The organism is Streptomyces sp. NPDC058326, assembly GCF_042879855.1.
Lineage (GTDB): Bacteria > Actinomycetota > Actinomycetes > Streptomycetales > Streptomycetaceae > Streptomyces.
This window is the reverse complement of record NZ_JBHVZO010000003.1, coordinates 1-56,030: the sequence shown is the minus strand read 5'-3', so window position 1 is coordinate 56,030 and position 56,030 is coordinate 1. Positions and strand designations below refer to the sequence as shown.

49 protein-coding genes and 1 pseudogene (1 of these 50 running past the window's edge) are annotated in these 56,030 nt (G+C 71.8%); 10 read left to right on the top strand and 40 right to left on the bottom strand.

Annotated elements, in window-relative coordinates; genetic code table 11:
- Positions 1 to 723, bottom strand: the 5' portion of a protein-coding gene (locus ACFVYX_RS05905; RefSeq protein WP_389680107.1) for a M24 family metallopeptidase. 123 nt of this gene lie to the left of the window's left edge; only the first 723 of its 846 coding nucleotides appear in the window; its start codon is at positions 721 to 723; its stop codon lies off the left edge, out of view.
- Positions 724 to 974: 251 nt separating this feature from the next.
- Here ACFVYX_RS05905 and ACFVYX_RS05900 point away from each other — a divergent pair, with 251 nt between their 5' ends.
- From ACFVYX_RS05900 to ACFVYX_RS05885, 4 genes are read left to right on the top strand one after another with little or no spacing between them, the layout of a single operon-like run.
- Entirely contained in the window at positions 975 to 1,940 is a 966-nt protein-coding gene (locus ACFVYX_RS05900; protein WP_389680584.1) for an ABC transporter ATP-binding protein, read from the top strand.
- Positions 1,937 to 2,848, top strand: a complete 912-nt coding sequence (locus ACFVYX_RS05895) for an ABC transporter permease (RefSeq protein WP_389680106.1) — start codon at positions 1,937 to 1,939, stop codon at positions 2,846 to 2,848. Before ACFVYX_RS05900 ends, ACFVYX_RS05895 begins: the two co-directional genes overlap by 4 nt.
- On the top strand, positions 2,845 to 3,756 hold the full coding sequence (locus tag ACFVYX_RS05890; protein WP_389680105.1) for an ABC transporter ATP-binding protein: 912 nt from the start codon (positions 2,845 to 2,847) through the stop codon (positions 3,754 to 3,756). The genes ACFVYX_RS05895 and ACFVYX_RS05890 overlap by 4 nt, the downstream gene beginning before the upstream one ends.
- A 14-nt stretch (positions 3,757 to 3,770) precedes the next feature.
- Positions 3,771 to 4,490: an ABC transporter permease gene (locus ACFVYX_RS05885; RefSeq protein ID WP_389680104.1), complete on the top strand. Its 720-nt coding sequence runs from the start codon at positions 3,771 to 3,773 to the stop codon at positions 4,488 to 4,490.
- A 143-nt stretch (positions 4,491 to 4,633) separates the two neighbouring features.
- Here the strand turns inward: ACFVYX_RS05885 and ACFVYX_RS05880 are convergent, their stop codons facing one another.
- Both ACFVYX_RS05880 and ACFVYX_RS05875 read right to left on the bottom strand, forming a co-directional pair.
- On the bottom strand, positions 4,634 to 5,920 hold the full coding sequence (locus tag ACFVYX_RS05880; RefSeq protein WP_389680103.1) for a CynX/NimT family MFS transporter: 1,287 nt from the start codon (positions 5,918 to 5,920) through the stop codon (positions 4,634 to 4,636).
- A complete protein-coding gene (locus ACFVYX_RS05875; protein ID WP_389680102.1) occupies positions 5,920 to 6,597 on the bottom strand; it encodes a FadR/GntR family transcriptional regulator in 678 nt (225 codons plus the stop codon). Before ACFVYX_RS05875 ends, ACFVYX_RS05880 begins: the two co-directional genes overlap by 1 nt.
- A 121-nt stretch (positions 6,598 to 6,718) precedes the next feature.
- Here ACFVYX_RS05875 and lpdA point away from each other — a divergent pair, with 121 nt between their 5' ends.
- Complete coding sequence (gene lpdA / locus ACFVYX_RS05870; protein WP_389680101.1) at positions 6,719 to 8,122, top strand: dihydrolipoyl dehydrogenase; 1,404 nt, start codon at positions 6,719 to 6,721, stop codon at positions 8,120 to 8,122.
- Positions 8,123 to 8,496: 374 nt separating this feature from the next.
- Here the strand turns inward: lpdA and ACFVYX_RS05865 are convergent, their stop codons facing one another.
- The 9 genes from ACFVYX_RS05865 to ACFVYX_RS05825 all read right to left on the bottom strand — a co-directional run bounded on the left by ACFVYX_RS05865 (position 8,497) and on the right by ACFVYX_RS05825 (position 18,386).
- The gene (locus ACFVYX_RS05865; protein ID WP_389680100.1) at positions 8,497 to 9,303 is read right to left on the bottom strand and encodes an HAD family hydrolase; all 807 of its coding nucleotides are present in this window, start codon (positions 9,301 to 9,303) and stop codon (positions 8,497 to 8,499) included.
- Entirely contained in the window at positions 9,300 to 10,589 is a 1,290-nt protein-coding gene (serS, locus tag ACFVYX_RS05860) for a serine--tRNA ligase (protein WP_389680099.1), read from the bottom strand. Before serS ends, ACFVYX_RS05865 begins: the two co-directional genes overlap by 4 nt.
- Positions 10,590 to 11,085: 496 nt before the next feature.
- Complete coding sequence (pheA, locus tag ACFVYX_RS05855) at positions 11,086 to 12,021, bottom strand: prephenate dehydratase (protein WP_389680098.1); 936 nt, start codon at positions 12,019 to 12,021, stop codon at positions 11,086 to 11,088.
- A 48-nt stretch (positions 12,022 to 12,069) separates the two neighbouring features.
- The gene (gene efeB / locus ACFVYX_RS05850) at positions 12,070 to 13,341 is read right to left on the bottom strand and encodes an iron uptake transporter deferrochelatase/peroxidase subunit (RefSeq protein WP_389680097.1); all 1,272 of its coding nucleotides are present in this window, start codon (positions 13,339 to 13,341) and stop codon (positions 12,070 to 12,072) included.
- A gap of 3 nt (positions 13,342 to 13,344) precedes the next feature.
- Positions 13,345 to 15,384 carry a copper resistance CopC/CopD family protein gene (locus tag ACFVYX_RS05845; RefSeq protein ID WP_389680096.1) on the bottom strand — a complete coding sequence of 680 codons (2,040 nt, stop codon included), beginning with the start codon at positions 15,382 to 15,384 and terminating at the stop codon, positions 13,345 to 13,347.
- A gap of 53 nt (positions 15,385 to 15,437) precedes the next feature.
- Complete coding sequence (locus ACFVYX_RS05840; protein WP_389680095.1) at positions 15,438 to 15,896, bottom strand: copper chaperone PCu(A)C; 459 nt, start codon at positions 15,894 to 15,896, stop codon at positions 15,438 to 15,440.
- On the bottom strand, positions 15,893 to 16,612 hold the full coding sequence (locus ACFVYX_RS05835; RefSeq protein ID WP_389680094.1) for an SCO family protein: 720 nt from the start codon (positions 16,610 to 16,612) through the stop codon (positions 15,893 to 15,895). Before ACFVYX_RS05835 ends, ACFVYX_RS05840 begins: the two co-directional genes overlap by 4 nt.
- A 35-nt stretch (positions 16,613 to 16,647) precedes the next feature.
- A complete protein-coding gene (locus ACFVYX_RS05830; protein WP_389680093.1) occupies positions 16,648 to 17,436 on the bottom strand; it encodes a YcnI family protein in 789 nt (262 codons plus the stop codon).
- Positions 17,437 to 17,600: 164 nt separating this feature from the next.
- Positions 17,601 to 18,386: a hypothetical protein gene (locus ACFVYX_RS05825; protein WP_389680092.1), complete on the bottom strand. Its 786-nt coding sequence runs from the start codon at positions 18,384 to 18,386 to the stop codon at positions 17,601 to 17,603.
- 204 nt (positions 18,387 to 18,590) lie between these two features.
- Here ACFVYX_RS05825 and ACFVYX_RS05820 point away from each other — a divergent pair, with 204 nt between their 5' ends.
- Positions 18,591 to 19,046, top strand: coding sequence for an ATP-binding protein (locus ACFVYX_RS05820; RefSeq protein ID WP_389680091.1), 456 nt, complete (start codon positions 18,591 to 18,593; stop codon positions 19,044 to 19,046).
- 129 nt (positions 19,047 to 19,175) lie between these two features.
- On the opposite strand, the gene ACFVYX_RS05815 is transcribed toward ACFVYX_RS05820, so the two are convergent.
- Entirely contained in the window at positions 19,176 to 20,639 is a 1,464-nt protein-coding gene (locus ACFVYX_RS05815) for an aminopeptidase P family protein (protein ID WP_389680090.1), read from the bottom strand.
- Between the two features lie 114 nt (positions 20,640 to 20,753).
- Positions 20,754 to 22,205, bottom strand: a complete 1,452-nt coding sequence (locus ACFVYX_RS05810) for a PP2C family protein-serine/threonine phosphatase (RefSeq protein ID WP_389680089.1) — start codon at positions 22,203 to 22,205, stop codon at positions 20,754 to 20,756.
- Between the two features lie 565 nt (positions 22,206 to 22,770).
- On the opposite strand from ACFVYX_RS05810, the gene ACFVYX_RS05805 reads away from it, so the two are divergent.
- Both ACFVYX_RS05805 and ACFVYX_RS05800 read left to right on the top strand, forming a co-directional pair.
- Positions 22,771 to 23,451, top strand: coding sequence for a bifunctional DNA primase/polymerase (locus tag ACFVYX_RS05805; RefSeq protein WP_389680088.1), 681 nt, complete (start codon positions 22,771 to 22,773; stop codon positions 23,449 to 23,451).
- A gap of 168 nt (positions 23,452 to 23,619) precedes the next feature.
- Positions 23,620 to 24,270 (top strand): hypothetical protein, encoded by a 651-nt coding sequence (locus tag ACFVYX_RS05800; RefSeq protein ID WP_389680087.1) that lies wholly within the window; start codon positions 23,620 to 23,622, stop codon positions 24,268 to 24,270.
- A gap of 220 nt (positions 24,271 to 24,490) precedes the next feature.
- On the opposite strand, the gene ACFVYX_RS05795 is transcribed toward ACFVYX_RS05800, so the two are convergent.
- From ACFVYX_RS05795 to ACFVYX_RS05785, 3 genes are all read right to left on the bottom strand, one after another.
- Positions 24,491 to 25,468, bottom strand: coding sequence for a DUF5926 family protein (locus ACFVYX_RS05795; protein ID WP_389680086.1), 978 nt, complete (start codon positions 25,466 to 25,468; stop codon positions 24,491 to 24,493).
- Positions 25,469 to 25,753: 285 nt separating this feature from the next.
- On the bottom strand, positions 25,754 to 26,359 hold the full coding sequence (locus tag ACFVYX_RS05790; RefSeq protein ID WP_389680085.1) for an ATP-binding protein: 606 nt from the start codon (positions 26,357 to 26,359) through the stop codon (positions 25,754 to 25,756).
- 103 nt (positions 26,360 to 26,462) lie between these two features.
- The gene (locus ACFVYX_RS05785; protein ID WP_389680084.1) at positions 26,463 to 27,284 is read right to left on the bottom strand and encodes a glycerophosphodiester phosphodiesterase; all 822 of its coding nucleotides are present in this window, start codon (positions 27,282 to 27,284) and stop codon (positions 26,463 to 26,465) included.
- 199 nt (positions 27,285 to 27,483) lie between these two features.
- Here ACFVYX_RS05785 and ACFVYX_RS05780 point away from each other — a divergent pair, with 199 nt between their 5' ends.
- Entirely contained in the window at positions 27,484 to 28,971 is a 1,488-nt protein-coding gene (locus ACFVYX_RS05780; protein WP_389680083.1) for a S1C family serine protease, read from the top strand.
- A gap of 184 nt (positions 28,972 to 29,155) precedes the next feature.
- On the opposite strand, the gene ACFVYX_RS05775 is transcribed toward ACFVYX_RS05780, so the two are convergent.
- The 21 genes and pseudogenes from ACFVYX_RS05775 to ACFVYX_RS05675 form a co-directional block, all read right to left on the bottom strand.
- Positions 29,156 to 30,601: a multicopper oxidase family protein gene (locus ACFVYX_RS05775; RefSeq protein WP_389680082.1), complete on the bottom strand. Its 1,446-nt coding sequence runs from the start codon at positions 30,599 to 30,601 to the stop codon at positions 29,156 to 29,158.
- Entirely contained in the window at positions 30,585 to 31,154 is a 570-nt protein-coding gene (locus ACFVYX_RS05770; RefSeq protein WP_389680081.1) for a hypothetical protein, read from the bottom strand. The genes ACFVYX_RS05775 and ACFVYX_RS05770 overlap by 17 nt, the downstream gene beginning before the upstream one ends.
- Positions 31,151 to 32,092 carry an alpha/beta hydrolase family protein gene (locus ACFVYX_RS05765; protein ID WP_389680080.1) on the bottom strand — a complete coding sequence of 314 codons (942 nt, stop codon included), beginning with the start codon at positions 32,090 to 32,092 and terminating at the stop codon, positions 31,151 to 31,153. The genes ACFVYX_RS05770 and ACFVYX_RS05765 overlap by 4 nt, the downstream gene beginning before the upstream one ends.
- An 86-nt stretch (positions 32,093 to 32,178) precedes the next feature.
- Complete coding sequence (locus tag ACFVYX_RS05760; protein ID WP_389680079.1) at positions 32,179 to 33,612, bottom strand: FAD-binding oxidoreductase; 1,434 nt, start codon at positions 33,610 to 33,612, stop codon at positions 32,179 to 32,181.
- 84 nt (positions 33,613 to 33,696) lie between these two features.
- Positions 33,697 to 34,299 carry an NADPH-dependent FMN reductase gene (locus tag ACFVYX_RS05755; protein ID WP_389680078.1) on the bottom strand — a complete coding sequence of 201 codons (603 nt, stop codon included), beginning with the start codon at positions 34,297 to 34,299 and terminating at the stop codon, positions 33,697 to 33,699.
- A gap of 149 nt (positions 34,300 to 34,448) precedes the next feature.
- On the bottom strand, positions 34,449 to 36,050 hold the full coding sequence (locus ACFVYX_RS05750; RefSeq protein WP_389680077.1) for an MFS transporter: 1,602 nt from the start codon (positions 36,048 to 36,050) through the stop codon (positions 34,449 to 34,451).
- Positions 36,051 to 36,172: 122 nt separating this feature from the next.
- Complete coding sequence (locus ACFVYX_RS05745) at positions 36,173 to 37,168, bottom strand: Gfo/Idh/MocA family protein (RefSeq protein WP_389680076.1); 996 nt, start codon at positions 37,166 to 37,168, stop codon at positions 36,173 to 36,175.
- Positions 37,165 to 38,559, bottom strand: coding sequence for an NDP-hexose 2,3-dehydratase family protein (locus ACFVYX_RS05740; protein ID WP_389680075.1), 1,395 nt, complete (start codon positions 38,557 to 38,559; stop codon positions 37,165 to 37,167). Before ACFVYX_RS05740 ends, ACFVYX_RS05745 begins: the two co-directional genes overlap by 4 nt.
- Before the next feature lie 81 nt (positions 38,560 to 38,640).
- Positions 38,641 to 39,957, bottom strand: a complete 1,317-nt coding sequence (rfbH, locus tag ACFVYX_RS05735) for a lipopolysaccharide biosynthesis protein RfbH (RefSeq protein ID WP_389680074.1) — start codon at positions 39,955 to 39,957, stop codon at positions 38,641 to 38,643.
- Positions 39,958 to 40,024: 67 nt separating this feature from the next.
- The gene (gene rfbB, locus ACFVYX_RS05730) at positions 40,025 to 41,005 is read right to left on the bottom strand and encodes a dTDP-glucose 4,6-dehydratase (protein WP_389680073.1); all 981 of its coding nucleotides are present in this window, start codon (positions 41,003 to 41,005) and stop codon (positions 40,025 to 40,027) included.
- A complete protein-coding gene (locus ACFVYX_RS05725; RefSeq protein ID WP_389680072.1) occupies positions 41,002 to 42,069 on the bottom strand; it encodes a glucose-1-phosphate thymidylyltransferase in 1,068 nt (355 codons plus the stop codon). The genes rfbB and ACFVYX_RS05725 overlap by 4 nt, the downstream gene beginning before the upstream one ends.
- A gap of 52 nt (positions 42,070 to 42,121) precedes the next feature.
- The gene (locus ACFVYX_RS05720) at positions 42,122 to 42,727 is read right to left on the bottom strand and encodes a dTDP-4-dehydrorhamnose 3,5-epimerase family protein (protein ID WP_389680071.1); all 606 of its coding nucleotides are present in this window, start codon (positions 42,725 to 42,727) and stop codon (positions 42,122 to 42,124) included.
- A gap of 19 nt (positions 42,728 to 42,746) precedes the next feature.
- Positions 42,747 to 43,934, bottom strand: a complete 1,188-nt coding sequence (locus ACFVYX_RS05715; protein ID WP_389680070.1) for a DegT/DnrJ/EryC1/StrS family aminotransferase — start codon at positions 43,932 to 43,934, stop codon at positions 42,747 to 42,749.
- Between the two features lie 48 nt (positions 43,935 to 43,982).
- Entirely contained in the window at positions 43,983 to 45,254 is a 1,272-nt protein-coding gene (locus ACFVYX_RS05710; RefSeq protein ID WP_389680069.1) for an activator-dependent family glycosyltransferase, read from the bottom strand.
- Between the two features lie 45 nt (positions 45,255 to 45,299).
- Positions 45,300 to 46,787 (bottom strand): MFS transporter, encoded by a 1,488-nt coding sequence (locus ACFVYX_RS05705; protein ID WP_389680068.1) that lies wholly within the window; start codon positions 46,785 to 46,787, stop codon positions 45,300 to 45,302.
- 8 nt (positions 46,788 to 46,795) lie between these two features.
- Positions 46,796 to 47,554: pseudogene (locus ACFVYX_RS05700) on the bottom strand (SDR family oxidoreductase); the annotation flags it as partial.
- Positions 47,555 to 47,666: 112 nt separating this feature from the next.
- A complete protein-coding gene (locus tag ACFVYX_RS05695) occupies positions 47,667 to 48,083 on the bottom strand; it encodes an ester cyclase (protein WP_389680067.1) in 417 nt (138 codons plus the stop codon).
- A gap of 10 nt (positions 48,084 to 48,093) precedes the next feature.
- On the bottom strand, positions 48,094 to 48,621 hold the full coding sequence (locus ACFVYX_RS05690; protein WP_389680066.1) for a nuclear transport factor 2 family protein: 528 nt from the start codon (positions 48,619 to 48,621) through the stop codon (positions 48,094 to 48,096).
- A 70-nt stretch (positions 48,622 to 48,691) separates the two neighbouring features.
- Positions 48,692 to 50,203 (bottom strand): FAD-dependent monooxygenase, encoded by a 1,512-nt coding sequence (locus tag ACFVYX_RS05685; protein WP_389680065.1) that lies wholly within the window; start codon positions 50,201 to 50,203, stop codon positions 48,692 to 48,694.
- A 25-nt stretch (positions 50,204 to 50,228) separates the two neighbouring features.
- Positions 50,229 to 51,224, bottom strand: a complete 996-nt coding sequence (locus tag ACFVYX_RS05680) for an acyltransferase domain-containing protein (RefSeq protein ID WP_389680064.1) — start codon at positions 51,222 to 51,224, stop codon at positions 50,229 to 50,231.
- 81 nt (positions 51,225 to 51,305) lie between these two features.
- On the bottom strand, positions 51,306 to 51,932 hold the full coding sequence (locus ACFVYX_RS05675; RefSeq protein WP_389680063.1) for an NAD(P)-dependent oxidoreductase: 627 nt from the start codon (positions 51,930 to 51,932) through the stop codon (positions 51,306 to 51,308).
- Positions 51,933 to 52,278: 346 nt separating this feature from the next.
- Between ACFVYX_RS05675 and ACFVYX_RS05670 the strand changes: the two genes are divergently transcribed.
- On the top strand, positions 52,279 to 55,305 hold the full coding sequence (locus ACFVYX_RS05670) for a BTAD domain-containing putative transcriptional regulator (RefSeq protein ID WP_389680062.1): 3,027 nt from the start codon (positions 52,279 to 52,281) through the stop codon (positions 55,303 to 55,305).
- Here the strand turns inward: ACFVYX_RS05670 and ACFVYX_RS05665 are convergent.
- Positions 55,262 to 55,642, bottom strand: a complete 381-nt coding sequence (locus ACFVYX_RS05665; RefSeq protein ID WP_389680061.1) for a hypothetical protein — start codon at positions 55,640 to 55,642, stop codon at positions 55,262 to 55,264. The genes ACFVYX_RS05670 and ACFVYX_RS05665 overlap by 44 nt on opposite strands.
- Positions 55,643 to 55,699: 57 nt before the next feature.
- Positions 55,700 to 55,906 (bottom strand): acyl-CoA carboxylase subunit epsilon, encoded by a 207-nt coding sequence (locus tag ACFVYX_RS05660; protein ID WP_389680060.1) that lies wholly within the window; start codon positions 55,904 to 55,906, stop codon positions 55,700 to 55,702.
- Positions 55,907 to 56,030 lie beyond the last annotated feature (124 nt).

Below are 56,030 nucleotides of genomic sequence, written 5' to 3'. Positions count from 1 at the left end.
CCGGAATCCGAGGTGCGGCTCGACCGCCCACAGGCCGGGCTTCGGCGGGTGGTCGGAGAACGTGTACGGCGACCAGAGCGGCGACCAGCCGTCCCGGTGGCCGTGCAGGGCGTCGCTCGCGAGGCCCTTGAGGGCCTGGGTGCCGAAGCCGAAGAGCGTCGGGGACCAGCGGCGCTCCTTCACCCGGTCGATCTTGTGGGCGATGACGCCGAAGGGATAGGCACGGTGCCGGTTCGCGTATCCCTGGCGGACCATGAGCCGGTCCACGTCCTCGTAGATCTCGCGGAGCGTGCGGCGCTCGCGCACCTCGCGCAGGATCAGCTCGCGGTGGTCCCTGAGGTCGGCGAGCAGCTTGTCGTGCAGGGGGTCGAGCCCCAGGCAGCCGCTGTAGCCGATGTCGGCCGTGTAGCCCTTGTGGACCGGTGCCATGTCGAGGATGAACGGCATCCCCGGCTCCAGGCGCCGGTTCGTCGGGAAGAACTGCAGCGGGACCTTGAAGTCCACGAAGGCGGTGCGGTCGCCGAACCAGGCGAACGGCCGGTGGAACCAGTCCCGCACCCCCCGCTCGTACAGCCACTCCCGCTGCATCCGCGCCGCCTCGCGCTCGGTCACGCCGGGTTTGAGCTGCGCCGCGACGGCTTCCGCGCATGCGTAGGAGAGCCGCTGTACTTCCCTGAACCCCCGCAGCTCCGCGGAGAGTTCCCCTGTCACTGCCGAGGCCATGCCACCCGCCGTCCTGTGTGAGCGCCCGATCGCACTACGCGTCCGTAACCTGCCATCGATGAATGTGACAATGCCCGGCGGCTACGTCAAGGGGTCGGGGCGCGAGGCTGTGGAAAAGTCCGACGGCCCGACCTGTGGAAAAGACTTTGGTCGCGACGCCCCTACGGGCTTGTACTCCTGTAGTCGGACAAGGATCGAGCCGTTGGGCTGACGACCGCTGTGTTCCACGCCACTACCGTCGAAGCGTGACTGTGATCGCGACCGAAAGCCTCAGCAAGCGGTTCCCCCGGGTGACCGCTCTTGACCGGCTCTCCCTGGACATCGGACCCGGTGTGACCGGACTCGTGGGTGCCAACGGAGCCGGCAAGTCCACCATGATCAAGATCCTGCTCGGACTCTCCCCCGCCACGGAGGGCCGCGCCGAGGTCCTCGGCCTGGACGTCAGCACGTCCGGCGCCGAGATCCGTGAGCGCGTGGGATACATGCCCGAGCACGACTGCCTGCCGCCCGACGTCTCGGCCACCGAGTTCGTCGTCCACATGGCGCGGATGTCCGGGCTGCCCCCGACCGCCGCCCGCGAGCGGACCGCCGACACCCTGCGCCACGTGGGTCTCTACGAGGAGCGGTACCGCCCGATGGGCGGCTACTCGACCGGTATGAAGCAGCGGGTGAAGCTCGCCCAGGCGCTGGTCCACGACCCGAAGCTGGTCCTCCTCGACGAGCCGACCAACGGCCTCGACCCGGTCGGCCGGGACGAGATGCTGGGACTGATCCGCCGGGTCTGGACCGACTTCGGCATCTCCGTCCTCGTCACCTCGCACCTCCTCGGCGAGCTGGAGCGCACCTGCGACCACGTCGTCGTCATCGACGGCGGGAAGCTGCTCCGCTCCAGCTCCACCAGCGACTTCACCCGGACCACCACGACGCTCGCGGTCGAGGTCACCGACTCCGACGACCACCCCGACGGCACGACGGCGCTCCGCGCCGCCCTCGCCGCGGCGGGTGTCACGATCCACGCGGGCGTGGAGGAGGGCCTGCCCGGCGCCGGCCACATCCTGCTCCTGGAAGCGCCGGGCGAGGAGACGTACGACCTCGTGCGGGACACCGTCGCCGGACTCGGCCTCGGTCTCGTCCGCATGGAGCAGCGCCGCCACCACATCGCCGAGGTCTTCAAGCCCGAGGCGTCCCCGCAGCCCGAGGAGGTGCCGGCCCGATGAGCACCCAGATCCCCCAGCCCTCCCAGGCCGCTCCCGACACGACGCAGATCCACAACATCGGCTACCGGTCGTACGACGGCCCGCGCCTCGGCCGGGCGTACGCGCGCAGGTCGCTGTTCTCGCAGTCGTTGCGCGGCGCGTACGGCCTCGGCCGCAGCGCCAAGTCCAAGGTGCTGCCGATGCTGCTCTTCGGCGTGATGTGCGTCCCGGCGCTGATCTTCGTCGCGATCGCGGTCTTCACCAAGCAGTCCAAGCTGACGATCGAGTACACGCAGTACGCGATCTTCCTCCAGGTCGTCATCGGCATCTACCTGGCCTCGCAGGCCCCGCAGTCGGTCTCCCGCGACCTCCGGTTCAGGACCGTGCCGCTGTACTTCTCCCGCCCGATCGAGCGTGCGGACTACGTCCTCGCCAAGTACGGCGCGATGGCGTCGGCACTCTTCATCCTCACGGCGGTCCCGTTGCTGATCATGTGGATCGGCTCGCTGCTCGCCAAGATGGACTTCGCCGAGCAGACCAAGATGTTCGGCCAGGGACTCGTCTCCGTGGCGCTGCTCTCCCTGCTCTTCGGCGGCATCGGCCTGGTCATGGCGGCCCTCACCCCGCGCCGCGGCTTCGGCGTCGCCGCCGTGATCGGCGTCCTGACCATCTCGTACGGCGCGGTCTCGACGCTCATGGGCATCGCCTACGCCACGGAGAACACGGGGGCCATCGAGTGGCTCGGCCTGTTCTCGCCGATCACCCTCATCGACGGCGTGCAGACCGCCTTCCTCGGCGCACCGCCCATGTTCCCCGAGCTCGGCGGCCCGGGCGCCGGTGTCGGCGTGGTCCATCTGCTGGTCGTCCTCGCGCTCATCGCCGGCTCGTACGGCATCCTGATGCGCCGCTACCGAAAGGTCGGGCTGTGACCACGCTCCACATCGACCACGTCTCCCGCTGGTTCGGAAACGTCGTGGCCGTGAACGACGTCACGATGACGGTGGGCCCGGGTGTCACCGGCCTCCTCGGACCGAACGGCGCCGGGAAGTCCACCCTGATCAACATGATGGGCGGCTTCCTCGACCCCTCCACCGGCACCGTCACCCTCGACGGGAAGACGATCTGGGGGAACGAGTCGGTCTACCGCGAGATCGGCGTCGTGCCCGAGCGGGAGGCGATGTACGACTTCCTCACGGGCCGCGAGTTCGTCCTGGCCAACGCCGAGCTGCAGGGCCTCGGTGCCGCGGAGGCCCAGCGGGCCCTCGGCACGGTCGAGATGGAGTACGCCCAGGACCGCAAGATCTCCACGTACAGCAAGGGCATGCGGCAGCGCGTGAAGATGGCCTCGGCCCTCGTCCACGAGCCGTCCGTGCTCCTGCTCGACGAGCCGTTCAACGGCATGGACCCGCGCCAGCGCATGCAGCTGATGGACCTGCTGCGGCGGATGGGCGCGGACGGCCGCACGGTGCTGTTCTCCTCGCACATCCTGGAGGAGGTCGAGCAGCTCGCCTCCCACATCGAGGTGATCGTGGCCGGACGCCACGCGGCATCCGGTGACTTCCGCAAGATCCGCCGGCTGATGACGGACCGGCCGCACCGCTACCTCATCCGCTCCAGCGACGACCGGGCGCTCGCGGCGGCGCTGATCGCCGACCCGTCCACGGCCGGCATCGAGGTCGATCACGGTGAGGGCGGTCTGCGCGTGCAGGCGGTGGACTTCGGGCGGTTCACGGAGCTGCTGCCGAAGGTCGCGCGCGAGCGGGGGATCCGTCTCCTGACGGTCTCGCCCTCGGACGAGTCCCTCGAATCCGTCTTCTCGTACCTCGTCGCGGCCTGAAAGGAGTCTGACCGATGTACAACCCCACAGTCGCCCGGCTCACGTACCGGGCCCTCCTCGGCCGCCGCAGGGCCCTGATCCTCTTCCTGCTGCCCGGCATGCTGCTGCTCATCGCGGCGGCGATCCGCGTCCTCAGCGGTGCGGACGACCAGGCCGCGGCCGACGTCCTCGGCGGCTTCGCGCTCGCCACGATGGTTCCGCTGATCGGCGTGATCGCCGGGACGGGAGCGATCGGTCCGGAGATCGACGACGGTTCGATCGTCTATCTGCTCTCCAAGCCGGTGAAGCGCTCCTCGATCATCTTCACCAAGCTGATCGTGGCGATCGCGGTCACGATGGTCTTCTCGGCGGTGCCGACGTTCATCGCCGGGTTCATCCTCAACGGCAACGGCCAGCAGGTGGCCGTGGCCTACACGGTGGCGGCCCTGGTGGCCTCCATCGCGTACAGCGCGCTGTTCCTGCTGCTCGGCACGATCAGCCGGCACGCGGTGGTGATCGGCCTGGTCTACGCCCTGGTGTGGGAGACCCTCTTCGGCTCCCTGATCGCCGGCGCGCGGACCCTGAGCGTGCAGCAGTGGGCGCTGGCCCTCGCGCAGAAGGTCACCGGCGACGGCCTGATCACCTCCGACGTCGCGCTCCCGACGGCGGTGGCGCTCCTCGCGGGTGTCACGGTCGCGGCGACCTGGTTCGCCGGGTACAGGCTCAGCAGACTGACCCTGGCGGGCGAGGAGTAGCACCGGAAGAACACCGATGCGGTACGACTCCGCGGGTCGTCCCCCCACCCCGGGAGCCCCACCGGCGAGCCGTACCGCATCCCCCTCGCCCCCGACCGCCCGGTTCCGCGCGCGTCCGGAACCGCCCGGTTCCCCGCCGCTCCTCAGACCGTCCGGTTCCGCGCCGCGAGCAGACCCACGGCGAGGGCCGCCGCGCAGACGGCGAGGACTCCGCAGATCGGCAGGGTCCAGGAGCCGGTGGCCTGGTGGAGGGCGCCGGCCGCCGGCGGGCCGGCCGCGGCGAGCAGATAGCCGACCGTCTGGGCCATCCCGGACAGCCGGGCCGCGGTCACCGCGTCCCTGGAGCGCAGGACGATCAGGGTCAGGGCGAGACCGACCGCACCGCCCTGGCCGACGCCGAGCACGGCCGACCAGAGCCAGGCGCCCTCCACGGGCGCCACCATCAGACCGGCGTAACCGGCCCCGACCAGCGTGGTGACAAGGACGATCAGCGGGCGCTGGCTCCGCATCCGGCCGGCGAGCAGCGGCACCACGAAGGCTCCCGCCACCTGGATCAGATTGTTGAAGGCGAAGACGACACCGGCCGTGGAGCGGCTCATCCCGTGGTCGGTGAAGATCGTCGGCATCCAGGCGATCAGCACGTACGACCACAGCGACTGCAGCCCCATGAAGAGCGTGACCTGCCAGGCGAGCGGCGAGCGCCAGACGCTCACCGCGCGGGCGCCGGCGGCCGGGACGGCCCGTACCACATGGCCCGTACGGCCGCGGGCGATCAGCACCTGGGGAAGCCAGGCGAGGGCGGCGACCGCGGCGAGCAGCGACCAGAACGCGAGCGAACCCTCCCAGCCACCGCCCAGTGCCTTCTCCAGCGGCACCGCGGCCGCGGCCGCCAGCGTCGCCCCGGCGATCATCGCACCGGTGTAGACCGAGGTCATCGCCGCCGCCCGGTCCGGGAAGTCACGCTTGATCATGCCCGGCATGAGCACATTGAGCAGGGCGATCGCCGTACCGACGAGGACGCCGCCGCCGTACAGCGCGTACACGGACGGCAGCACGCGCGCGAGGATGCCGAGGCCGAGCAGGAGCAGGGCCGCGAACAGGACGCGCTCGGCACCGAACCGGCGCCCCAGCCAGGGCGCGACCAGCGCTCCCACGCCGAGGAACAGCACGGGCACCGAGGTGATGAGGGAGGAGGCCGTCGCGGAGAGTCCGAAGGATGCGGAGATCTCACCGACCAGGGGCGCCACGCTCGCGAGGGCGGCCCGCATGTTCAGGGAGGCCAGCACGATCCCGGTGAGGAGCAGCGCCGGGTGGGCGAGCAGGGCCCGGCGGGCCGACGCCGCCGAGGCCGAGGTCAGGACGCCGGCCCCGGCGGCGACGAGCACCGGGGCCTCCGGCGGGGTCTCCGCCGTGTGTGTCCCGCCGGCCATCAGGCGCGCTCCGTCAGCGCCGCGACCGTCTCCATCGGCACCCGCAGCAGCTCGCGGGCCTGCCGCTCCGCCGCGTCCGGGTCGGCCGCCTCGATCGCGGCCACCAGCGCCTCGTGGGCGTCGATGTCGACCGGCGGCATCTCCCGGTCGCCGAGGGCCTCCACGAGGACCTCGTGGACCTGTGCGGAGAAGAACCGGTACACCTCGACGAAGGCCGCGTTGTGCGTGGCGCCGACGACGGCCAGGTGGAAGGCGAGGTCCGCGTCCGCGTCCCGGTCGCCCTCCTCGCGCAGGGAGGTGAGGGCGGCCCGGAGCCTCAGCAGGTCGTGGGTGTCCCGGCGGGCGGCCGCGAGCCGGGCGGCCTCGGCCTCCAGGGCGACCCGGAGTTCGAGGACGTCGGCGGCTCCGGCGTGCCGGACGCCGCGCAGGACGGCCGCCGGATCAGCGGTCGACCTGACGAACGTGCCGTTGCCGTGCCGGGACTCGAGCAGTCCCGCGTGGACGAGGACCCGGACCGCCTCGCGGACGGTGTTGCGGCCCACGCCGAGCTGCTGCGCCAGCTCGTGCTCGGTCGGGACGCGGTCGCCGACCGCCCACTCGCCGTCCGCGAGCTGGGCGCGCAGCTGCTCCACGACCGTGTCCACCAGCGAGGTCCGCCCCGCCGCCCTGAGTGCCATGCCGTTCCGCCCTCCATTTGCCCGGTTGCCCAGTCATCCTACAACTGACCATGCCGTGAACACCGGACTACTGTGGGCTCGTACGCGGACCGAACACCCTCACCACCCTCGGGAGTCAGTCATGTCAGACCGCTTCGACGTCGTCGTACTCGGAGCTGGCCCCGGCGGCTACGTCGCCGCCATCCGCGCCGCCCAGCTGGGCAAGCGGGTCGCGGTCGTCGAGGAGAAGTACTGGGGCGGTGTCTGCCTGAACGTCGGCTGCATCCCCACCAAGGCGCTGCTGCGCAACGCCGAACTCGCCCACATCTTCAACCACGAGGCCAAGACCTTCGGCATCAAGGTCGACGGCACCGTCACCTTCGACTACGGCGACGCCTACCGCCGCAGCCGCACGGTCGCGGACGGCCGCGTCAAGGGCGTCCACTTCCTGATGAAGAAGAACGGCATCACCGAGTTCAACGGCCGCGGCACCTTCCTCGACGCGAACACCCTCCAGGTCGCCAAGTCCGACGGCACCTCGGAGACGATCCAGTTCGACAACTGCATCATCGCCACCGGCGCCACTCCGCGACTGCTCCCGGGCACCGCCCGCAGCGAGCGCGTCGTGTCGTACGAGGAGCAGATCCTCGCCGAGGACGCCCCGCAGTCGATCATCATCGCCGGCGCCGGCGCCATCGGCATCGAGTTCGCGTACGTCCTCAACAACTACGGCACCAAGGTCACGATCGTCGAGTTCCTCGACCGGATCGCCCCGCTGGAGGACGAGGAGGTCTCCAAGGAGCTGGCGAAGCAGTACCGCAAGCTCGGCATCGACGTCCTCACCTCCACCCGCGTCGAGACCATCGACGAGTCGGGCCCGCAGGTCCGTGTCACCGTCACCGGCAAGGACGGCGCGAGCAAGGTCCTGGAGGCCGACAAGGTCCTCCAGGCCATCGGCTTCGCCCCGAACGTCACCGGTTACGGCCTGGAGGCGACGGGCGTCGCCCTGACCGAGCGCGGCGCGATCGACGTCGACGGCCGCTGCCGCACCTCGGTGCCGCACATCTACGCCATCGGGGACGTCACCGCGAAGCTGATGCTCGCGCACACCGCCGAGGCCATGGGTGTCATCGCCGCCGAGACCATCGGGGACGCCGAGACCATGGAGCTCGACTACCCGATGATCCCGCGCGCCACCTACTGCCAGCCGCAGATCGCCAGCTTCGGCTGGACCGAGGCGCAGGCCCGCGAGAAGGGCTTCGACGTCAAGGTCGCCAAGTTCCCCTTCGTCGCGAACGGCAAGGCGCACGGTCTGGGCGACGCCACCGGATTCGTCAAGATCATCGCGGACGCCACGCACGGCGAGATCATCGGCGCCCACCTGATCGGCCCCGACGTCACCGAGCTGCTGCCCGAGCTGACCCTGGCCCAGCAGTGGGACCTCACCGTCCACGAGGTCGCCCGGAACGTCCACGCGCACCCGACCCTCGGCGAGGCCGTGAAGGAAGCGATCCACGGCATCGCCGGACACATGATCAATTTCTGAGGTCTCTCACGGGCTTCGGATGACAGGCGCGCGCTGAGACTGCCGAGCGAAGCCCCGCGAACAGCGGAATCCAGCCGGGTGGCGAACCGTCCCGACCGATCAGGTCGTGGGCGCGTTCGTCACCCGGTACGCGTCTCCGGCCGGCGGCCGTCGCCGTCACGGCACGCATCACCGCGACCCCGAAAACCAGTCGACCCCGAACAGGGGCCCGGAGGACACTGGTTGTGCGGGGGAAACGGGGGATCTCCCGGAAACGGCCGCTTCGAGCGCGCGGACCCAGGTCCGCGCGAGGCCGTGCGCGCGAAGGCCCGCTCCTCCGGGGAGCGGGCCTTCGTACGCGTTCCGGCCGTGCTCGGGGCCGGAGAGCGCCGTGCTCAGACGGCCAGCAGGCGCTCCAGGACGAGCGCGATGCCGTCCTCCTCGTTGGAGGCCGTCACCTCGTCCGCCACCGCCCGCAGCTCCTCGTGCGCGTTGCCCATGGCCACGCCGTGGGCCGCCCAGCCGAACATCGGGATGTCGTTCGGCATGTCGCCGAAGGCGATCGTCTCCGCCGCCTTCACCCCGAGCCGGCGCGCGGCGAGCGAGAGACCGGTCGCCTTGCTGAGGCCGAGCGGGAGGATCTCCACGATGCCGGGCCCGGCCATGACGACGTCCACGAGCCCGCCGACCGTCTCACGGGCGGCCCGGGTCAGCTCGTCGTCCGTCAGCGCCGGATGCTGGATGTACAGCTTGGTCAGCGGCGCCGACCACAGCTCCGCCGGGTCGTCGTACGGGACGTACGGCAGCGGTCCTTCATGGGCCCGGTAGCCGGGGCCCATCAGGACCTCGCCCTCCAGACCGTCGCGGCTCGCGGCGAGGGCCAGCGGACCCACCTCCGCCTCGATCTTGGAGAGCGCGAGTCCCGCGAGCTGCCGGTCCAGGGTCAGCGAGGTCAGCAGCCGGTGCTCACCCGCGTGGTAGACCTGCGCGCCCTGCCCGCAGACCGCGATCCCCTCGTAGCCGAGGTCGTCCAGGATGTGCCGGGTCCACGGCACCGCCCGGCCGGTGACGACGATGTGCGCGGCGCCCGCCGCCGTGACGGCGGCGAGCGCGGCCCGCGTACGGTCCGAGACGGACTCGTCGGAACGCAACAGCGTGCCGTCGAGGTCGGTCGCGACCAGGCGGTAGGGGAAGGCGGTCACTTGGCGATCGGCTCCAGGACCTCACGGCCGCCGAGGTAGGGCCGCAGCACCTCCGGCACCCGCACCGAACCGTCGGCCAGCTGGTGGTTCTCCAGGATCGCCACGATCGTGCGCGGTACGGCGCAGAGCGTGCCGTTCAGGGTGGCCAGCGGCTGCACGGTCTTCTTGCCGCCCTGCTCGTCGCGCATGCGGACGGACAGGCGGCGGGCCTGGAAGCTGTCGCAGTTCGAGGCCGAGGTCAGCTCGCGATACTTGCCCTGCGTCGGGATCCACGCCTCGCAGTCGAACTTGCGGGAGGCGGAGGAGCCGAGGTCACCGGTGGCGACGTCGATGACCTGGAACGGCAGCTCCAGACCGGTCAGCCACTGCTTCTCCCAGTCCAGGAGCCGCTTGTGCTCGTTCTCCGCGTCCTCGGGCGCGACGTACGAGAACATCTCGACCTTGTCGAACTGGTGGACGCGGAAGATGCCGCGGGTGTCCTTGCCGTACGTGCCGGCCTCGCGGCGGAAGCAGGGCGAGAAGCCCGCGTACCGCAGCGGCAGCTTGTCGGCGTCGATGATCTCGTCCATGTGGTACGCCGCGAGGGGCACCTCGGACGTGCCGACGAGGTAGAAGTCGTCCTTCTCCAGGTGGTACACGTTCTCCGCGGCCTGGCCGAGGAAGCCGGTGCCCTCCATGGCGCGCGGACGGACGAGCGCCGGGGTCAGCATGGGGATGAAGCCGGCCTCGGTGGCCTGGGCGATCGCCGCGTTGACCAGGGCGAGCTCAAGCAGGGCGCCGACACCGGTCAGGTAGTAGAAGCGCGAGCCGGAGACCTTGGCGCCCCGCTCCACGTCGATGGCGCCGAGCGCCTCGCCGAGCTCCAGGTGGTCCTTGGGCTCGAAGCCCTCGGCCGCGAAGTCGCGGATGGTGCCGTGCGTCTCCAGGACGACGAAGTCCTCCTCGCCGCCCACGGGCACGTCCGTGTGGACGATGTTCCCGAGCTGGAGCAGGAGGCGCTTGGCCGTCTCGTCGGCGTCGTTCTGCTCGGCCTCGGCGGCCTTGACGTCGGTCTTGAGCTGCTCGGCCTTCTGGAGGAGCTCGGCGCGCTCCTCGGGCGTGGCCCTGGGGATCAGCTTGCCGAGCGCCTTCTGCTCGGATCGGAGCTCGTCGAAGCGGACGCCGGACGACCTGCGCCGCTCATCGGCGGAGAGCAGGGCGTCGACGAGCGCGACGTCCTCTCCACGGGCGCGCTGGGAGGCGCGAACACGGTCGGGGTCCTCACGGAGCAGGCGAAGGTCAATCACCCCACCAGGCTACCGGTGCCCGTTCGCCCGCCCCCACCGGATAACGTCACGCGTGTTGTTTTGCCCGTATTGGGAACTGATCGGGATCTCTGGAATGCGCGGGGCGGGGGCCCTTGCATTCAGTTATCCACAGGCTGTGCGGAAGTTCTGTGGACTACGGAGCAGATCGCTGGCATTTCCGGCCCGACGCCTGGGAATTCCGTGATCAAACCCCATTGAGGCACTCATTTGGGTGGGAATTGCTCGCTCCAAAGGGTTGGTCGAGCAGGAGTGCTGACGGCGGCGGCGGTCCGGCGCTGTGGACAGGCGGCGCGCAGTCAGGTGTGGCTAGGCCGATTTGTCGACCTTGTCGCAGTGAGCTGTCGACTTGTCCCCAGGTAATGAAGGGTCCCTGTGGATAACCGCTGTGGGTAAACGAAAAATATGCAGGTAGGACTAGTGGTTCGCGCCTGTGGACGAACGCTCCCGGCGACGGGAGCGTTCCGTCACCATCGGGTCAGGCCCGACCGTCCTGGGCCCTCGCCAGCCAGTCGGAGGCCGCCATGAACTCCCCGTCCGAGGTGCCACGCCGCAGCGCCCGAACCTCCTCGACCGCGACGCCCGCCCTCGGGTACGAGCCGAGGAAGCGCACCTTGGGGCAGATCCGCTTGAGCCCCATCAGCGCCTCGCCCACCCGCCGGTCCGCGATATGGCCCTCGGCGTCCACGGCGAAGCAGTAGTTGCCGATCCCCGCCCCCGTCGGCCGGGACTGGATCAGCATCAGGTTCACCCCGCGCACCGCGAATTCCTGGAGCAGTTCGAGGAGGGCACCCGGATGATCGTCACCCAGCCACAGCACCACCGAGGTCTTGTCCGCGCCCGTCGGGGCCGCCGGCCGGGCCGGCCTGCCCACCAGCACGAACCGGGTCTCGGCGTTCTCCGCGTCGTGGATCTCGGTGACCAGCGCCTCAAGCCCGTACGTCGCCGCCGCGAACTCACCGGCGAAGGCGGCGTCGAAGCGACCCTCCTGCACCAGCCGGGCCCCGTCCGCGTTGGACGCGGCCGACTCCCACAGCGCCTCGGGCAGGTTCGCCCGCATCCAGTTCCGGACCTGCGGCTGCGCCACCGGATGGCCCGTCACCGTCTTGATCTCCGACAGCGCGGTCCCGGGCCGCACGAGCAGCGCGAAGGCGATCGGAAGGAGCACCTCGCGGTAGATCATCAGCGGCTCGCCGGAGGCCAGCTCGTCCAGGGTCGCCGTCACCCCGCCCTCGACCGAGTTCTCGATCGGCACGAGGGCGGCGGCGGCCTCCCCGTTCCGTACGGCGTCGAGCGCGGCCGGGACCGAGACCATGGGGACGAGTTCCCTCGTCGCGGCCTCGGGCAGCGTACGCAGCGCGGCCTCCGTGAAGGTGCCCTCGGGGCCGAGATACGTGTACCGGGTGGCGGACATACCGTCACCCTAATGGGCTCCGGAGGCGCGGACGGCCCGCTCGGCGCGTCACGACTCCAGGAGCCGCTGCCCCACGTACTCGCCCTCGGCGGGGCCGCCGGGGACGGCGAAGAGGCCGCTCGCCTCATGGCGGATGAACGCGGACAGGGCGTCGCCCCGGTCGAGCTTGCGCTGCACGGGCACGAAGCCCCGCAGCGGATCCGCCTGCCAGCAGACGAAGAGGAGACCGGCGTCCGGCGTCCCGTCAGGACCGATGCCGTCGTGGAAGGAGAACGGCCGGCGCAGCATCGCCGCGCCGCCGTTCTGTTCGGGGGCGGAAATCCGGGAGTGGGCGTTGTCCGGGATGACGGTCTTCCCGTCCGGGCCGATCTTGTTCAGGTCGAGCTCGGTGGTCTCGGTACCGCCGGTGAGCGGGGCGCCGTCGGACTTCCGGCGCCCGATCACCTTCTCCTGCCGGTCGAGCGGCAGCTTCTCCCAGTCGTCGAGCAGCATCCGGATGCGCCGCACCACCGCGTACGAGCCGCCGGCCATCCACTCCTGGGCGCCGGTGGCCCCGGCCGGGACGAAGATCCGCCGGTCGAAGTCGGGGTCGGTCACCTTCGGGTTGCCGGTGCCGTCGACCTGGCCCATGAGGTTGCGGGCGGTCATCGGCTTCGCGGTGGCGCCGGCCGAGCGGTTGAAGCCGTTCATCTGCCAGCGCACCCGGGCCGCGTCACCCGCGTCCTTCTGGAGCGCGCGCAGCGCGTGGAAGGCGACGAGCGCGTCGTCGGCACCGATCTGCACCCACAGGTCCCCCTCCGAGCGCCGGGCGTCGAGGGCGTCGGAGGAGAAGGCGGGCAGCGGGTCGAGCTGGCCGGGGCGGCGCGCGGTGAGTCCGGTGCGGTCGAAGAACGTCCGGCCGAAACCGAAGGTCACCGTGAGGGAGGAGGGGCCCGCGTCGAGCGCGATCCCGGTGTCCCCGGCCGGGGCCTTGCCCGCCATGAGCGCCTTCGCCGTCGCCGACCAGCGGCGCAGCAGAGCGACGGCCTCCTTGCGACCGGAGCCCGGCGCGAGGTCGAAGGCGATCAGATGACCCCGGGACTGGAGGGGGGTGGTGATACCGGCCTGATGTTTCCCGTGAAACATCACCTCGGTCGAGCCGACCGTGGTCAGCGCGGGAGCGCCGCCGGCGCCGGTTCCGGCGGTGGTGTCATCGCCCGACGTGGCCGCCGTGACTCCGACGCCGCCGGCCGCGCCGATGACGAGCCCGGCCGCGCCCGCGGCGCCCACAGTGCCGAGCAGGCGCCGCCGGGAGATCTCAAGGTTGTCGTTCTCGGTCACGCGTCAGCCGATCTTCACGTTCTTGTCGATGGTGGTCTGGTCGATCTCGGAGGTACGGACGGTCACCTGGATCCGCCACTCCCCTGGCATCGGGATCTGGACGCCGCTCGCGGTCCAGTGCCCCGTCTGGATCCGGTCGGGGGCGACAGGCAGCGGGCCGACGTTCTTCGCCTCCAGGGTGAACGCGACCTTGATCTCGGGGACGTCCAGGGGTTTGCCGTTGGGGCGCTCCACGAAGAGGTGGAGCGCGTTGCCGCCGGTGCGGCCGGGGTCGAGGCTCAGCCGGACGACCCCCTTGCCGTCCACACCGCCGGTGTCGAAGGGCAGCCGGATGTCGACGGGCCGGTCGGGCACGGCGGCGGGACCGGAGGCGGCGGTGCCCCGCGCGGCCTCCTCCTCGGTGCGGCCGGGCTCGGTCGAGGTGAGGACGGTGGTCACGGCGAGGAGCACGACGGCGACCGCGGCCTCGGTCAGCACCGAGCGGCGCAGACCGGCCCGCTCGGGGTCGGCGTCCCGCTCCCGCTTGCGTCGAGCGGTGGCGACGGCGGCCTGCTGCCGGGCGAGCTGAGCGGCCCGCCGGGGGTCGATGGCCTCGGGCTCCGAGACGTCGCCGGTTTCCTCGGCTCCCGAGCCCTCGCCGGCCTCCTCGGCTTCCCCGGCCTCCTCGGCTTCCCCGGCCTCCTCGGCTTCCCCGGCCTCCTCGGCTTCCCCGGCCTCCTCGGTTTCCCCGGCCTCCCCAGCCTCCTCCGACTCGTTGGTCGCTTCAGTCGCTTCAGTCGCTTCAGTCGCTTCGGCCGGCGTCGGGTCGGCGAGGCGCTGGATCCAGCGGCGGGAGATCCAGGCGATGCCGAGGAGGACGCAGATCAGGCCGATCTTCACGAGGAGCAGCTGCCCGTAACGGGTCCCCGTCAGCGCCGACCAGGAGCCGACCTGGCGCCAGGACTGGTAGAGCCCGGTGGCCGCGAGGACGGCCACGGAACCGAAGGCCACCCTGGAGAAGCGCTCGACCGCCGCGCGTTCGACGGACGGCGCCCGGTAGAGGGCGACGAGCAGCACCGTGAGACCGCCGAGCCAGGCGGCGACGGCGAGCAGGTGCAGGATGTCGACGGGCATGGCGATACCGGGCTGAAGACCGGTCGAGGCGTGCTCGGCCAGCGCCCAGGTTCCGGCGATTCCCGCGGCGACGACGCTGCCGCCGATGGCGAGCCCGAAGGTGAGGTCCTTCTTCTCCTTGGGGTCGGTGCGCCGGGCGTAGGCGCCGAAGAGGACGGCGACGAAGAGCGCGGCCGCGCCGAGCAGCAGCAGCCGGGAGGTGAGCGCGGCCCCGGTCTTCGTCTCCAGGACGGCCTTCAGGCCCGCCAGGTCGAAGGCGTCGGAGAGTTCGCCGGAGCCGGTGTACGGGTTGCGCAGGAGCAGCATGACGAGGGTGGCGCCCGTGAGGGTCAGCCAGCCCCGGACGACCGCCTGCTGGACGGGCCGGACGCTCGCGCCGCGCGGCCAGCAGGCCAGGACGAAGGCTCCGCCGCCGACGAGGACGGCGAAGCCGGCGTACGAGAGGTAGCGCGCGATGCCGTAGAGGACCCCGACGGGACCGCCGCCCGCCGTCCGGTCGGGCAGGGCGACCGAGGTCGTGGACGGGGCGCCGATGGAGAAGGTGAAGGCGCCGGAGATGGGGTGGCTGTCGGCGGAGACGGTCTGCCACGCCACGGTGTAGGTGCCGTCGGGCAGCCCGGCGCGGAGCCCCACCCCGTACCGGACGATGGAGCCGCTGCACAGGTCGCGCATCTCGCCGGTGTCGGCCCGCCGGCCCGCCGGGTCGAGGACCCGGATGGAGTCGGCGCTCATGGAGACCTGTTCGGAGAAGGTGAGGTTGACCTCCTTGGGAGCGGTGGCGACCACCGCCCCGTCCTTCGGGTCGCTTCCGGTCAGTGCCGCGTGCGCGGACGCGGGGGCGGCACCGGCGAGCAGCGTGCCGAGCAGCGCGGCCGCGAGGATGAGCAGCCGCGCCAGGGCGGAACCGAGGCGCGGGGCGGTGGTTGTCATCTCTGGGTCACTCCGTCAGTTCTGTCTGCACTCCGTCAACGCGGTCCATGCGCTCAGTGCTGCCGCGGGTTGTGGTTGGCGGCCTCGACGGGAAGGTCGACCGTGATGGGGTCGGACTTCTCGAAGTGGAGCTCGATGCTGACCTTCTCGCCCTGCTTCGGCTTCTTCTTCAGCTCCATGAACATGATGTGGTTGCCACCGCGTTCCAGGGAGAGCGTGCCGTTGGCGGGGATGTCGAAGGACTTCACCTCCTGCATCTTCTGGTTCTTCGTCTCGTGGATGGTGATGTCGTCCGAGATGGGGCTGGTGACGGAGGTGAGGCGGTCCGCCGTGCCGCTGCCGTTGGTGATGGTGAGGAAGCCGCCGGCCATGTCCAGTACCGGCTGGGGCATGAACGCGCCGCTGACCTTCAGTTCGGGCTTGTCGCCGCCGGACGAGGACGAGCACCCGCTCAGCGCGAGAGCGGCGGCGAGCGCCACGGTGGCGGACAGGGCGGTGGTGCGGCGGTTCACGGGTTCTCCCCCTTGATGAGCTTCGGCAGGTCCTTGGCGTAGTCCTCGATGGTCGCGTCCTCGCCGTACAGGACGTAGCCCTGGTCGGTCGTGGGCGAGAAGGCGATCACCTGCGCTCCGTGCATGGAGACGACCGAGCCGTTCTTGTCCTTCTTCGGCGGGTCGATGCCGATGCCGATCTGCCGCGCCCCCGCCTGGATGGCGGAGAAGTCGCCGGTGAGACCGGTGAAGGAGGGGTCGCCGGCGGCGGGCAGCCACTTGGCGAGTTCGGCGGAGGTGTCCCGCTCGGGGTCGGTGGTGACGAAGACGACCTGGAGCTTGTCCTGGTCGGCCTTGGGGAGCTGCTTCTTGGCGATGGCGATGTTGCTCATCGTCATGGGACAGACGTCGGGGCAGTGGGTGTAGCCGAAGTAGATGAGCGTCGGCTTGCCCTTGGTGCGTTCCCGCAGGTCGTACGTCTTGCCCTGGGTGTCGGTGAGGACCAGCGCGGGCTTGGTGAACGGCCGGTCGAGGACGGTGGCGGCCTTGGTGGAGTCGCTGCCGCCGGAGATCTCGGCGATCGGGCCGGCGCCCTTGCCCGGCGTCTTGTCGTCGCCGCCGAACCCGACGGCCGCGGTGATGCCGATCGCGGCGACGATCGCGGCGGTGGCGATGACCAGCGGGGTACGCCGCCCGGGACGGGCCGTACCCGCCCCGGGCGTCTTCTCTGCAGACATGGTGCTTCTTTCGGGATCTCGGGTGGGTGCGGCCGTCAGAGCGAGCGGCGACGGCCGGCGAGGACACCGAAGGCGACACCCGCGGCACCGACGAAGATGCCGATGACGCCGAGGATCCGGGCCGTGGTGTCGGAGGAGCCGGCGTCGGCCGTCTCCTTGTGCGAGGCCGTCCTGTCCTCGTGCCCGCCGTCCTTCTCGTCCGCGGAAGCGGAAGCGGAGGCGGAAGCGGAGGCAGAGGCGGACGGGGCGGCGGCACCGCCGTGGTGGTCGGCGGAGGCGGCGGAGAGCTTCAGGACGGGGGCGGGGTTCTGCGGCTCCTCCGCGCCCTCCTTCTGCTCCTCGATCCAGCGCACGACCTCCTTGTTGTCGTACGTCTGGATCGCCTTGAGGACCAGCTGGTCGGCGTCCTCGGGCAGCTGTCCGAGGGAGAGCGGGAACTGCTGGAACTGGCCGGGTCCGATCTTCGAACCGTCCGCGGTCCACGTCACCTTGGAGACGGCATCGTTGATCGTCCTGCCGTGCACCTCCAGTGGCTTGCTGAGCTTGCTCCTGGTCACCTCGGCCTTCCAGCCGGGGACGGGCTGCGGCATGACGGAGGCGAGCGGGTGGTCGAGCGGGAAGTTGACCTCGACCTTCACGGTGGAGGCGTTGTCGCGCTCGTTCGGGACCTTGATGTTGACGGTCGCGTAGCCGCCCTTGGCGGCCTCGCCCTCCGGCTGCACGCTCACATGCGCGAAGGCGGTGCCGGACAGCAGGGCGACGGAGGAGAGAGCGATGCCGCCGGCGAGGGCGACCCGGAAGAAGGGCACACGGGACATGGTCATGGCAGAAGACACTCCAGCTCGGAGAAGGACGGTGGGGTCCGGCGCGCCGGAGGAAGGAGAACCTCCACGGCCGCGCCGACGATCGCGGTCCCGCTCCCGTGGAGCGGACCGCGGCGGACCGCGTCGACCCGCGTCGGCCTGAGTCGGCCTGTGGGAGACCTGGGTCAGGCGGCGAGGACGCAGTCGGCGGCCGGCGGGCCGCGCCTGATCACCGTGTCCCTGAGCGCCTCGGCCACCGTCGGCGGCGAGGAGTCGAAGGCCGTACGGGCCGTCCGCAGCGGCCCGGTGCCGGGAGCCGTCGGGAGCCCGGCGAGCATCGCCCGTACGAGACGGAGCGCGGCCCGCAGCGAGCGGACGAGGGCGCACTCGGCGAGCTCCGTCGCGCCCTGCTCGGAGAGTTCGACCAGGCGGCTGAGGGCGAGGTCCCCGCGGCGCAGCAGCCAGCCCGTGGCGAGTGCCGCGAGCAGGTGGCCGAGGAGCATGGGAAGGCCGGGCAGCAGCTCGGCGGGCGCGGCCGCGGTGACGGCCGTGTGTCCCGCGTGGGCGCCCGCCCCCGCCGACGACGGATCCAGTCCGGCGTCGCGGATGACCCGGGCGGCGTCGGCGGAGCTGAGGGACGCGGCCCCCGCTCCGCAGACGAGCCGCGCCGCCATCCGGATGAGGGCGTCGTCCGCCTCGGGGCCCAGGCCGAGCCTGCGCTGGCCGAGGCCGAAGAGGACGTGCAGGCCGAGCTGGCCGCCGGCGAGGGCGCCGACGACGAAGCCCAGGGAGCGTTCGCGTCCGGTGAAGAGGAGGGTGACGCCGAAGACGCCGAGGAACCCGGCGAGCAGCGACCACAGGGCGATCCCCGCACAGGCCGCGAGGGCGTGCCCGAGCGCGGACAGCACGACGCAGACCGCGGTGAACACCGCGGCCCTCAGCAGCCGTGGAGCGAGCGCGGGGGCATTCATGGCGGGCCCATCATCGCACCAGCGGCCCCACCGGCATGAGGCAGGTCCATAAGGTCGCTCTTGGGGGCCTTCGGGGTGACATACACCGGCCTGAGGGCCCGGTGCATCCGCCGAACGAGCGCTCTTGACGCCTCCGGGGGCTTACGAAGGGCTCCATCCGGCTATACCTACCGGTAGGTATAGCCGCTGCCGGGAGGCTGGAGCATGAGCATCTTGTGGTCACTCCATCTGCGGCGCGAGGCTGCGAGCGTGCCGCTCGCCCGGCGGCTCCTGATGGGCACGATGGAGACGGCGGGCGTCGATCCGGACGTGTCCTACGAGCTGTCGGTCGCGCTGTCCGAGGCGTGTGCGAACGCGGTGGAGCACGGCGGCGGAGCCGGGCGCGGCCGGCCGTACGGGGCGCCGACGGGGGCGTACCGGGTGACGGCGTACCTGGACGGGGAGACCTGCCGGATCGAGGTGGCCGATTCGGGGCCGGGCTTCCCTGGCGCCGAGCTTCCCGCGGCCTCGGCGGACGCCGAGAACGGCCGGGGGCTGCGGCTGATCGAGGAGCTCGCCGACCATGTGCACTTCGGCAACCGGTCGGGCCGGGGCGGCGCGGTGGTCAGCTTCGACAAGATCCTGAAGTGGAAGGACAGCCCTTCCCTGCTCATGGCCTGACCGCCGGAGGCCGTACGGGCCTGACCGCCGGAGGCCGTACGGGCGTGATGGCCGGAGGCCGTACGGGAAGGGGGAAGGGCCCCCGCCGGTCGGTCGACGGGGGCCCTTCGCTTCCAACGTACGCCGGGGTCAGCCCTTCAGCGCGGCCATCCACGCCTCGACCTCGTCGGAGCGGCGCGGCAGCCCCTCCGAGAGGTTCCGGTTGCCGTCCTCGGTGACGAGGATGTCGTCCTCGATCCGGACGCCGATGCCGCGGTACTCCTCCGGCACGGTCAGGTCGTCGGCCTGGAAGTACAGACCCGGCTCGACCGTCAGGCACATGCCCGGCGCGAGCGTCGTGTCGACGTAGGCCTCGGTGCGCGCGGCGGCGCAGTCGTGGACGTCCATACCGAGCATGTGGCCGGTGCCGTGCAGGGTCCAGCGGCGCTGGAGGCCGAGCTCCAGGACGCGCTCGACCGGCCCCTCGACGAGACCCCACTCGACGAGCTTCTCGGCGAGGACGCGCTGGGCGGCGTCGTGGAAGTCGCGGTAGGCGGCGCCGGGCTTCACCGCGGCGATGCCGGCCTCCTGCGCCTCGTACACGGCGTCGTAGATCTTGCGCTGGAGCTCGGTGTACCGGCCGTTGATCGGCAGGGTGCGGGTGATGTCCGCGGTGTAGAGCTCGGTGGTCTCCACGCCGGCGTCGAGCAGCAGCAGGTCGCCGGAGCGGACGTCGCCGTCGTTGCGGACCCAGTGCAGGGTGGTGGCGTGCGGGCCCGCGGCGCAGATGGAGCCGTAGCCGATGTCGTTGCCCTCGACGCGGGCGCGCAGGAAGAACGTGCCTTCGATGTAGCGCTCGCTGGTGGCCTCCGCCTTGTCGAGGACCTTGACGACGTCCTCGAAACCGCGGGCGGTGGAGGCGCAGGCCTTCTCCAGCTCGGCGATCTCGAAGGAGTCCTTGATGAGGCGGGCCTCGGAGAGGTACACGCGCAGCTCTTCGTCGCGCTCGGCGGTGACCTTGTCGGTCAGCGCGGCCTCGATGCCGGCGTCGTGGCCCCGGACGGCGCGGACGGGCCCCGTCGCCTCCTTGAGGGCGGCGGCGAGCTCGCGGACGTCCTTCGCGGGGATGCCGAGGAGCTGCTGGGCCTCGGTGAGGGAGTGGCGGCGGCCGACCCACAGCTCGCCCTGGCCGTCGAGCCAGAACTCGCCGTTCTCCCGGTCGGAGCGCGGCAGCAGGTAGACCGTCGCCTCGTGGCCGTCGGCCGTGGGCTCCAGGACGAGGACGCCGTCGTGCGTCTGGTCGCCGGTGAGGTACGCGTACTCGGTGGAGGCGCGGAAGGCGTACTCGGTGTCGTTCGACCGGGTCTTCAGGTTGCCGGCCGGGATCACCAGGCGCTCGCCGGGGAAGCGGGCGGACAGGGCGGCCCGGCGCGCGGCGGTCTTGTCGGCCTGGGCGATCGGCTCGAGTCCCCGCAGCTCCGTGTCGGCCCAGCCGGACTTCATGTTCTCGGCCAGCTCGTCGGACACGCCCGGGTAGAGGCCGTTCTTCCGCTGCTTGATCGCCTGCTGCTCGTCGGTCTCTTCCGGGGTCTCCGGCGTGAGCTCCTCGGCCACGGGTCTGCCTCCTCTTGGTACGACACTGAACCCCCACCATCGTACGGTCGTACGGAAGGGGGCCCAGGGCCGGAAGACCCATTACCGCTGAGTCACCGCGGGGTCACGTGTCGCTCACTCGAAGCGGGCCGCGAGCAGGACCACGTCCTCCCCGTCCACGGCGGTGTCGAGGCCCTCGGGCAGCATGGTCCGCAGGACGTGGTCGGCGACGGCGCCCGGGTCGCCCCGGTCCGCCTTCGGCACGCTCGCGGCGGCGGCGTGGAGCCGGGCGAAGGCGCGGTCCATGGCGTCGCCGGTACGGCGCAGCAGCCCGTCCGTGTAGAGAAGCACCGTTTCTCCGGGTGCCGGGGACAGCTCCACGCTCGGCGCCTCCCAGCAGGAGAGCATCCCGAGCGGGGCCGAGAGCGAGGTCTCGACGTACTCGGTGCGCCGCTCGCCGACGACCAGCGGCGGGGCGTGTCCGGCCCCGGCGAGGACGATGCGGCGCCGCGCGGGCTCGGCGTACGCGAAGAGCGCGGTCGCGGAGCGGGCGGGTTCGGTGAGGCGGAGGAGGAGTTCCAGGTCGGAGAGGACGGCGACGGGGTCCTCGCCCTCCATCACCGCGTACGCCCGCAGGGAGGCGCGCAGCCGGCCCATGGCGGCGAGCGCGCTGGGCCCGGTCCCGGAGACGGAGCCGACGGCGAGCCCGAGGGTGCCCTCGGGCAGCGGCAGCGCGTCGTACCAGTCGCCGCCGCCCCGGGGTCCGGTGCGGTGGCGGGCGGCGAGCTGGACGCCGGGGACGCGGGGGAGGCGGCTCGGGAGCAGCTCCTCGGCGATGGTGGCGACCCGCACGCGGGCGCGTTCGACCTGGAGGAGGCGGGCGAGGTGCTCGGTGGCGAAGCGGCCGTAGAGCCCGATGAGGTGGCGCTGGCGGTCGGTGGGTTCGGCGGGCTCGTCGTAGAGCCAGACGGCGGCGCCGAGCCGGCCTGCCTCCTCGGTGGCGAGGGGGAGGGCGTAGCTGGCGGCGTAGCCGAGGCGGGCGGCGACCTCGCGGTGGCGCGGGTCGAGGCCTTCCTCGGTGCGTACGTCCCGGATGGCGATCGGATCGGGGACGCGCTCGGGGTGGAGCGGGTCGGGGAGGCCGTCGAGGAGGCGGCCGTAGCTGCTGGTGCCGCGCGGGACGGTCTCGATGGTGCCGAGGTCGGAGTGGGCGAGGCCGAGGCCGATGATGGAGGCGGGGCCGAGTCCGTCGGCCGGTTCGAGGACGGCCATGCCGCGGCGGGCCCCGACGAGGGCGGCGCCGGCGCCGAGCGCCTCCCGGAGGGCCTCGTCGAGGGAGGAGGTCCTGATGAGGCGCTCGGTGAGTTCGTGGAGGGTGGTGAGGTCGGAGACCCAGGCGGCGAGCCTGTCCTGGATCAGCGCCCCGGGCGGGGGGACCGGATCGGAGGGGGGCGCCGCCGCGGGCACCCCGGGGAGGGGCGGCGTAGTGTGCGGGGACCCGGGAACCGTTGAATCGATTCCAGCCACTTTCGGCATCTGTGGGGCGCTCATGTCAGTCGGCTTTCCGACCGGTGCGTTTGACGCCATAGCATCGCAAACCCCCATGTCATTCTGAGCCGCTCGATGCATCCACATGTACACGCACAAGAGGAACGATGTCCAGCATTGTCCCCACGGGACTTGTGGTGTCCGTGAGGTTGCGCGAGGGGGTTGAAGTACGCGGCAAGTTGGCCGAAAATTGTCCCCGGTGTGCACCTTTTGCGGTCGACTGGCGTCGTTTGAAAGCGCGTCATTCCGAGCGTGCTGGGTACGTAATCGGTGACAGGCAGGGGCAGTTGGAGCTGCCCCGGAACGCGACGCGGAACCCCGGCGTCTTATCTGCCGCAGGCCGCAGCCCGTCACCGAGTGGCGGGGAACGTGTTCTGGCCCGCCCTGGTTCCGTCCCGGCTCCATCTCGTTCTGACCTGGCTCCACCTGGTTCTGGTCCCCGCTCCATTCCGGTCCCGCGTGGTTCCACCTGATGACGGCCCGCCGGCCCCGCTCCGACGGGGGCCGCACCCCCGCCGACCCGGTACGCGCTGATACGCACGGTGAAGTGTCCTGCACATGGTGTGAAGTGGATTCGGCGTTCAACGGAAAGGAACGAGCGCTCATGCGCGAGATCCTCGGAAGGCGACGCAGGCTCCGGTTCCGGCGCAAGGCGAGGACAGCCCGGCTCGACGCGGCTGTCACGTTCGCCGTCGAGTGGAACTGGCCCGTCCTGCCCGGAGCAGGCCTGAGAGCGACGACCCGTACGGGCGCGGGGGCCGCCTGCCGCTGTCCCGACCCCGACTGCGTGGTGCCGGGCGCCCACCCCTACGACCCCGGGCTGCTCGCGGCCACCACGGACGAGCGGATGATCCGCTGGTGGTGGACCCGGCGCCCGGACGCCCCGGTGGTCCTCGCCACGGGCGGCGGCGCGCCCTGCGCGGTCAGCCTGCCCGCGGTGGCGGGGGCCCGGGCGCTCGCCGCGCTCGACGGGACCGGCATGCGGCTCGGCCCGGTGGTGGCGACCCCGACCCGGTGGTCGATCCTCGTCGCCCCCTATGACCTCGAACGGCTCGGTGAGCTGCTGTACGCGAAGGACAGCGTGCCGAGCTCGCTGCGGTTCCACGGCGAGGGCGGCTATCTGCTGCTGCCCCCCTCGGTCGCCGGCACCGGACAGGTGCGGTGGGAACGGGCGCCGCTCGCGGGCTCGGCCCGGCCGTGGCTGCCGGACGTGGAGGCGGTGGTCGACGCCCTGGTGGCGGCGAGCACGAGCACACCGGGCGGCGGAAGCCGACTCGCGTACTGACGGGCGCGGCTCGCCCGCCTTCCGGGGCTCGGGCCGTTCACCCGAACGGGTGTGCCGCGGTCCCACTTCTACGGGAAACGGGCGCGCGGCCGACCGGGCGCCCGCCGCCCGCCGCTATGTTCACCCCACCGTCCGAGATCTCCAGCCGAGCAGGAACAGGTGGGGCGCATGAGTCCGGTGAACCTCCGCGTGGTCGGACTCGGGGCCGCCGTCACGGTCGCCGTCCTGCTGCCGCTCGTCGCGGCGGCGGGACAGACGGGCGACCCCGCACGACCGGCCGGCCCGGCGGGGGCGGCCGGCGCGGGCGACGCGAAATCCGGGGATCTGCTGACGGGGCTCGGCCTCGGCGCCCGTACGCCGGCCTCGCCGGCCCCCACCGCCCCCGCTGCCGAGGCCCCCGCTTCCCGGTCCGCTCCGTCCGCTCCGTCCGCACCGGCCGCCGTCTCCGCCGCCCCCGTGTCTCCGGAACGGGTCTCCCACTGTGGGCCGGAACTCGCCTCCCCCGAGGGGGTGGAGGCGCAGACCTGCGTGCTGGCCGAGGGACCCGACACGTGGGCGCGTACGTACTACCGGAACGCAACCGGACAGGAAATCGACGCGTTTCTGACCCTCATGGCCCCCGGCGGGCGCACCGTACAGGTCCGTTGTCCGGTCCCCGCGCAGGACGAACCGGGAGCCTGTGAAACGCCCGTGGAACGTGGTCGGGACAAGGTCACGGCGTATACGGCGGTCGCGGAATTCGCGGGCACGGGCGAGGGCGACAGCACTCCGCTGCTGCTCCGGGCCGGGAGCAACACGGCGGAGCGGGAAGGAAGTTGAGCGTCGACGCCCCGGAGCCTTCCGGAAGCGGACATGGAAAGGCCCGATCGCTGGCGACGGGGGATGCACCAGCGACCGGGCTTCCAGAACGGTAACAAGAGATCTGCTGTTCGCAAATTCGATCTCGGTTATTCGGACAGGGATTTACCCGCCCGCGGACACTCTTGTGGCGGAAGTCACCGACCGGTCGGTCTGTCAGTCACCGATACCACCCGGGGTATCAGCTGAGAGTGACCTGACGGTTCGTGAGGCCGCCGCGCGCCCGCCGCTCCTCCGCGGTGAGCGGGGCGTCCGAGGCGAGCGCCCCGGCCAGCCGCTCGGCGAACTCGGCGGCCGGCTTCTCGCAGTCCTCGGCGGTCATCGACATCGGCAGGTCCCAGACCGGCACCATCAGCCCGTGGGCGCGGAACGAGCCCACGAGCCGGGTGTCCTGGCCCAGGGAGGTGCCGTCGCCGGCCTGGAGGCGGGCCAGCGCGTCGAGCAGCTTCTCCTCCGGGTACGGCATGACCCAGCGCAGGTGGTTCTTGTCCGGCGTCTCGCACCAGTACGCGGAGTCGACGCTCGCCAGCTTCACGGTCGGGATCGCGGCCGCGTTGGCCCGCTCCAGGGAGGCGGCGACCTCCGGGTCCGCGCCGTCGGCGGACTGCGGGATCCAGAACTCGAAGCCCGAGTGGACCTCAGGGGCGAACGGGGCGTCCGCGTCGAGCAGGTCCTGGAGGCGCGGGCCCTCGGCCGGTACGCGGCGCGCGGGGACCGGGGTGCCCGGCTCGGTCTCCAGGGCGCGCTGGAGCGTGTCTGCGAGGTCGCGGGCGAGGTCGCCGGAGGTGGAGTCGTTCTGCAGGGCGAGCAGGACGGAGCCGTCGTCGCGGCGCAGCGCCGGCCACGCCATCGGCAGCACGGTCGCGAGCGTCACGGAGGGAACGCCCTCCGGCAGTCCGCCCTTCAGGGTGAGCGGCACGGTCGCCGCGGGCACCAGCTCGCGCAGCGCGACCCAGTCGCACTCGCCGGGCAGACCCTCGAAGGGGCGCTGGACGAGCTCGGTCACGGCGTGCGAGGCGGCCCGGCCGTGACACGCCTTGTAGCGGCGGCCGGAGCCGCACGGGCACGGCTCGCGCGCGCCGACGACCGGGATCTCCCCGTTCGTGACCTGTGCCTGGCCGGCCTTGCCGGCCTTCGTCTGGGGGCGCTTCTTGGCCATGGTGTGGCTTTCTCCCGATCGCGGCGTGCGGTGCTTGTTCCGGGCGCGAGCCTAGCCGCACCGACCACCGGCACCCCTCAGGCGGGCCGCGCCGCCCCACGCGACGCCGAGGCGGCGGACCCGCCGTGCCGGGCGTCGCCCCGGGCGCCGTGCGCGTCCGGCGCGAGACTCCCGCGCATCCTGGCGACCGCGCGCGGAGTCCGGCGTCCGCGCGCTGTGTCCGGGCGCCGGCAGCGAACGGCCGCGCGGCCTCCGGCATCCGAAGCCCGCGCGGCGCCCTCCGCGTCAGTCGAGATCGTCGTACGCGTCGAGGATGTCGTAGCGCGAACCGCCGCCGCCGACGCGGGCCGCGAAGTCCTCGCGGCGGTGCCCCTCGGTGACCACCACCCAGACCGTCACCTCGCCGGTCGCGCTGTCCCGTACGCCCCAGTCCTGGGCCAGCGCGCTGATGATGTTCAGCCCACGGCCTCCCCGTGCGGTGACCGAGGGCGTCGACGGCACGGGCCGTGTCGGCCCGCCGCCGTCCGTGACCTCGACCCGGAGCCCGCCCGCGGAATCCACCCGCCAGGCCGCCCGTACGTCCCCGTCGCCCCGATCCGCCCGCCCCAGCGGCCTGCCGTACCGGCAGGCATTGCTGAGCAGTTCGGAAAGGATCAGTACCGCGTCGTCGACGACCGAATCGGACACCCCGCTGCGGTACAGCTCGTCCCGCATCCGGTGTCTCGCCTCACCCACGCCCGCAGGGCCATGGGGTACGGCCATGCTCGACGACGTGGGCACCTCCTGTGCCACCACCAACGCCACCCCCGAGACCTCCTTTGCCCCACGCCACCGTGTGGATGCCCCAATGGCCTGGACCGGAAACCGGCCAATCCGCGTTCGATGAGGCACTCGTGACGATCGCGTAGGTACGGAACGCGCCGGTGCACGCCCCGTCATCCCCGTAAACCCTTGTGACGCAAGGGAAGGAAGGGGCTGAGCGGGCGGTGGGGGTTCAGCCGCGGCCCAACTGGGAGAGCACCTGCTTGGGCCGGTTCGTGATGATCGCGTCCACGCCGAGGCGCTCGCAGAGTTCGACGTCCTCGGCGTCGTCCACCGTCCAGACGTGGACCTCGTGCCCGGCCTTCCGGAGCCGCAGGATCACGGCGGGGTGGTGCCGGACGATCCGGATCGAGGGCCCCGCGATGCGCGCGCCCGCGGGAAGCCGTCCGTCACGCAGTCGCGGCGAGACGAACTGGGCGAGGGAGACGGTGGGGAGCGTCGGCGCGGCCAGGGCGATCCGCTGCAGCGAGCGGGCCGAGAAGCTCATGACGCGTACGGGGGAGTCGTCGGGGGACGCGGGCGCGTCGAGGCCGAACCGCTTGAGGAGCTGGAGGAGCCGCTCCTCGACCTGGCCCGCCCAGCGGGTGGGGTGCTTGGTCTCGATGGCGAGCTCGACCCGGCGCCCGGCGTCGGAGACCAGTTCGAGGAGGCGCTCCAGGGTGAGGACTGACGTGTACCCGGGGTCTCGCCAGTCGGGGCTCTCGCCGGAGTCGTCACGGCCCTTCCAGGTGCCGAAGTCGAGGGCGGTGAGATGGGCGAGCTCAAGGGCGGATACGGCGCCGCGGCCGTTCGAGGTGCGGTCGACGCGGCGGTCGTGGACGCAGACCAGATGGCCGTCGGCGGTGAGCCGGACGTCGCACTCCAGGGCGTCGGCGCCGTCCTCGATGGCCTTCACATAGGCGGCCAGGGTGTGTTCCGGTGCGTCTTCGGAGGCTCCACGGTGGGCGACGACCTGGAGGGGGACGCGGTTCGGGTGCTGCCGTGCGTGAGTCACGGCGTCATGGTGCCATTGGCGGGGTACGGCGGGCACACCGGAATGCGTCCGTTCTGTCCGTATATAAAGGGAGGAGTGCGAACGCACAGCTCCGCCTTACAGCGGCCTGACGTCCAGTGGGAAAAGCTGGTGGAGCACTCTGGACCCAGTAGGTGACCCTGAGGCACCACACCCGCGTAGTCAACGAGGAGAGAGAGCTGTGAGCACCGAGAACGAGGGCACGGCGGTTCCGGCGGACCCGGCTGCCCCGTCCGCCCCGCCGACACCTCCCTCGACCCCGACCCCGACGCCGTCCCCGGCCCCGGCCCCGGCGACGGACCCGACGCCGCCCTCCGCCACGACCCCGGACCCGACGCCGTCCCCGGCGACCGCCCCCACGGCGGCCCAGACCCCGCCTCCGGCGGCGCCGCCCGCGGCCCCCGCCGACGCCCCGACGGCGGTCCAGGCCCCCGTGCCCGCCCCCGCCTCCGCCGGTGCGGCGGGTGGCTGGCCGCCTCCGCCCCCGGCCGTGCCGGCCTGGGGCGCCCCGCCGCCCGCGCACCCCGCTCCGATGGCACCGCGCAGGCGGACCGGCGGCCTCGTGGCGGCCGTGCTCGCCGCGGCGCTCGTCGCGGGCGGCATCGGCGGCGGCATCGGCTACTGGGCGGCCCAGCGCGGCGACGACGGAGTCAGCTCGACGACGGTCTCCTCGGGCGACACCCCGGCGTCCTTCAAGCGGGACCCCGGCACGGTCGCCGCGGTCGCGGCGCGGGCACTGCCGAGCGTGGTGACCATCCAGGCGAAGTCCGGCGGTTCGCAGCCCGAGGGCGAGGGCGGCACGGGCACCGGCTTCGTGTACGACCAGGAGGGCCACATCGTCACCAACAACCACGTGGTGGCGTCGGCGGCGGACGGCGGCACGCTCTCCGTGACCTTCCCGGACGGCAAGGCGTACGACGCGGAGGTCGTCGGCCGGGCCGAGGGCTACGACGTGGCCGTACTGAAGCTCACGAACGCGCCGAAGGGCCTGAAGCCGCTGCCGCTCGGCGACTCCGACAAGGTGGCGGTCGGCGACTCGACGATCGCGATCGGCGCGCCCTTCGGCCTGTCGAACACGGTGACCACGGGCATCATCAGCGCCAAGAACCGTCCGGTCGCCTCGGGTGACGGCTCCGGCGGAAGCAACTCGTACATGAGCGCGCTGCAGACGGACGCGTCGATCAACCCGGGCAACTCCGGCGGCCCGCTGCTCGACGCGAGCGGCGCGGTGATCGGCATCAACTCGGCCATCCAGTCCACGGGAAGCGGCTTCGGCCAGTCCCAGGCGGGCTCGATCGGTCTGGGCTTCGCGATCCCGGTGAACCAGGCGAAGAACGTGGCCCAGCAGCTGATCAGGACGGGCAAGCCGGTCTACCCGGTGATCGGCGCGACGGTGAACATGAACGAGCGGGGCGAGGGTGCCACGATCGCCTCCCAGGGCTCGGGCGGCACCCCCTCGGTCGTCCCCGACGGCCCCGCGTCGAAGGCGGGCCTGAAGGCGGGCGACGTGATCACGGGCTTCGGCGACCGCCAGATCGACAGCGGCCCGACCCTGATCAGCGAGATCTGGACCCATAAGCCGGGCGACACCGTCAAGATCACCTACGAGCGCGACGGCAAGACCTCCACGGCCACCGTCACCCTCGGCGAACGCACCGGCGACAACTGACCCGGCCGCCGGGTGCCGTCCCCCGCGCGCCCGTGGACACACCGGCGCGCGGGGTGGGCCGCCCGAGTGGCCCGGGGAGCGGGCTGCCCGAGCGGACCAGGGACGGTCCTGGGATCCGGATCCGCGATCAGCTTCGCCGTGGGATCCATCCGGCCGGGGAGACCGGCCGGACAGGTGGATCCGTTCAGTCGACCACGTCGATGCGTCCCATCTGGCCGCCCGAGGAGTGGCCCAGCTGGTGGCAGTGGTAGAGGTACTGGCCCGCGTAGGGGCCCCAGGTCATCTTGATCTTCACGGTCTCGCCGGGAGCCAGGGTGACGGTGTCCTTCAGACCGGCGTCGCGGGAGTCCGCCGGCTTTCCGTTGCGCTCCACGACCCGGAAGTACGTCAGGTGGGTGTGGAAGCTGTGCCAGAGATGGAAGTCGGGCCGTCCGGCGGGGACGGGGGCCTCCGCGTTGGTGACCGTCCATAGTTCGGTGGTGCCCAGCCGGGCGGTGACGTCGGTCCGGTTCGGGTCGTAGAGCCGTCCGTTGATGGTCATCTCGGGGAAGGTGCGCAGTTCGAAGGAGCGCTCCACGGTGGGCCTGGGCAGCGGCTGTCGCCAGGTCAGCCGGCGCGGTACGTAGGACAGGTCCACGGCGGTGCGTGTCACGTCGAAGCGCAGGACCTCGGGCCGCTCGGTGGCCAGGGCGGCGGTGTTCTCCAGCACGACCGAGGTTCCGGGGCGGTGGCGGGAGAAGTCGACCACGACCTCGACGCGTTCGCCGCCGAGCATCAGCAGGTCCTCTGCCTGGACCGGGCTTTCCAGCAGTCCGCCGTCCGTGCCGATCACCGTGAAGGGCGTGTTGTCGGCGAAGCGCAGCCGCACGTACCGGTTCACGCAGGTGTTGTAGATCCGCAGCCGGTACTTGCGGGCGGCCACCTCGGTGTAGGGGCGTTCCTTGCCGTTGACGAGCATGTGGGGGCAGTCGGTGGGCCTGGTGTAGACGAGGGAGCCGTCCGCCTCCACGCGGGCGTCCCGGATGACCAGGGGGATGTCATGGGTGCCGGAGGGCAGGGGCAGCAGTTCCTCGCGGGGGTCGCGGATGAGGTACAGGCCGGCCAGTCCCCGGTAGACGTTCTCGGCTTCCAGGTGGTGGGCGTGGTCGTGGTACCAGAGGGAGGCGGCGTGCTGTTCGTTCGGGTAGTGGTAGGTCCGTTCGCCGCCGGGGGCGATGGTGTCCATGGGCAGTCCGTCGTGTTCCGAGAGGACGTGCGCGCCGTGCAGGTGGACGGCCGTGGGGACGTCGAGTTCGTTGATCTGCCGGATGACGACTTCGCGTCCGCGCCATGCGTTGACGGTGGGACCGGGGAAGGTGCCGCCGTAGGTGCGTACCGGGGTGGACAGGCCCTTGACCAGTTCGGCCCGGGTCTGCCGCATGCGGATCTCGTACAGGTCGGACGTGCGTGTGCGGCGTGCCGGGCGCAGCACGGCCGGGAGCGGCATGGGGTGTGCGAAGGGCGCGGAGTGGGCGGGCTCGGCGACTTCCGTCGCCTGAGCCGCCGTGGAGCCGGTGAGCCTGCTCCAGGGGACCAGGGTGGCGATGCCTCCGGCCGCTGCGACCTTCAGCAGACTACGACGCTGGACCATGATGGGTTTCTCTTCTCTTTCCTCGGGTGTGGACCGGGTCCCCTTGCCAGGGGACGCCGAGGGCGAACTGGAGCAGGACGGCGGCGACCGCGCAGGGGCTCAGGGCGCTCAGTACGAGGTCCGGTGCGGTTCCGGCGGCAGGTCCGACGAGGGAGCCGACGGGGACGGAGACCAGCGCCCCGGCGAGAGCGGCGGCTGTGGTGCAGGCCGCGCGGGCGGGCAGCGCGTGGCGGCGGTCCGGCCGTGTCCATCGGTGTACCGCCCGTCCTGCGACCACGAGTGCGGGCAGCAGCAGATAGAAGGCGGCCGTGCACAGGGCGAGTGTCAGTCCGGGTCCTACGGAGGGGTCGGGGGAGGCCGGGCCCGTGCTGTGCCACCAGGCGTGGTCGCCGGGCTGCGGGCCGGTCGGCCGGCTGCGTTCCCGGAGCGCGTAGGTGACGGCGACGGCGAGCGCGAGGGCGGTCATGCCCAGGTGCGCCGGGGACAGGGGGCCGAGTACGCGGGTCATGCCGGGGCCCGGGCGGTGGGTGTCCTGGGCGGGCGCGGTGGTCATGCCGGGGCCTGGGCGGTACGTGCCCGGCTCGACCGGGGTGCGCTGTGGTGCGCGGCCAGGCATTCCTCGAAGAATCCCAGGGCGCCCAGGTGGTAGGAGCGCGCCGCCCATCCGAGGCTGATGTTGTGCCCGGCGCCCGAGTGCCGGGTGAACCTCAGCACCTTGTCGGGGAAGGCTCGTTCCATCCGGGCCCTGGCCGCGTCGTCGTGCCGCCACCAGTACTCGAACTCCGCGAAGGTCATGCGGACGGGCATGTCGATGCGGGCGGCGACCTCGGGGAATCTGAGGGGCCAGTCCCGGGCTTCGGCGCACTCGCGCACGGGTCGTGCGGCGACCAGGGGGGCGAGGGAGGCGAAGGAGCCGTCCGGGTACAGGCGGAGCGGTCCCCAGTTGTGCCGCAGGCTCCCGGCGTGGTCGCGGTCGGGCAGTTGGTCGTGGGGTACGGCGTACTCGGCGCCGCAGCCGGACACGTCCACCGCGAGCACGGTCCCGGGGCGTGCCTGGGCGGCGGTGCGCAGGGCCAGTTTGCCGCCGTAGGAGTGGCCGAGCAGGAGGAAGCCGGCTCCGGTGATCCGGGTCCGTTCGTAGGTGTCGAGGGCCGCCAGCACGCGGGTGGCCTGTTCGGCGAGGGTCTCTCCCGCGGGCAGGTGGGCGGCGGAGGTTCCGTAGCCGGGCCGGTCGAGGGCGAGTACGGCGAAGCCCAGGTGTGCGGCCACGGTCAGCAGGGACAGCGTCGGGTGGGCCTGTCCGTCGAAGTAGCCGGCCCGCATGCCGCCGCCGTGCAGGGCGACGACGGTGGCCCGGGGCGGCCCGTCGGTGGGGTGGGCCAGCAGGCCGGAGAGGGGGACTCCCAGGGCGTCCAGCGTGATCGGCAGGACGCCGGGCGAGTGCTCCGCCGTGGTGGTGGCCCGTGGGGCTGCGGCCGGTATCGACGTCATGGAGCGCAACTCCTCGGTCGGCAGGAGGAAAGGGCGGGGCCCCGCACTGTGTGGTGCGGGGCCCCGGGTGAGAAGGGTGGGGCGGTTCAGTTGTGCGGTGCGGCCTCGGAGGCCGGCGGCACGTTGAAGTTGAACCGGAACAGGTTGCGGGGGTCGTGCGCGGCCTTGATCCGGGCCAGGCGCTCGTAGTTCTGCTTCGACCACAGGGAACGGACCTGGTCCTCGGACGGCTTGCGGCCGTCGCTGTGTACGAAGTTCAGCGACCGTCCCATGGTCCAGGGTGCCAGTGCCTCGTCCAGTCGTTCGTGGACCGGCCGTGCCACCTCCATGCCCACGTCCTCCAGCGCGGAGATCACCCGCAGCGCGTAGGCGGCGTCCCGGTGGCTCACGGCGTTCGGCGTGGCGGGGTCGCGTGCCACGGCGCCGCCCAGCTGCCTGATCTCGGTCATGACGCTGGCCGGGGCGTCGGCGCCGACGGTGTCCAGGATCGCCTTGACGGTGGCCGGGTTCAGGTCGGACAGCATGAAGCTGTTGCCGTAGACGACGTGCGGTTCCTCCGGCTCGTCGTGGATGGATCCGCTCTCGGTGTACGGGACGGGGGCGAGGGCGTCGACGAGGCGCGGGCCCACCGCCCTGAGCGGCTCGACCACTCGCTCCGCCTCCGCCGGATCGCCGTTGTAGGCGATCAGCACGATGGCCAGGAACTTGCCGCGGAACAGGGCGGGAATCGGTTCCAGGTTCGGCACCTGGACCAGTTTCAGGGCCCCGGTCATCTCTTCGGGGCAGTCCTGGGCCCAGGCGTGGAAGGCGTTCATGGCGTCTTCGACGTGCGGGGTGTCGAAGACCAGCCGCCCGCCGTAGAGGGAGGTGATCGGGAAGAGGTCGACCTCCATGGAGGTGACCACTCCGAAGTTGCCGCCGCCGCCGCGCAGCGCCCAGAACAGTTCGGGCTGGGTCTCGGGTCCGGTGCGCAGCAGTTCGCCGTTGCCGGTGACGATGTCGAGGGACCGCACGTGGTCGGCGGCGTAGCCGTACTGGCGGGCCACCAGGCCGAGGCCGCCTCCCAGGACGTAGGAGACGGCGCATACGTCGGGGAAGGAGCCGCTGAGGGGGGCGAGTCCGTGTTCGGCGGCCTGCTCGATGACCTGGCGCCAGGACGCGCCGGCGGCCACGCGGGCGGTGCGGGCCCGGGGGTCGATGTGGACGTCGTTCATCCGCCGGGTGGAGATCAGGAGGCCGCCTTCGGCGGCGTACGCCATGCCGTGCCCGGTGGCCTGTACGGAGATCGCGAGGTCGTGTTCGGCGGCGAAGGCGACGGCGGCGCGCACGTCGTCGACTCCGTCGACACCGACGACGATGTCAGGCCGGTTGCGCACGTAGGTCTGGTAGCCGGACAGTTCCTCGTCGAAGCCCTCCGAACCGGGAAACATCACCTGCCCCCGCACGGCGGTTAACAGCTCGGCGAGCTCGGGGCTCTCACGGGTGAGACGTGGTGCTGCGGGGTCGGGCTGCTCGGGCATGGTGCATCTTCTCCATAACGACGGGTCGGTGACCGGCGGTTCGCGCCGGACCGGCCACTCTAGTCAGGCTTTTTCCGAAGGGCTTCAACGACCGTACGGGTGGGCGGACTTGTGGTTCCGCAGGGCCTGCGCCCACCACAGGAGCTGGTCGAGCATGAGCTTCGCGGCCTGCTCACGGCCGGTCTGGTCCCCCTCGTTGCCGTTGAACCGGCCGTCGGGGGTCAGCGACTCGTTGATCCGGGGCAGGGCGACGGAGTCGCGCACGCACATGGCGTGGAGTTCCGAGAAGACCAGGCGCAGTTGTTCGACGGCGCGCAGGCCGCCGGACATGCCGAGCCCGTAGGAGACGAAACCGACCGGCTTCGCCTGCCATTCGAGGCGGAAGGAGTCGAGGGCGGTCTTCAGTACGCCGGGGAAGCTGCGGTTGTACTCCGGGACCACCACGAGGAAGGCGTCGGCCTGGTCCAGTCGAGGTGCGATCGTCTGCCGCTGCGGTGCGGAGGAGTCGAGGGAGTCCGGCAGGGCCGCCTGCGCCAGGTCGATGAGGTCGACGGTGAAGCCGCCGTGCAGGCCGGCTCGCTCCGCCGCCCACTCGGCGATGCCCGGGGCGAGGCGGCCGTGTCGGGCACTGGCGACGAGCACGGCGAGTCGTATGGGATTGGTGCTGGGATCGACGGTGTCCGTCATGGGACCGTTCCCTTCGATTCAGTGGGGAGGGCCGCCGGTGCGGCGGCGCATGCGGACGCTCCGGCACCCCGCCACGAGGGCGGGGTGCCGGTACCCGGGAGGGCGGGCGTACGGGGGATGCCACCCGCCCGTCCCGGGAGCCCGAGGGGTCAGTGACTGACTTCCGAGACCGGTCCGACGGCGTCGGTGCCGGCCGCCTCGTGTCCGGCCGGCTCGTGCTCGGGCGCGGGGGGCGTCGCGTCGCGGAGCATGACCAGGGACACGACGGCGAGGAGCGCGGCGATGACCGCGCCGGTCAGGGCGGTGGTCTGGATGCCGTCCACGAACGCGGCCCGGGCCGCTTCCAGCAGCTGCGTGCCCAGCCCGGCGGGCAGCTCACCGGCCAGTGCGACGGCGCCGCCCAGGGTCTCCTCCGCGGTCGCGGCCTGTTCGGGGGTGAGCCCGGCCGGCAGGGTGCCGTCCAGGGCGGAGCGGTAGACGGCGAACCCGACGCTGCCCAGGAGGGCGATGCCCAGGGCCGCGCCCAGCTCGGTTCCGGTCTCGGAGACCGCCGAGGCCGCGCCCGCGCGGTCGGCCGGTGCGGCGCCGACGATCAGGTCGGTGCCGAGCGCCACCATCGGGCCGAGGCCGAGACCGATCACGGCGGAGGCGGTGACCACGAGGCCGAGGTCGGAGGCCCCGTCGACCAGGGCGAGCAGCAGCAGTCCGAGGGTCAGGATTCCCATCGCCATCGCCAGCAGCCGGCTCAGCTTGACGGCCTTGAGGAGCATCGGTCCGAAGATGGATCCGATCATGACGCCGACGTTGGTGGGGATGGACCACAGACCCGCCTGGAGCGGGGACAGTCCGTGCACCAGCTGCAGGTACTGCATGATGAACAGCTGGGATCCGGCCATCAGGACGGTCACCAGGGTCAGCATCACCAGCGCGCTGCTGAGGGTGCGGTTGCCGAAGAGGCGCAGGTCGAGCATCGGGTCGGCCAGGATCCGCTGCCGGTACACGAACAGGCAGCCCATCACGAGCCCGCCCGCCAGGAATGCGGCGGGCTGCCATCCGATTCCCGATTCGGCCGCGTCCTTGAGTCCGTAGATGACCGCCAGGGTCGCCGTCAGCGAGAGTGCCGCGCTCAGCAGGTCCACGCGGCCGGCCTTCGCGTCACGGTGCTCCGGCAGCAGCAGGGGGCCGGCGACCAGCAGCAGCACCATCACGGGCACGGCCACCAGGAAGACCGATCCCCACCAGAAGTACTCCAGCAGGGCGCCGCCGATCAGCGGGCCGGCCATGCTGCCCAGCGCGAAGCACATGGCCCACACGCCGATCGCGGCGGCACGCTGTGCGGGATCCTGGAACAGCGTGCGGATCAGCGACAGCGTGGAGGGCATCAGGGTCGCCCCGGCCACGCCGAGGAGGGCACGTGCGGCGATGAGCGTCTCCGCGCTCCCGGCCATCGAGGCGAGGACCGAGGCGACGCCGAACGCGGCCGCGCCGATCAGCAGCAGCTTCCGTCGTCCGATGCGGTCACCGATCGAGCCCATGGTGATGAGCAGGCCGGCCACCAGGAACCCGTAGACGTCGACAGCCCACAGCAACTGGGTGGTGGAGGGACGTAATTCGTCGGTGAGGGCGGGTACGGCAAGGTGCAGGACGGTCATGTCCATCGCCACGAGCAGCGTGGGCAGGGCCAGGACGGCCAGGCCCAGCCATTCGCGCCGGCCCGCCTTGCGCGGGGCGTCTGCGGATTCCGCATTCATCGCAGGTCTCCTGGAGGAGGCAGAGGAAAAAGGGGGGACAGGAAGCGTGGGGCCGGTGCCTGGGGGGACAGGTCACCCGCTGTCGAGCGATCATCACGCTAGAACCTCAACCGCAATTGAGGTCAAGCGTTGTGGAACGCGCCGACGGACAGTCCGGCGGCGTCTCGTACGTCGTCCAGGAGCTGTGCCTGGCGCACCGTCAGCGGGTCGGTGGGCCGTCCCTCGCGGACGGCGGCGACCCAGGTCCGCAGGGTGGTGGTCACCTGGTCCTCGGCGGGCAGGACGACCTCCCGTACGCCGGAGGACCGTTCGATCCGCACGACCGGCTCATGGTCGGCCGCCGGTGTGAACGCCCGGTCCAGCCGAAGCCTTCCTTCGCTGCCCCACAGCTCGTACTCGGAACCGTAGGCGTGTTCCATGCCGAAGAGCAGCTGCGCCGTCACGCCGTCCGGGGTCCGCAGCAGCACCGCTCCCGAGGTGTCCACGTCCCGGCCGTGGCCGCGGCTGAGGACCGCGCCGACCACCGACAGCTCCGGGCCCAGCAGGTGCAGCGCGGCACGCAGCGGGTACACGCCCACGTCCCACAGCGCGCCGCCGCCCAGTGCGGGGTCGTAGCGGATGTCGTCGGCGGGCCGCTCCGGCACGGCGAACGCCGCGCGCAGGGCACGCGGCCGGCCGATCGCGCCGCTGTCCACCAGACGCCGTACGGCTTCGTGCTGGCCGTGGTGGACGAACATCACGTTCTCCATCAGGACCAGTCCCCGATCCCGGGCGCGTGCGACCAGCTCGGCGGTCTGCCCGCCGCGGATGGTCAGCGGTTTCTCGGCGAGGACGTGTTTGCCCGCGTCGAGCGCCGCCGACACCCAGGTGGCGTGCAGCGCCGCGGGGACCGGCACGTACACGGCGTCCACGTCCTCGCGCGCGAGGAGCGCCGAATATCCGGTCACCGGCGTGGCTCCGAACGCGCTCGCGAGCTCCCGGGCCTTGTCCGCGCTCCGGCTGGCCACCGCCGTCAGCCGCGTCTCCGGCAGCGCCGCAAGGGCGGGCAGGACCCGGCGTCTGGCGATGTCCGCGCAGCCGAGCACACCGACGCGCAGCGGCCGGCCGGCGGGGGTCACGAGGCGCCCTGCGGCGCCGCCCGCAGACAGACCAGGAGCGTGCGGGCCTGGACGCTGAGGTAGTGGCCGTGGCCCACCCACGCGGAGAGCTGGTCGGGGGTCACCCACCGGTAGTCCTGCGGCGGTTCGGTCCGGGCCTCGGCCTCGTCGGCGAGCACCACCATGTAGCGGCTCTCGGCGTTCAGGAACCGGCCGCCCTCCTCGGAGTGGACGCCCTCGTACAGGACGCTCGACGCCGGCGCGCCGAGCACGGCGTCCAGGTAGGGCGGGCGCCGGTCCCCGGACTCGTGGTTGCCCGGCACGCACTGCACGGTGGGGCCCAGTTCCACGGTGTCCAGGAAGCCGCCCTCGACCCGGGCGTGGACCAGGACGTGCAGCACGCCCTCGATCTCGCGGGCCAGGAAGGCGGTGACCCCCAGCCCCACGGGTTCGAACAAGGGCTGGGTCCAGCGGCTCACCTCACGGCTGCCGGCCTCCACCGAGACGCCCACGACGCGGAAGTACGCCTGCCGTTCATGCTCGATGGTCCATGCCGAGCGCTGCCACGAAGGCGTACCCGCGAGGGGAACGAGCTGCGCGGAGACGTCCCAGCGGCTGCGTTCCCCGCTGAACCAGGACAGCACCTCCGCGTCGGAGTGCAGCGCGACGGTACCGGTCGGGGGGACCGGCATGCAGGCGAGGACGGTCCGCGCGTCCATGTTGACGATGTTGTCCAGCCGCAGCAGCGCGTGCAGCTGGGCGAGCGTCAGCCAGAGGAAGTCCTCGTGCTCGGGGACCTCGTCCAGAGCCTCCACGATCACGTTGCGGTTGCTCTTGCGGTAGAACCAGGAGCCGTGTTCCGACTGCAGGACGTCGGCGATCACCCGGCTGCGCCCGCCGGGGGTGAAGTACTCCAGGTAGCGCACGTCGGCGCCCTGGTGCACCTTGGTGTAGTTGCTGCGCGTGGCCTGCACCGTCGGCGACAGCTGGAGCAGGTTGCGGTTGCCCGGCTCCATCTTCGCCTGCATCAGGAAGTGCAGGACTCCGTCGAATTCCTTGGCGAGGATGCCGAGGATGCCGACTTCGGGCTGCCGGATGATCGGCTGGTGCCATTCCGCCACCGTCTCGCGGCCGTCGCCGACGGTGACGTGCAGGCCCTCCACGCTGAAGAAGCGGCCGCTGTGGTGGACGAGGTTCCCGGAGGGTTCGGCGAAGCGCCATCCCTCCAGGGCGTCCAGGGCTATCCGGTCGACGCGGAAGTCGTGAGCGGCCCGTCGGCCGTCCAGCCAGCGGAGGACGCGGTCACGTTCCTCGGGAGGGACCGGGGCGCCGGCGGACCGGGCGATCCGGTCCGCCAGCGCGTCGTCCCGTCGTGGACCGAGCAGGGCGGGGGTGTAGAGCTGAGACGTCATGGGAGTTCCTGGAGTCCCTTTCGGGAGCGGAAGGACAAGGGGGTGCGGGACGGGAGCGGGCGCGGTCGGAGGGCCGGACGCTCAGTGGGCGGCCCGGGTGTGAGCGGCGACGAACTCCCGCACCGAGGCGATCACGTAGTCGAGCATCTCGGTGCCGAGGCCCGGGTAGACCCCGATCCAGAAGGTGTGCTCGGTGATGATGTCGCTGTTGGTGAGGTCACCGGAGATGCGGTGCTCGGTTCCGATGTACGCGGGATGACGGGTCAGGTTGCCGGCGAACAGCCGGCGGGTGCCGATGCCGCGGGCTTCCAGGAAGTCCACGAGCGCGGCCCTGGTGTAGGGGGCGTCGGGCTCGACGGTGAGGGCGAATCCGAACCAGCTCGGTTCCGAGTCCTCGGTCGCGCGGGGAAGGATCAGGTGCGGGACGCCGTCCAGCCCTTCCCGCAGCTGCCGCCAGTTGCGGCGGCGTGCCTCGATGAACTCGTCCAGGCGGGCCAGCTGGGTCAGTCCCAGGGCGGCCTGGAGGTCGGTCGCCTTCAGGTTGTAGCCCACGTGGGAGAAGATGTACTTGTGGTCGTACCCCTCGGGCAGGGTGCCCATCTGGTAGTCGAACCGCTTGAGGCAGCGGTTGTTCTCTCCCGGTTCGCACCAGCAGTCCCGGCCCCAGTCGCGAAGGGACTCCACGATCCGGGCGAGCGCCAGGTTGGAGGTCAGCACGCAGCCGCCCTCGCCCATGGTGAGGTGGTGTGCCGGGTAGAAGCTGACCGTGGAGAGATCGCCGAAGGTGCCGGTGAGCTGTCCGCGGTAGAGGGATCCGACCGCGTCGCAGTTGTCCTCGATGAGGAACAGACCGTGCTCGTCGGCGAGTGCGGCGATCTCCTCGACCTGGAACGGGTTGCCGAGCGCGTGGGCGATCATGATGGCTTTGGTCCGGGGGCCGATGGCCTCGGCCACCCGCTCCGGAGTGGTGTTGTACGTGCCGAGCTCGACGTCCGTGAAGACCGGGACGAGACCGTTCTGGAGGATCGGGTTGACCGTGGTGGGGAAGCCCGCCGCGACCGTCACCACCTCGTCGCCGGGACGCAGCCTGCGGTCCTCCAGCAGGTGGGAGGTCAGCGCGGAGACCGCCAGCAGGTTGGCCGAGGAGCCGGAGTTGACCAGGTGGGCCTTGCGCCGCTTGAGGCGGCGGGCGAAGGAGGATTCGAACCGGCGGGAACTGGGTCCCGCCGCGATCCGCAGGTCCAGGGCCGCTTCCACGAGCGCCACCCGGTCGTCCTCGTTCAGCACGGCGCCCGAGGGCCAGATCTCGGTGACCCCGGGCTCGAAGGCCGTGCCGGGCTCGGTCTCCTGGTGATATTTGCGGACCGCTTCCAGGATCACATTGCGGTAGTCGCTCATCAACTGTCCTTCGTCGTGTCGGCGCGGAGTGTCGGCCGGTAGGCCGCGTGGGGAACGGGGTGGGTGGTCAACGCTGACCCGAGCGGTACTTGGACGCCTTCCACCAGCCGGGGTTCTCCCGGTACCAGTCCACGGTCGCGGCCATGCCCTCCTCGAAGCCGATGCGCGGGGCGTAGCCCAGCCGCTCCCGGATCTTGGTGTCGTCGAGGGAGTAGCGGACGTCGTGGCCCTTGCGGTCCTCCACGTAGGTGATCAGGCCGGCGTCGGCACCGCACAGTTCGAGGAGCAGGTTGGTGACCTCCAGGTTGGTGCGCTCGTTGCCGCCGCCGATGTTGTAGATCTCGCCGGCGCCGCCGTGGTTGAGGACCAGGTGGATGGCCCTGCAGTGGTCGTCCACGTGCAGCCACTCGCGCACGTTGAGGCCGTCCCCGTACAGCGGCAGGGGCAGCCCTTCCAGCAGGTTGGTGATGAACAGCGGGACGAGTTTCTCGGGGTGCTGGTGGCTGCCGAAGTTGTTGGAGCAGCGGGTGATCGACAGGTCGAGGCCGTGGGTCCGCCAGTAGGCCCGCGCCAGCAGGTCGGAGGCCGCTTTGGACGCGGCGTAGGGGGAGTTCGGCAGCAGGGGCCAGGACTCGGTCCACGAGCCTTCCGAGATGGTGCCGTAGACCTCGTCGGTGGAGACGTGGACGACGCGCTCGACGCCGGTGCGCAGGCAGGCGTCGAGCAGTGTCTGGGTGCCGCCGACGTTGGTGCGGATGAACTCGTCGCCGTTCAGGACCGACCGGTCCACATGCGATTCCGCGGCGAAGTGCACGACGGCGTCGTGCCCGGGGAGGACGTCCAGGAGCACGTCGCGTTCGCAGACGTCGGCGTGCACGAACTCGAGCCTGGGGTCGTCCGAGGGGATGTTCTCGCGGTTGCCGGCGTAGGTGAGGGCGTCGAGGGCGGTCACCGACGCGCCCTCCCACCCCGTGTAGTTGTCGGCCAGGAGGTTGCGGACGAAGTGTGAGCCGATGAAGCCGGCCGCTCCGGTCACCAGGATCTTCATGCCGCTACCTCCACGCCCGCGTGGTCGCCGATGACAATGCGGTGTCCCTCCGCGTTCACGGGCGCCGCGGCCACGGTCGCCGCCCGCCCGATCAGCGAGCCGACGATGTCACTCACTCCGCTCAGCCGCGCCCCGTCCAGGACGATGGAGTCGCCGAGGCTGGTGCCCGAGAGCACACAGTCGGCTCCGATCGAGGTGTACGCCGAGATCTGGCTGTCCTCGATCAGGCTGCCGGCGCCGATGACGGCGGGGCCGGTGATCCGGGAGCGGACCACCCGGGCGCCCGGTCCGATCACCACGTCGCCCGACAGCCGGCTGTGCTCGTCCACGTGTCCCTCCACGCGGCCCTGCATGTCGCTCAGTACCTTGCGGTTGCACTCCAGCACATCGGCCACCTCCCCGGTGTCCTTCCAGTAGCCGTCGTACTCGACGGCCTTGACGAAGGCCCCGCGGTCCAGCAGTTCCTGGATGGCGTCGGTGATCTCCAGCTCGCCACGGGCACTCGGCCCGATCGCCGCGATCGCGTCGTGGATGGCGGGGGTGAAGAAGTACACGCCGATGAGGGCCAGGTCGCTGCGCGGTTCGCGGGGCTTCTCCACGAGTCGTTGTACCGATCCGTCCGGGGCCAGCTCGGCGACGCCGAACGCCCGCGGGTCGGGCACCTTGTGGACGAGCACCTGGGCGGCGGGCCGGTCCTGCCGGAAGGCGGCCGCCGCGTCCTCGATCCCGGGGAGCAGCATGTTGTCCCCCAGGTACATCACGAAGTCGTCGTCGCCGAGGAAGTCGCGGGCGACGAGGACGGCGTGTGCCAGACCGCGCGGCGCGTCCTGCCGCAGCAGGGTGATGTCGAGGCCGAAGCGGGAGCCGTCGCCGACGGCCGCGCCGATGTGGTCGATCCGGTCGCCCGAGACGATCCCGACGTCGCGGATCCCGATGTCCCGGATGTTCTCCAGTACGTAGTCGAGGACGGGTTTGTTGGCGACGGGAATGAGTTGTTTGGGCATGGAATGGCTGAAGGGGCGCAGGCGGGTTCCGGATCCGCCCGACAGTACGAGTGCCTTCATCAGAGGCTTCTCCTCACGGCGATGCCTGCCCTGTGGCAGGGATGCGGTGGGGTCACGGGAGTCGGGGACGCGCGGGAGCGTGCGGGAGCGTCGCGCTCCAGGCGGGCAGAAGCCCGGCTGCCAGGGCGGCGCGCACACTGGTGGCCCCGGCGTCCTTGTCCGATATGATCGGCGGCCGAGTGTGACCCCAGGTGATGGCCAGGTCGGGATCCATCGGGTTGATGTCGATCTGAGTTCCGGGGACGAACTCCTCGGACAGCACGTAGCAGATGCACGTGTCGTCGGTGAGGCTGAGGAAGCCGTGTCCCACTCCGTCGGGGATGTAGACGCAGCGCCCGTTCGCGGGGTCGAGCAGGTTGCTGATGCTCCGGCCGAAGGTGGGCGAGCCCACCCTCAGGTCGACCGCGACGTCCCGCAGCGCTCCGCGGACACAGGTCACGTACTTGACCTGGCCGGGCGGCACGGTGGTGCCGTGGATCCCGCGCAGGGTGTTGGCCCGTGACACGGAGAAGTTGATCTGCCGGGGCAGGAAGGGACGGCCGGTCGCACGCTCCAGCTCGGAGGATCGCATGGCCTCGTGAAAGGACCCCCGGCCGTCCGCGTGGGGGCGGGGCGACAGCACGAGCACCCCGTCGATCGCGGTCTCTTCGATCAGCATGGCTCGCCTTCCCGGGCGGTCAGGCCGTGGCCGCCGGCAGCCGGTCGTCCGTCCCGGCGTGTCCCGCGGATCCGGTCAGCTGCCGGAGCACGTCGCGCAGGGCGGCGGCGACCGTTTCCACGTCGTCGGGGGTGAGGCCGTGGTGCAGCGGGAGCAGCAGGGTGGACTCGCTGGCCTCGTCGGTGGCCGGAAGCCGCAGGTGGTCGGACTTGTAGACCGGTACCCGGTGGAGCGGGGGGTAGCGGAAGGTGGTGTAGATCCCGCGTTCCAGCAGTTCGGCGGCGAGCCGGTCACGCAGGGCGGGGTCCACCTGCACCCAGTAGAAGTAGTAGGAGGTCTCGTGGCCCTCGGGCAGCGGCGGGGGCAGCCGCAGCCCCGGCACGTCTGCCAGCAGCTTGTCGTACTGCTCGGCGTGCCGTCGCCGGGTCCGTACGAATTCGGGCAGCCTGCCCAGCTGGACCAGGCCGAGGGCGGCGGTCATGTCGTTGCCGAGGACCCGCTGGCCGTGCTCGCGGACCTGCATCTCCCACCAGCGGTGGGAGACCTTCGCGGCGCCGAAGGAGCTGGGGCGCTCCAGTCCGTGGTAGGCCAGCCGCCGGGCCTGCTCGGCCCGTTCGGGGTCCCGTACGTACAGCATGCCGCCGTCGCCGGTGACCAGCACCTTCATCGAGTCGAAACTCCATACGGCGAGGTCGCCGAAGGTGCCGGCGGCCTGTCCGTCGCTGCGGGACGCCACCGCGCAGGCCGCGTCCTCGATCAGCAGGGCGCCCCGTTCCCGGCAGAGGTCGGCGATCTGCCGGGCCTCGCCGGGGTAGCCGCCGTAGTGGAGGATCACCACGGCCTTGGTGCGGGGGGTCCAGGCGCGTCGGATGTCGTCGACGGACGGGTTCAGCGTCCGCGGGTCGACGTCGCAGAACACCGGCCGGGCGCCGGTCGAGGCGATCGCGTTGGCGGCGGAGACGAAGGAGGCCGACGGCAGGACGACGTCGTCGTCCGGGCCCAGGCCGGCCAGCTGCACGCTCAGGAACAGGCCGGCGGTCGCCGAGTTGATGAAGAGCAGCTGTTCGGGCCGCACGCCGAGGTGGCCCGCGAAGGCCTCCTCGAACGCCTTGGTCCGCGGGCCGTGCCCCAGCCAGTTGTCGGCGAAGACGTCCCGCAGGGCCGCCAGCTCCTCCTCACCGAGGGTGGGCTGGAAAACGTTGATCATATCAAGCTCCAAGGGAGACGCGCGGTTGAAGTGCCTGCGCTGCGGTGGTCAGGCGGACCGGTACTGGGCGGTGAGGCGCTCGAGCACGGGGACGACCTCGGCCGGGGAAGGGGAGGCCTGCAGGTCGCCGTTGAGGACCGTGGCACCGGTCCGGAAGGACGGCTCGTCGAGGATCCGCTGGAGGTGCTTGCGCATCGAGGCGATGGAGAAGTCCTCGGGCCGCATGGCGATGCCCGCTCCGCGGTGCTCGATCTGCGCCGACGTGGCCAGCGCGTCGCCTCCCTCCTCCATGGCGATCAGCTGCGGCACACCGTGGGAGGCCGCGGCCATGAAGGTGCCGTAGCCGCCGTGGTGGATGATCGCCGAGCAGGTGCTCAGCAACAGGTTGAGGGGCACGTACTCGACGATTCTCACGTTGTCGGGGACGGTTCCCAGGGTGGCCGCCTGGGCCGGGGCCAGCGTCGCGACCAGCTCGATGTCCATCTCGCCGGCCATGGCGACGATGTCGGAGAGCGGCACGTCGATGTTCTTGAACAGCCGGTGCGTGGTCAGTCCCAGGGAGAGGGCGACGCGGGGACGCTTCGGCTGCTCGGTGAGCCAGGTGGGCAGCTCGGCCCCGCCGTTGTACGGGATCCAGCGCATGGGGACGTAGGTGGGGTCGGCGGGCAGGTGCATGGGGGCCGGCAGCGGGTCGATGGTCCACTGGCCGAGCAGCATCTCCTCGTCGAACGTCAGGCCGAACCGCTCGAGCATCGGGGTCATCGCGGTGACCAGCGGGTCCTCGCCGAGTCCGGCGCTGCCGTCGGCCAGCCTGGCCACCAGCTTGGACCGCAGCCACGCGAAGTAGTCCTGACCCCACAGCAGCCGGGCCGACGCCGCCCCGCTGAGCCGGGCGGCGATCGGGGCGGGCAGGCAGGCCGGGTCCCAGATCACCAGGTCGGGCTTCCAGGAGCGGGCGAAGTCCACCAGCCGGTCGGCCATCCCCTGCAGACCCGCGTTGAGCGGATCGCCGGCGTAGTAACGGCCGAAGACGGACAGCACGTAGTGTCGTACGGCTCCCCAGAGGGCGCCTTCCTGCTCGTCGAGGCCGAGGGCCCGGGTGATGGCCTCGATCCGCTCCTGCGTGATCTGCTCCGCGGAGACGAAGTCGGGCTCCTCACCCGTGGAGACGGCCGTCAGACCGGCGCGGGTGATGTGCTCGCCCATGCCGGCGTTGCTGGCGATGCGGACCTCGTGCCCGGCGTTCTGCAGGGCCCAGGCCAGCGGGATGCTGGGGTAGAGGTGGGAGGAGAGCGGCATGACCGCGATGAGGACCCGCATGGGTTGTGGTTCTCCGTTTCGAGTGTTCTGCCGTGTGGTGGGGCGTCAGCGGGCCGGCGTGTCCGTGCGCGCGGCCGCCTCGTGGGCGGTGCCGCGGTGCCGTGCGGCCCGTGGGGCGAGAGCGGCCGCAACGCCCGCCGCTCCGATCAGCGCGACCGCCGCGAGCGCCGGCCTCTGGGCGGCCACCACCGCGGCGGCCGAGGCCGTCTTCTCGGGGTGGAAGGCGGCCAGCAGGGCGGCCACGGTGGACAGGGACAGCACGGCCCCGCTCTGCACGGCGGCCTGGTACAGCCCGCCGGCGGCGCCCCGGTGCTGAGGGGGCAGGCCGTTCATCGCCTGCGCGTTCAGTGCCCCGAAGGCCAGGACGAAGCCCGCCGCGACCAGGAGCAGCCCGGGCAGGGTCCCGGTCAGGTATCCCGTGGAGGCGTCCGCCAGGAGGAACAGCAGATAGCCGGCGAGCGTCACGGGAGTGCCCGCGGCGATCAGCCGGGCGGTGCCGAACCGGGTGATCAGCCGGCCCGAGAACAGGGCGGTGACGGCCAGTGGCGCACTGGCCGGGGCAAGGGCGAGCGCCGTCTGCAGGGGCGACAGGTGCTGCACCGTCTGCAGACGCAGGGTGAGGACGAGGAGCAGTCCGAGGTAGGAGCCGTTGAGCGCGCCCGCGGCCAGCGCCGCGCGGCGCAGCGGCCGGTAGCCGGACACCGCCTTCACGATCAGCGGCTGGGATGCCCGGGAGTCCAGGCGCCGGTAGAGGGCCAGCAGGGCGAAGCCCAGGACGATGGTGAGCACGCCGAGGACGGCGCGGGTGGACCCGTACGACAGCGAGACGATGCCGAGGGAGAAGGCCGCCGTCGCGCCGCAGAAGGCGAGCGCGGCTCCGGCGCCCAGCCGGCGCCGGCCGGCCGGTGCGGGCGGCGGAGCGCCGGCGGACCCGTCCCTGGGGATCAGCCGTACCGCGAACAGGAACAGCACCAGTACGGCCGCGGCCGGGAGCAGGAACACGAGCCGCCAGCTGATCTCGGTGGCCGCGCCCCCCAGGAGGAGTCCGCCGGTGAACCCGCCGGCGCCGAACAGGGTGTAGAGGGAAAGGGCTCTGCTGCGCGCGGTGCCCTCGGGGAACGTGTCGGCGATGATGGCCAGTCCCGTGGGCGCGGTGAGGGCGGCGCAGAATCCCTTCACGAACCGGGTGGCCATCAGCAGCTCGGCGGAGTCGGTCAGTCCGCCGGCCACCGAGGCGAGGAGGAAGACCACCAGTGCCCACAGGTAGACGCGCCGGCGCCCCAGCACGGCCACCATCCGCAGGCCGAACAGCATCAGTCCGCCGAACCCGAGGGCGAAGGCGGTCATCAGTCCGTGGGCGGCGGTGATCGGCAGGTCGAAGTGCTCGCTGACGGCCGGGAGGGCCACCACGGCGGTGGAGACTTCCAGGGCGTCGATGAGCATGGTGCCCGCCAGGACGCACAGGAGTCCCCACAGCCGTGCCGGGCCGGTCCCCGGGGCGGCGTTCGCGGCCCCGGGTGTCTTCGGTCCCATGGGACGGGTCAGCCGAGGAGGGTGCCGCCGGAGGCGTCCACGAAGGAGCCGGTGACCCACCGCGCGTCGTCGGAGGAGAGGAAGGCCACGACGTCGGCGACGTCGGCCGGCTCGCCGACCCGGTTGAAGGTGGACAGCGCGGCCATCTGCTCGACGACCTCGGGGATGTCGAACAGCGGGTTGGAGTTCCGCGTGATGCCCGGGGCCACGCTGTTGATGGTGATGCGGCGCGGGCCGAGGTGCTTGGCGAAGTGCAGGGCGAGCATCTCCACCGCGCCCTTGGACATGGCGTAGGCGGTCTCCTGCGGGTTGGCGAACCGGGTGAGGCCGGAGGAGATGTTCACGATCCGGCCGCCGTCGGGGATGAGCTCCAGGGCCCGCTGGATGATGAAGTAGGGCGCCTTGGCGTTCACGGCGAAGAGGCGGTCGAACTGCTCGGGGGTGAGGGCCTCGGGCTCGACACCGCCCATGATGCCGGCGTTGTTGACGAGGATGTCGAGCCGCGCCTCGCCCGCGTGCTCGGCGAGCGAGGCGGTCAGCGCCTCGAACAGCACGTCGACGTCGCCGGCCACTCCGAGCTCGGCCTGGACGGTGAAGGCGCGGCCGCCGCCGGTCTCGATGGCCTTGACGACCTGCTCGGCGGCCTCGCGGTTGGCGGTGTAGTGGACGGCGACGAGGGCGCCGTCGTGGGCGAGGCGCTCGGCGATCGCGCGGCCGATGCCGCGGCTGGAGCCGGTGACGAGGGCGGTCTTGCCGGTGAGACGTCCGGACATGGGGACTCCTTCGAAGAGGTGAGGTGTGGGATGCGGCGGCGAGGGGCCGCCGGGTGGCGTGCCGGTGGCGCGGGGAGAAGTCCCGCGCGGTGGTGACCGGTGGGGGTCAGCGGGCGCCGAGAACGCGCAGGAGGGCGAAGTTGTCGACGATGCCCCAGCGCTCGGCGAGCTTGCCGTCCTCGAACCGGAAGAAGATCATCGCGTGATGCTCCACCTTGCGGTGGGTGGGCGCGACGCCCAGGAACTCCCCGGTGTGGACCCCGTGCATCACCCAGCGGATGGCGACCCGGTCCCCCTCGGAGAGGGTGTCGAGGATCTCGTAGCGGATGTCGGAGAAGGCCCCTCGCTGGCGGCGGATGGTCGTCTTGAAGGCCTCGGGCCCGGTCAGCGAGTCGTCCATGCTGCCGTGGTTGACGAAGTCCGGGGTCATCAGCTCGTCGGCCACGCTGAGGTCGCCCCCGTTGAGGCCTTCCATGAAGAGGCGGTGGACGACGTTCTTCTGGTGTTCCTGAGTGGTGGTCACGGCGGTCTCCTTAGCGGTCGAGAGGGGTGGGCGGTACGACGGCGGAGGCGGGCACGCCGGTGGCCGGGCTGCCGGAGGTCCAGATGATCCGCAGGGACATGCGGGCGAACCGCCACCCGGCCGGGGTGCGGACCGCGTCCGCCTCGAACCGGCCGCCGATCCGGAACGGTTCGAGCCCCGCCCGCGCCGGGTCGTCGTCCGGATGGATGTGAACGGCCAGCAGGTTCCACTCCAGCTGCGCCCGGTCGCCGTGCGGCGTGATGAGGTGACCCGTCGTGAGGTGCTGGGTCCGCTGCCAGCGCTCCATGATTTCCCGGGTGAACGACAGCAGTCCGGTGTGTCCGCGATGGCTGCCGACCGGGTAGTGGAGGTCGACGTCCTCGGTGAACAGGGATCGCGCCCAGGCCTCGTCGAAGCGGCCGGCGTCCAGGCCGCTCGCGTACGTGTCGATCAGGGCCGACAGCTGCGTACGGTCGAGGAGCGCACCGAGTTGTGCCTCCCACGACTTGTCGGCATCGGACCTGGAGGGGTCGGTCATCGTGGCTCCCGGGTGGTGTTCGCGGATCGGGCGGGCCGCGGCGCTCGCCGCGGCCGGGGGACGGCGTCTGTCACGGGGCGGCGGGGGCGCCGAACCAGCGGGTGAGGGCGTCGGTCAGGCCGGCCGGGTCGTCTCCGGCCCACGCGACGTGTCCGTCGGGCCGCACGAGGAGGGTCCCGGCGCCGGTGAGCGGATGGCCCTCGGACAGTCCGTCCGGCTTGCCCGTGTACACCGTCAGGCGGTCCGCGTATCCGGCGGCCGCCTCGCGCGCCGCGGCGTCGTCGCTGTAGTCGAGGAGCAGGCCCTTGCCGGTGTGCAGCAGCTCGAAGGCGGTGGTGGTGCCGTCCACGCCGACCAGCCTGTGGTCGGGCAGCCGCAGCCCGGTGACGGGGTCGGCCGGGTCGCCGCCGACGTCGTAGCGGATCTCGAGTCCGCTCACCATGCCGACCAGGTGCGCGGACACCTCCTTGTACCGCATCAGTTCGGTGAGGACCTCCCTCAGCGGCTGCATCTCACTGCCGCTGAGGAAGAGCAGGCCCTGGGCACGGGTGTTCATCAGCAACCGCACGCCCACCGGGTGCCTCTCGTCGTGATACGAGTCGAGCAGGCCGGGCGGTGCCCATCCGCGTACCTCGGCGGCCAGCTTCCAGCCGAGGTTCGCCGCGTCCTGGATGCTGGTGTTCATGCCCTGGCCGCCGGCCGGGAGGTGGATGTGCGCGGCGTCGCCGGCCAGCAGTACCCGGCCGCGCCGGTACTCGCTCACCTGCCGGGTCGCGTCGCCGAAGGCGCTGACCCACACCGGGGTCGCGTGCTGGATGTCCTCGCCGGTCAGCCGCTGCCATGCCGCCGCGACCTCGGACCAGGCGGGCGCTTCGGTGCGCCGCTGCGGCGGGGTGCCGCGCTCGCAGACGATGATCCGGGTGACGCCGTCGCCGATGTCGCCGGACATGACCATGCCGCCGGCGACGGTCTCACCGATCATGCGGGGGCGCAGGGTCACGTCCCGGACGTCGGCCAGGAACATCTCCATGGTGGAGGCGGTGCCGGGGAAGTCGAAGCCGGCGAGCTTGCGGACCGTGCTGCGGCCGCCGTCACAGCCGACCAGGTAGGGGGCGCGCAGGACGCGCTCCTCGCCGCTGCCGGTGTCGCGCACCGTGATCTCGACCCGGTCGTCGGACGACGTGAGCCCGGTGACCTCCCGGCCGCGCAGGATCGTCACTCCGAGGTCGTCCGCCCATTCGGCGAGCATGGCCTCGGTACGGGCCTGCGGCACGTTCTTGGCTCCGTAGTGGGCGCCCTCGACGACACCGAAGTCGAGGGGCAGGCCGCCGAAGTGACCGTGGACGCTGGTCTCGACCTCCCCGAACCGGGACAGCAGGCCCCGCTGGTCGAAGACCTCCATGGTCCGGGCGGTGAACCCCAGGCCCCGGGACTGGCCCGTGGGCTCGGGGAGCTTCTCGACGACGGTGACGTCGACGCCTGCCAGCCGCAGCTCGCCGGCGAGGGTCAGTCCCGCCGGCCCCGCGCCGACGACGATGACCTCCGCGTCGTAACCGGGCTCGGGCGTGGGCTCGGGCTCCATCCGTTTCTCCTTTCGCTGGGGGTGGTCAGGCGGCGGTGGTGGGCTGGGGCGCGAGTGACTGTTCGAGGCGTTCCACTCCGGATCGCCAGCTCGTGCCGGGGTTCTTCCGTGCCGGCAGCAGCGAGAGCACCTCGCTGCGTCCCGAGCGGACGGCCGGATGGCTGCGGGCCGCGGCCCCCAGCACGTTGCCCGGGCCGACCTCGACGAGCAGGTGCGCGCCGTCGTCCAGCAGGGCCGAAAGCGCGGGCCAGAACAGCACCGGCCGGGCCATCTGCCGGGCCCAGAAGGCCGGATCCGCGGCCTCCTGGGGGGTCGGCGGGCGTCCGACGGCCGAGGAGTGGAGGGCGATCCGCGGCGCCGCGGGTGTCTCCCTGGCGACCGCCTCCTCGAAGTGGCCGGCGGCGGTGCTCATCACCGGCGAGTGCCACGGTTCGGCGGCCCGGGCCCTGCGGGCGGCCACGCCTGCGGCGCGCAGGGCCTGTTCGGCGGCCCGCAGTTCGTCCTCGGGACCGGCGAGCACCGTCTGCCGGGGGGCGTTGATCGCGCCGACCACCAGGCCGGCCCGCTCCCAGGCGGGGGTGAGGCACGCGCGGATCTCCTCCACGGTCCCGGCCACGCCGAGCAGCCCGCCGGGCGGGGCGTGGTCGAGCGAGGCGGACCGGGCGGCCAGGAAGCGTGCAGCGGCCGGCAGGTCGAACACACCGGCCAGCGCCGCGGCGGCCAGCTCGCCGACACTGTGGCCGAGCAGGGCCGCCGGCCGGATGCCCCGGGCGATCAGGGTGCGGGCCACGGCGTAGCCGAGGGCGAACAGGAGCGGCTGGGCGCGTCCCCCGTCGTCGAAGTGGTCGTCGGCGTCCGCGGTGATCCAGTCCTTGCGCAGGCTCGCGCCGGCCTCGCCCTGGAGCTCGAAGAACGTGTCCATCGTCTCGGTGAAGACCGCGTCCGCGCCGTACAGCTCGCATCCCATGCCGGGGAACTGCGAGCCCTGGCCGGGCAGGAGGAACACAACCTGTCGTGACATGCCTGGGCCTCGGTTCCTGTATGAGAACGCCGGCCCCGGGGCGTACCCGGGGCCGGCGTGGGGTGACGTGGGGCGGGGGCGTCAGTAGGCGACGCCGACGACCTGGCGCTCCGCCCGCTCGTCCTGGGCGAGGGTGAGGAGCGCGTGGGCGAGGTCGGCGCGGGAGATGCTCATGCCGCGCGGCGCGGAACCGCCGAACTCCGTCCGGTACTTCGTGGTGAGGGGCTCGTCGACCAGCTGCGGCGGCCGGACCACGGTCCACGCGACGGGGCTGTCCTCGCGGATGCGCTCCTCCATGTCCGTCAGGTCGGCGTAGAGCGCCTTGAGGTCGTTCTGGATGGGGACGTAGAACTCCTCCTCGCCGGCCGGCGGGCCCACGGGGGAGGCGCTGATCGCGAGGAAGCGCCGTACGGTGGCCGGGTCGATCGCGGCGAGTACGGCGGCGGTGGCGGGGGCGACGACACCCGCCTCCTCGTTGCTGCGCACCCCGAGCGCGGAGATGACCAGGTCGGCGTCGCGGACGGCGGGCCGCAGGGCTTCGGGGCCGGTGAGCTCCGCGGTGAACACGGTGAGCGCCGGATGGGCCTCGAGGGACGCGATGCGGGCGGGGTCGCGGACCACGGCGGTCACGTGGTGACCGGCTGCCAAGCCCTGCCGTACCAGCTCGTGTCCGGTACCGCCCGAGGCTCCGAAGACAGTCAGCCGCATGAGGGTTCTCCTTGTGGGGTTCGTACGTGTGCGAGGGGTTGCGGTGAGCGGCGTGGGAGTCGTCACGGCCGCCGGAAACGAAAAAGGCAAGGCCCCCGGCGTGAAGCGCTCAAGGGGGCCTTGCTCGAAGTGTCGAGGACGTGTGCGTCGGGCACTGGGCACACTGAACTGACGATGAGGAGATCGTCTTGGCAGGCGTCCCGCTTGTCAAGTGCCTTCTGGCGAGAGCGGTCTGATCCCTCGTCGTATATCGCCGGAAAACCGGTCCTGACGGCCGGTCCGCCGCAGTCGATGTTGGCCAGATTTCACTGAGGAGCGGAAGGCGCGGGCCTCTAGTATTTAGATCATGGAAGCTCCACGGGGGAGCGATGTCCACTTCAACATCCTGGGCACGCTGGAGGTCTGGCATGACAGCAAACGAGTCCGGCTGGGAGGTACCAAGTCGCACGGCGTGCTCAGCGCCCTCCTTCTGGAGGCCAACCACGTCGTGCCCCTGCCACGTCTGGTGGAGGCGGCCTGGGAGCGCGTCCCACCCGCCACCGCCGAGCACCAGGTGCGCAAGGTCATCGCGGATCTGCGCTCGCGGATCCCGGGCGGCCATCAGCTGCTGCTGACCGACGGCCCCGGCTACCGGATCGCGCTCGCGGAGGACCAGCTCGACCTGAGCCGCTTCGAGCGGGCGCTCGCCGAGGCCCGTGACAGCGAGGACGCGGCCGCTCGCGCGGCGGCCCTGGAGACGGCGCTGGGGCTGTTCCGCGGCCGGGTGCTGCCGGAGAGCCGCAGCCCGGTCCTGCGCGCGGCCGCCACCATCATCGAGGACCGTCATCTCAGTGCCCGGGAAAGGCTGCTCGCGCTGCGGCTGGAGGAGGGGCGTGCCCACGACGTCGTCGGTGAGCTGCGCGCCCTGGTCACCGAGCATCCCTTCCGGGAGGCGCTGACCGCCCAGCTGATGGTGGCGCTGTACCGGGTGGGCCGGCAGGCCGACGCGCTGCGCGCCTACCACGTCCTGCGGGGGCGGCTGGCCGACCAGCTCGGCATCGACCCCAGCAGCGAGGTCAGCGAGCGCTATCAGCAGATCCTGCGCAACGATCCGGACCTGTACAACGAGCCGGCCGCGGCGCTCGTCCCGTCGCAGCCGCCGGCGGACTCCGTGCCGCTGACCGCGCCGCGGTCACTCCCGCACGACCTGCCCGACTTCACCGGCCGCGAGAGCGAGATCGACTGGCTGCTGCGCCAGGCATGCGTACGGCGGGAGCAGGGTGTCACGGTCATCACGATCGACGGCATGGGGGGCACCGGCAAGAGCACGCTCGCGGTCCACCTGGCCCACCGGCTGGCCCAGCACCATCCGGACGGCCAGATCTTCGTCGACCTGCACGGTTTCACTCCTGGGTGCGAGCCGCTGAGCCCCAGCGCGGCGCTCGGCACGCTGCTGCGGGCGATCGGTGTCCCGGCCGAGCAGCTGCCCGACGACCAGGCGGACCGGGAGAGCATGTGGCGGGGTATGACCGCCGGCCGTCGGCTGCTGCTGCTTCTCGACAACGCGGTGACCTCCCGGCAGGTGCGTCCCTTGATACCCAACTGCACGGGGTCGTTGATCCTGGTCACCAGCCGGTCTCCGCTGCTGGGTCTGGACGGGGCCGTGCCGATGACACTCGGTCCGCCGACGCCCGCCGACGCGCGTCTGCTGCTCACCAACGTCATCGGGGCCGACCGGGTGGAGAGTGAGCCCGAGGCCACGGCCGAGCTGGTCGAACTGTGCGCGCGCCTGCCGCTCGCTCTGCGGATCGCCGCCGCCCGGCTGCGCAATCGCCCCCAGTGGGCGATCGCGTCGATGGTGAGCCGTCTGCGGGACGAGAGCGCCCGGTTAGGCGAGCTGGTCGCGGACCATCGCAGTGTGCGGGCCGTCCTGGAGATGTCCTGCGCCACGATGTCTCCCCTGCACCAGCGGCTGTTTCGGCTGCTGGGCGTCCATCCCGGTTCCGACTTCGACGCGTGCACGGCCGCGGCCCTGGGTGATCTGCCGTTGTCGACCGTCCGGTACCTGCTGGAGGACCTGCTCGACGCGCGTCTCCTGGTGCAGCGGGAGTCGGGCCGGTTCACCTTCCACGGGCTGGTGCGCTCCTTGGCCCGCAGCCAGGCCGACCAGGACAGGGAGAGCGCCGAGCCGGCCCGCCGCCGGCTCCTGGACTACTACCTGTCCACCGCCGAGACGGCCGCGATGCTGGTACAGCCCGGCCGCGAGCCCCTGTCCGTGAAGGTGGCCCACCCGCCGGCCGACATGCCGTTCCTGCCCGACGTGGACGCCGCCCTCGCCTGGTTCGACGCGGAGCACCAGAACCTGCTGGCCGTCCTCGTCCTCGCCGAGGAATCGGGCCTGGACCTGCATGTGGCGCACCTGCCGCGGGTGTTCGCGTACTACCTGCACCAGCGCGGGCACATCAACGACGAGCTCGCGGTGCTCCACAGGGCGGTGGCGGCGGCGCGGCGCCTCGGGGACGAGGGTCTTGAGGGGGTCGCCCTGAGCAACCTCGCGATCCCCTACTGGCATCTGGGGCGGATGCAGGAGGGCCATGAATGCGCCCAGACGGCCCTGGCTCTGGCGGAGCGAAGCGGCGACCGACTGGGCACCGCTTTCTGCCTCAGCCGCATCGGCATGTTCCGCAACGCCCTGGGCGAGTACCGGGAAGCGCGGGGGATCCTCCACCGGGCGCTGGTCATTTTCAGTCAAACCGGCAGTCTGCGGGAGGTCGGTGCCGTCCTCACGTCCCTGGGGGTCGCCCAGACCGGCCTCGGCGACCACGAGGAGGCCCGCCGGACCAGCCAGCACGTGATCGCCAACAGCAGGGAGATCGGCGACCCCTACGGGGAGATCGTCGGCCTCACCGCGGAGGCCGGCTCCTGCGCGCGGCTGGGTGACTTCGAGACGGCCCTGACCCGCCTCGCCCAGGCCACGCGTCTGGCCGAGCGGATCGGCACTCCGAACGGGAAGGTGGCGATCCTCAGCCAGTACGCGGACGTCCACGCGCGCCGGGGCCGGTACGACGAGGCCCTGAGGTACGGCCATGCCGCGCTGGACCTGCTGCGGACCTTGAACCGTCCCGCGGTCGCCGCGGCCGTGCACAATGTCCTCGGCCTCGTCCACCGCCGGCTCGACGAGTACGCGCTGGGCGAGGAACACCACCTGCAGGCGCGCCGTCTCGCCCAGCGCATCGGCCTGCGGTGGGAGCTCGTCCAGGCGTTGGAGGGTATCGCCGATGCCCGTCAGCGCACCGGCGACGCCGCCGACGCGAACGAGCACCGGGGTCTCGCCCGGGAGCTGCGGGCCCTCATGACCGCGCCGGCTCCGGAGGGTTGTGCTGGTGTCCCGTGACGTGGGCGAAGGTCGAACCGACCACCGTGCCGTCCGGCGCGTGGATGTAGCACAGGCCGGAACCGGTGTACGTGCCCTCGTAGTGGGTCGCGTCCACGTTGATGGCGATCCAGCCGGGCATCACGTTCCGGTTGTCGAACACCTCCTTGATGGTGTAGCTGAACGAGCGCGCGCCGGTCGGGGTCCACGTCCCCTCGCCCGTGCTGAACGGCGTGCGCAGGGAGACCGTGCCGTCAGCGGCGAAGGTCAGCGCGAACTCGTCGGTGTGCTCGTCGTGGGTGACGGTGCCCTGCCACTGGCCGAGCGGTCCGATGTATGTGGTGTCAGCAGCGGTCATGGCTGCCTCGCTTTCGATGGGTGAGGTGTGGTTGCGATGACGGCCGGGCCGGGGGTGTCAGCCCTGCCAGCTGTGCGGGGCACGGAAGCCGTGCTCACGCTCCAGGCGGCGCCAGCGGGGCGTGGTGTGTCCGCGGCGGGTGGTCACGGTGTCGGCGGGGGGCTGGGCTGCGGCGCGGGCGAGGAGGACCGCGGTGATGGCGGCGAGTTCCTCGGGGTCGGCGTGGCCCTTCTCGACGCGCAGGAGGTTGGCGGGAGTGGTCATGGGGAGGCCTTCTCTCGCTGGGGTCCTATTGAGGCGGGTTGCCGTGCTTGCGGGACGGCAGGTCGGCGTGCTTGGTGCGGAGCATCGCGAGGGACCTGATGAGTACCTGGCGGGTGTCGGCGGG

What these genes read in the sequence shown, in the direction of transcription:
- ACFVYX_RS05895 (WP_389680106.1), top strand. Translation starts at nt 1,937, where the DNA reads ATGAGCACCCAGATCCCCCAGCCCTCCCAGGCCGCTCCCGACACGACG.
- ACFVYX_RS05885 (WP_389680104.1), top strand. Translation starts at nt 3,771, where the DNA reads ATGTACAACCCCACAGTCGCCCGGCTCACGTACCGGGCCCTCCTCGGC.
- ACFVYX_RS05880 (WP_389680103.1), bottom strand. Translation starts at nt 5,920, where the DNA reads ATGGCCGGCGGGACACACACGGCGGAGACCCCGCCGGAGGCCCCGGTG.
- ACFVYX_RS05875 (WP_389680102.1), bottom strand. Translation starts at nt 6,597, where the DNA reads ATGGCACTCAGGGCGGCGGGGCGGACCTCGCTGGTGGACACGGTCGTG.
- lpdA (WP_389680101.1), top strand. Translation starts at nt 6,719, where the DNA reads ATGTCAGACCGCTTCGACGTCGTCGTACTCGGAGCTGGCCCCGGCGGC.
- pheA (WP_389680098.1), bottom strand. Translation starts at nt 12,021, where the DNA reads ATGTCCGCCACCCGGTACACGTATCTCGGCCCCGAGGGCACCTTCACG.
- ACFVYX_RS05845 (WP_389680096.1), bottom strand. Translation starts at nt 15,384, where the DNA reads ATGACAACCACCGCCCCGCGCCTCGGTTCCGCCCTGGCGCGGCTGCTC.
- ACFVYX_RS05835 (WP_389680094.1), bottom strand. Translation starts at nt 16,612, where the DNA reads ATGTCTGCAGAGAAGACGCCCGGGGCGGGTACGGCCCGTCCCGGGCGG.
- ACFVYX_RS05830 (WP_389680093.1), bottom strand. Translation starts at nt 17,436, where the DNA reads ATGACCATGTCCCGTGTGCCCTTCTTCCGGGTCGCCCTCGCCGGCGGC.
- ACFVYX_RS05825 (WP_389680092.1), bottom strand. Translation starts at nt 18,386, where the DNA reads ATGAATGCCCCCGCGCTCGCTCCACGGCTGCTGAGGGCCGCGGTGTTC.
- ACFVYX_RS05820 (WP_389680091.1), top strand. Translation starts at nt 18,591, where the DNA reads ATGAGCATCTTGTGGTCACTCCATCTGCGGCGCGAGGCTGCGAGCGTG.
- ACFVYX_RS05810 (WP_389680089.1), bottom strand. Translation starts at nt 22,205, where the DNA reads ATGGCGTCAAACGCACCGGTCGGAAAGCCGACTGACATGAGCGCCCCA.
- ACFVYX_RS05805 (WP_389680088.1), top strand. Translation starts at nt 22,771, where the DNA reads ATGCGCGAGATCCTCGGAAGGCGACGCAGGCTCCGGTTCCGGCGCAAG.
- ACFVYX_RS05800 (WP_389680087.1), top strand. Translation starts at nt 23,620, where the DNA reads ATGAGTCCGGTGAACCTCCGCGTGGTCGGACTCGGGGCCGCCGTCACG.
- ACFVYX_RS05795 (WP_389680086.1), bottom strand. Translation starts at nt 25,468, where the DNA reads ATGGCCAAGAAGCGCCCCCAGACGAAGGCCGGCAAGGCCGGCCAGGCA.
- ACFVYX_RS05775 (WP_389680082.1), bottom strand. Translation starts at nt 30,601, where the DNA reads ATGGTCCAGCGTCGTAGTCTGCTGAAGGTCGCAGCGGCCGGAGGCATC.
- ACFVYX_RS05770 (WP_389680081.1), bottom strand. Translation starts at nt 31,154, where the DNA reads ATGACCACCGCGCCCGCCCAGGACACCCACCGCCCGGGCCCCGGCATG.
- ACFVYX_RS05765 (WP_389680080.1), bottom strand. Translation starts at nt 32,092, where the DNA reads ATGACGTCGATACCGGCCGCAGCCCCACGGGCCACCACCACGGCGGAG.
- ACFVYX_RS05760 (WP_389680079.1), bottom strand. Translation starts at nt 33,612, where the DNA reads ATGCCCGAGCAGCCCGACCCCGCAGCACCACGTCTCACCCGTGAGAGC.
- ACFVYX_RS05755 (WP_389680078.1), bottom strand. Translation starts at nt 34,299, where the DNA reads ATGACGGACACCGTCGATCCCAGCACCAATCCCATACGACTCGCCGTG.
- ACFVYX_RS05750 (WP_389680077.1), bottom strand. Translation starts at nt 36,050, where the DNA reads ATGAATGCGGAATCCGCAGACGCCCCGCGCAAGGCGGGCCGGCGCGAA.
- ACFVYX_RS05740 (WP_389680075.1), bottom strand. Translation starts at nt 38,559, where the DNA reads ATGACGTCTCAGCTCTACACCCCCGCCCTGCTCGGTCCACGACGGGAC.
- rfbH (WP_389680074.1), bottom strand. Translation starts at nt 39,957, where the DNA reads ATGAGCGACTACCGCAATGTGATCCTGGAAGCGGTCCGCAAATATCAC.
- rfbB (WP_389680073.1), bottom strand. Translation starts at nt 41,005, where the DNA reads ATGAAGATCCTGGTGACCGGAGCGGCCGGCTTCATCGGCTCACACTTC.
- ACFVYX_RS05725 (WP_389680072.1), bottom strand. Translation starts at nt 42,069, where the DNA reads ATGAAGGCACTCGTACTGTCGGGCGGATCCGGAACCCGCCTGCGCCCC.
- ACFVYX_RS05720 (WP_389680071.1), bottom strand. Translation starts at nt 42,727, where the DNA reads ATGCTGATCGAAGAGACCGCGATCGACGGGGTGCTCGTGCTGTCGCCC.
- ACFVYX_RS05715 (WP_389680070.1), bottom strand. Translation starts at nt 43,934, where the DNA reads ATGATCAACGTTTTCCAGCCCACCCTCGGTGAGGAGGAGCTGGCGGCC.
- ACFVYX_RS05710 (WP_389680069.1), bottom strand. Translation starts at nt 45,254, where the DNA reads ATGCGGGTCCTCATCGCGGTCATGCCGCTCTCCTCCCACCTCTACCCC.
- ACFVYX_RS05705 (WP_389680068.1), bottom strand. Translation starts at nt 46,787, where the DNA reads ATGGGACCGAAGACACCCGGGGCCGCGAACGCCGCCCCGGGGACCGGC.
- ACFVYX_RS05690 (WP_389680066.1), bottom strand. Translation starts at nt 48,621, where the DNA reads ATGACCGACCCCTCCAGGTCCGATGCCGACAAGTCGTGGGAGGCACAA.
- ACFVYX_RS05685 (WP_389680065.1), bottom strand. Translation starts at nt 50,203, where the DNA reads ATGGAGCCCGAGCCCACGCCCGAGCCCGGTTACGACGCGGAGGTCATC.
- ACFVYX_RS05680 (WP_389680064.1), bottom strand. Translation starts at nt 51,224, where the DNA reads ATGTCACGACAGGTTGTGTTCCTCCTGCCCGGCCAGGGCTCGCAGTTC.
- ACFVYX_RS05675 (WP_389680063.1), bottom strand. Translation starts at nt 51,932, where the DNA reads ATGCGGCTGACTGTCTTCGGAGCCTCGGGCGGTACCGGACACGAGCTG.
- ACFVYX_RS05670 (WP_389680062.1), top strand. Translation starts at nt 52,279, where the DNA reads ATGGAAGCTCCACGGGGGAGCGATGTCCACTTCAACATCCTGGGCACG.
- ACFVYX_RS05665 (WP_389680061.1), bottom strand. Translation starts at nt 55,642, where the DNA reads ATGACCGCTGCTGACACCACATACATCGGACCGCTCGGCCAGTGGCAG.
- ACFVYX_RS05660 (WP_389680060.1), bottom strand. Translation starts at nt 55,906, where the DNA reads ATGACCACTCCCGCCAACCTCCTGCGCGTCGAGAAGGGCCACGCCGAC.